The following is a 55,621-nucleotide window of genomic DNA, read 5'->3' on the forward strand; positions in this document are numbered from 1 at the left end:
GCGCGGCATCGGCGATTTCGACAGTGAACGTCATCCACGCGGTGCCCTTGATCGACTGCGTCTGCACGCCGATCACATTCATCTTCTCGCGCGCGAACACATCGGAGATGTCGCGCAGCAGGCCCTGACGATCCGCTGCCTCGACAGCCACGTCCACCGCATACACAGGCGCATCGGCGCCCTTCTTCGCGGCACCCCACTCCACGTCGATGACGCGCTCGCCATCTTTCGCAGCCATCATGCGGAAGTTGCTGCAGTCGCTGCGATGCACGCTCACGCCATGGCCCCGCGTGACGAAGCCACGAATGGCGTCAGGCGGTGCCGGCTTGCAGCACTTGGCGAGCTGCGTCATCAACGAAGACACGCCCACCACGAGCACGCCGCCCTTGCCCGATTTCTCGCTGCCGCGCGCCTTCTTGATGAGCACGCCGTCGTCGGGCCCGGGTGCGGGCTCCGGCGGCCGCAGCAAGGCTTCGATGTTGCGCAGGGAGAACTCGTCCTTGCCCACCACTTCGAACAGGTGGTCCGCCGATTTGAAGCCCAGCTGCGAAGCCAGGTCCTCGAGCCGCACCGCCGTCTTGCCTTCGCGCTGCAGCAGCTTCTCGACCGCCTCGCGTCCGCGCGCCACGGTCTCGTGCGTGATCTGCGCGTTGAACCATGCGCGCACCTTCGCGCGCGCACGATGGCTGGCCAGATAGCCAAGCTCCGCATTGAGCCAGTCGCGCGAAGGCCCGCCCTCCTTGGCCGCGATGATCTCCACCGTCTGTCCGTTCGACAGCGGCGTGTTCAGCGGCACCATCGCGCCATCGACACGCGCCCCGCGGCAGCGATGCCCCAGCGTGGTGTGCACCGTGTAGGCGAAGTCCACGGGCGTCGCGCCCTGCGGCAGCTCGACGATGGCGGCATCGGGCGTCAGTACATAGATGCGGTCGTCGAACAGGCCCTGCCCCTGCAGGCCGCCAGAGAGATCACGCTCCCACGCCAGCAGTTGCCGCAGCACGGCGATCTTCGCGTCGTACTCGCCGCTGGCCCACACGCCCGCGTAGCCCTTGTGGCCCGCTTCCTTGTAGGCCCAGTGAGCGGCCACGCCATGCTCGGCGTGGTCATGCATTTCTTCAGTGCGGATCTGGATCTCGATGGGCTTGCCCGCCTTGCCGTCCACCAGCTCGCGCACCACCGTGTGCAGCGACTGATAGCCATTGGGCTTGGGCCGCGCGATGTAGTCGTCGAACTCCTCGTCGATAGGCTGGAAGTGCGAATGCACCCACGCCAGCGCGGCATAGCAGTCCTTGACGTCGGGCACCACCACGCGCAGCGCGAGGATGTCGAAGACCTGGGCGAAGTCGAGCGACTTGCCGCGCATCTTCTTCACGATGCTGTAGATGTTCTTCGGCCGCCCCTGCACCGCGGCCTTGACGCCTTCGGCCTGCAGCTCACGCTCGAGCTGCGAGCGCAACTGCTCGACATGCCCTTCGCGCTCGATGCGCTTCTCGTCGAGCAGGCGCGCGATCAGCTTGTAGGTCTCGGGCTCGAGGAAGCGGAACGAGAGATCCTCGATCTCCCACTTCACCTGCCAGATGCCCAGCCGGTTGGCCAGCGGCGCGAACACCTGCAGCGACTCGCGCGCCACACCCTCGGGCGCCGGCCGCTTGCTCGCTGCCGCATGCCTCAGCGTCTGCAGGCGCGAAGCCAGCCGCAACATCACCACGCGCAGGTCGCGCGAGAACGCGAGCAGCATCTTGCGCACGTTCTCGGTCTGCGCGCCGGCACCTTCTCCGTGATGCCCCTGCGACGCCGAGCGCGCCTGTTCCTGCACTCGAACCAGCTTGGTCGTCTCGACCGCCAGCGCCGCGAAGTTGTCGCCGAACACCTTGGCGATCACTTCCTGCGGGCGATTCAGGTGCTGGCACGAATAGACCAGGTAGCTCGCGGCCTGCATGGCCTCGGAGCCGCCCATCTTCGCGACGATGCCAGCCACCGCGTCGGCATGCGCGAGCGTGTTCTCGCCGGTGTCGAGCTTCTCGTCGGCGATCAGGGGCTCGGCGAAGGCGCGAGCGCGCGCCAGCATGTTCTCCATCACCGGCGTGCGCTCGGCAGTGGCCGCGGACAGCGGATAGTCGACCATGACCGCGTCGGACGCGGATGCCGTCTGGAGACTCGAAGAATCGCGCTTCACGCTTCGCTCGCTCAATCGCTCGATGGGTCGAAAAGGAAGTTGGTGACGGCGGCGATCTGTGCGGGGTCGACGAAGGTCGGCGCATGGCCCACGCCCTCGAACTCGACCAGGGTTGCGTGCGGGCCGCGCTGCGTCATGGCCAAGGCCGTTTCGCGCGACAGCAGATCCGACTCGGCGCCGCGCGTGAGCAGCGTGCGCGCCGTGATGGCGTCGTACAGGCTCCACATGATCGCACCGCCCTGCGCCGCGGCCTCGGGCGTGATGGCGCGAAGCGCGACGCCGATGGCCGGGTCGTAGTGAAGCAGCCAGCGGCCGTCTTCGCCACCGCTCGCCTCGACCTTCGCCGAGCCGTCAGCCGTGCGCTGCGAGGCAGGCACCACCATATGCCGCGACAACTCCAGCCACTGGGCCGGCGTGTGGGGACCGAAGGTGGTCGACAGCGCCCACATGGCATCGGCCGCCGCCTGCTCGCTCTCGAAGCTGCCGTTCTTGCCGACATAGGCGCCGATGCGCTGCAACGCGACCGGCTCGATCGTCGGGCCAACGTCGTTCGCCACGAAGCGACGGATGGAACGGGCCAGCGGCAGCTCCTTGTGCCCGGCGAGCACGAAGCCGATCAGCCCGCCCATGCTGGTACCGAGGTAGTCGAGCGTGTCGACGGGCTGCTCGCGATGCAGCTGCGCAATCAGCGCAACCATGTCGGCCGCGTACACCGGCACCTGATATAGGGAAGGATCGCGCAACCAGTCGCTGCGCCCTCGGCCCGCCACGTCGGGGCAGACCACGCGCACGTCGCCGCCGGCGCGCGCCACGATGGCCTGCGCCAGCAGGTCGAAATCGCGGCCCTGCCGGGTGAGACCGTGCACGCAGACAACGACGTGTGCGCTGCGCGCGTCGCCCCATTGCCAATAGGCCATGCGGTGGCCGCCCTGGGCGTCATCGCACGCCACGTAATGAAGCGTCGGCTCGATCATGGAAACAATCTTGTTCTGGTGCTGATAATTGTCTCGTCGCATCCTAATTCATCCGGAGATTGATCTTCATGCTCAAAGGCAAAACCGCGCTTGTCACGGGGTCCACCAGTGGCATCGGCCTCGCTGTCGCCAAGTCCCTCGCCCAACAGGGTGCAAACATCGTGCTCAACGGCTTCGGCGATGCCTCGGCCCCCAGGGCCGAGGTCGAAGCACTCGGCGTTCGCGCCGAATACCACGGCGCCGACATGAGCAAGCCGGAACAGATCGATGACATGATGAAGTTCGCCGCGTCGAAGTTCGGCCGCGTCGACATCCTCGTGAACAACGCCGGCATCCAGCACGTGGCCAAGGTGGAAGATTTCCCCACCGAACGTTGGGACGCCATCATCGCGATCAACCTCAGCAGCGCCTTCCACACCACGCGCCTGGCGATCCCCGCGATGCGCGAAGCGAACTGGGGCCGGGTCATCAACATCGCATCGGCGCACGGCCTCGTGGCTTCGGCGCAGAAGTCGGCCTACGTGGCGGCCAAGCACGGCGTCGTGGGCCTGACCAAGGCCGTGGCACTCGAAACCGCGACCACCGGCGTCACCGTCAATGCCATCTGCCCGGGCTGGGTGCTGACCGCGCTGGTACAGAAGCAGATCGACGACCGCGCGGCGCGCGAAGGCATCACGGCCGCGCAGGCGCAGAACGACCTGCTGGGCGAAAAGCAGCCTTCGCTGCAGTTCACCACCGTCGAGCAGCTGGGCGGCCTGGCCGTCTTCCTGTGCTCGCCGGCTGCCGACCAGGTCCGGGGCGTTGCCTGGGCCATGGACGGCGGCTGGACTGCCCAGTAATGGGTAGCCCCGCGGTACGCGTTTCCCTTATTTGAGCTGCACCGAGCCCGACACGCTCACCGTCACGCTGGTCTTGCCGGCCTCGACCGGCACGGCCGAATCGGCCGACGAGAACGACTTGGCCTGCACCGCCATCATGCGCGGGCGGATCGGGCCGTTGTCGCTCGCGTTCACCGACACCTCGCGCAGCGTGTAGCCGCTGAAGCCGAAGCCCTTGGCGAGCTCGTCGGCCTTCTGCTTGAAGTTCTGGATGGCGATGGTCTGCGCCTCGGTCTCGGTCTTGGCGCGCTGTTCGCGGCTCAGGCCGAAGCCGACGTTGCCCACGCTGAGCGTGGTGATGCGCCCTGCCGTCTGGGTGATGCGCGGGAAGTCGCGACCTTCGAGCACCAGCTCGGTCGAGCCCTGCCAGCCGCCGATCTTGCCGTCCTTGGTGTAGCGCGGCGACAGGCTGAAGTTGCCGGTGCGCACGTCGAGTTGGCCCGCCTGGGCATTCTTCTTCGCTTCGGCCAGCGCGGCGTCGAGCGCGGCCTTCAGCTGCGTCTGCACGGTGACAGCGTCGGTCGCGTCGCGGGTGGTCACGAGCGTCATGCTCAGCATGTCCTGCTGGACTTCGACCGCACCCGATGCGGTGAGCTGCAGCACGTTCTGGGGAGCCGGCGTGACGGCGTTCTGGGCCAGGGCAGTGCCGGCCGTGGCCAGGGCGGCACAGGCCGCGAGCAGTTTGATTTTCTTCTTCATGGCAAGGTTCTCCCGAATTGATATGAAAGACAGACAGGCCTGCCCCGAGAAGGCAGGCCGGCGCATCGCGCGCTGTCTCAGCGGCGTTCGCTGCGCGGCGCGACAGGCAGCTGGCGGGCCGCGGCCGGTGGCACCGGCACGATCCGCTCGGCCGGCTGCGATTCTGCCGAATTGAGCAAAGCACCCGCGGCGGGCGGGGTCCATTGGCCGCGAACCTGCTGACGCAGCTCGAACAGTTCGGCGGGAGTGAGGCGTCGTCCGGCAATGGCCTCTCCGCGGCGGACTTCCTCGCGTTGCGCGGCCCTGTGGGCGGCAACGGCGTCCCTGACCTCATTGCGCCGGACCTCGCCCACCCTGAACAGATCGCCAGACACCGCCAGCGACGGACCGCAGGCGAATACGAGGAAGAACGGCAACGCGAATGTAGGACGTCTCATTGATTGGAAGTCGGCAGGAAGCGCGACTTTGCCATCACCTCGCTAACGTCGGATGACCAGACCGCGAACGTCCGCAAGTTTTGTAACTTAGTGTCAAACCATAAGTAAATCCGGCTCAACGAACCCTCAACGCCTTCAGAATCGGCCCTGTTACAAATTCAACGTTGTAGAAATGACTCAAGTTCCCGCTCGCACCGACAAGATCGTGATCGTCGACGACGACGCCCGCATCCGCGACCTGCTGCGCCGCTACCTGACGCAGGAAGGCTTCGAAGTGATCGTGGCCGAGGACGGCAAGGCGCTCAACCGCATCCTGTTGCGCGACACGGTCGACCTGATCGTGCTCGACCTGATGATGCCCGGCGAGGACGGCCTCTCCGTCTGCCGCCGCCTGCGTGCCGCCAACGACCGCACGCCGATCATCATGCTCACCGCCAAGGGCGAGGACGTTGACCGCATCGTCGGCCTCGAGGTCGGCGCCGACGACTACCTCGGCAAGCCCTTCAACCCGCGCGAACTGCTGGCCCGCGTCCACGCAGTGCTGCGCCGCCGCCCGCCGCTCGAGGCGCCGGGTGCTCCCTCCACCGAGAACGAGACCGTCACCTTCGGCCCGTTCGCCTTCGACCTCGGCTCCCGCACCCTGAAGAAGGACGGCGAAGAACTCTCGCTGACCACCGGCGAGTTCGCCATGCTGAAGGCGCTGGTGCGCCATCCGCGCCAGCCGCTGTCGCGCGAAAAGCTCGCCCAGCTGGCGCGCGGCCGCGAGTTCGAGCCCTTCGACCGCAGCCTGGACGTGCAGATCTCGCGCCTGCGCAAGCTCGTCGAATCCGATGCCGCTGCGCCCCGCTACATCCAGACCGTCTGGGGCGTGGGCTACGTGTTCGTGCCGGACGGCACGGCCTGATACCACGTTGACAGGTGGCCGTCGGCCAAACCACCGGACCAGGCGCTGCCCAGGAGGACGGCGCGCAGGTCACGATGCCGAGCCCGCTCGAAGCGAGCGCGCAACGTGACCGCCGCCCCGGCCTCAAGCTGGGCTTCAGCCTTTTCTGGCGCACCTTCTTTCTGCTCGCACTGCTGCTGATCGGCTGTACGGTCGCCTGGCTGCAGACTTTCCGCTCGCTCGAATACGAGCCGCGCGCCATCCAGACGGCGCACCAGATCGCCTCGCTCGTGAACCTCACGCGCGCGGCGCTGGTGTATTCCGACGCCATCACCCGGGTGTCGCTGATCAAGACGCTGGCCGACCAGGAGGGCGTGCGCATCCTGCCGCGCGAGCCCAACGACCGCTTCCAGCCCTACACCAGCGGCGCTCTCGACCTGCGCGTGACCGAGGAGCTGATCGACCAGCTCGGCGAAGGCACCACGGTTGCAAGCCGCGTGAACGACGAGGCCGGCCTGTGGATCGGCTTCACCATCGAGAGCGACACCTACTGGCTGCTGCTCGACCCCACGCGCTTCAGCCGCGTGGGCGGACGCACCTGGCTGGTGTGGCTCAGCACCGCCATGGCGCTGTCGCTGGCCGGCGCGGCACTGATCACGCGGCTCATCAACCTGCCTCTCAAGCAGCTGTCGCGCGCGACCATGCAGGTGCGCGAGGGCGAGTACGAGGCGCACCGGCTCGACGAGCGCGCCCGCACCAACGAGATCCGCGCGGTCAACATCGGCTTCAACCGCATGGCCGACCAGCTCGCCAAGATCGAGCAGGACCGCGCCATCATGCTGGCCGGCATCTCGCACGACCTGCGAACGCCGCTGGCCCGGCTGCGGCTGGAAACCGAGATGAGCGTGGCCGACGAGGACGCGCGCGACCACATGGCCGCCGACATCGCCCAGCTCGACGCGATCATCGACAAGTTCCTCGACTACGCCCGGCCCGACCACGTCGACCCCAAGCCGGTGCTGCTGCGCGACGTGGTCGATGCCTGCACCTACGCCGTGCAGGACTACGAGGAGATGAACATCAAGGTCGAGGTGCCGCCCGACCTGCGCGTGATGGGCGACGAGGTCGAGCTCACGCGCGTCATCTCCAACCTGGTTGAGAACGCGCGGCGCTACGGCAAGACGCCCTCCACCGGCGTTGCAGACGTGACGATCCAGGCGCAGGCCAACAACGACGCGGTGCTCATCAAGGTGCGCGACCATGGCGCCGGCGTCGAGCCCGCCCTGCTCGCGCAGCTGACCAAGCCCTTCTTCCGCGGCGACGCGGCCCGCACCTCGGCCGCCGGCGCGGGGCTGGGCCTGTCGATCGTGGCGAAGAACATCGAGCGCATGGGCGGCACCTTCGCGCTGACGAGCACGCCGGGCCGCGGCCTGGCGGCGCATATCCGCATGCCGCGCGCGATGCCGCCCGGCATCAAGCCCGGCGAACCGCAGGGCAGCGGCGCCAAGAAGCCGGCCTGAGCGCCGGCAGCGTCTTTCTTATCTGTGGAGCAGAACGGCCGCGCGGGCCTCCATCGCGCGGCCCTCGCCCACCGGGCCCAGCTTCTCGGCCGTCTTGGCCTTCACGTTCACCTGCTCCAGCGTCACGCCCAGCGTGTCGGCGATGCGCTGGCACATCAGCGGAATGTGCGGCGCGAGCTTGGGCGCCTGCGCGATCACGGTGCTGTCGACGTTGCCGATCTCCCAGCCGGCCGCGCGCACCCTGCGCGCCGCCTCGGCCAGCAGCACCGCCGAATCGGCGCCGCGAAACTGCGGATCGGTGTCCGGAAAGTGCCGGCCGATGTCGCCGAGCCCCGCGCCGCCCAGCAGCGCGTCGGTGATCGCGTGCAGAAGCACGTCGGCATCCGAATGCCCCAGCAGGCCGGTGGTGTGCGGCACCTCGACGCCGCCCAGGATCAGCTTGCGCCCCGCCACCAGCTGGTGGACGTCCCAGCCCTCGCCGATGCGGATGTTGAATGCGCCTGTCATGCCAGCCCCTTCCTGCGGCCCAGCAGCACCGCTTCGGCCAGCGCGAAGTCTTCGGGAAAGGTCACCTTGAAATTCTGCGCGCTACCCGGCACCAGCAACGGCGACAGGCCGACGGCCTCGATCGCGCTGGCCTCGTCGGTCACGGCGTCTCCGGTGCGCTCCAGCGCGTCGAGCAGCATGCCGATGCGGAACATCTGCGGCGTCTGGGCCAGCCACTTGTCGGCGCGCGACAGGGTCTGGGCCACGCGGCTCTCGGCGGTGGACGACTTCAACGTGTCCGCCAGCCGCTGCGCCAACAGGCCGCCGACGGCGTCGTGCTCGCAGGCGGCGATCAGCGCCTCGATCTGGCTGGAGGTGACGAGGCAGCGCGCCGCGTCGTGCACCAGCACCCAGTCGTGCGCGCCGGCGCCCTTCTGCCGCAGCGCCACCAAGCCGTTGCGCACCGTGGCCGCACGGGTCACGCCGCCCACGCGCAGCAGGTATTCGTTCTCCGAGGGAAAGCGCGGCAGCACCGCATCCACGTCCCGATCGTCCGGCGACACCACCAGCGCCAGCCCGGCGAAGCGCCCCGCCATTGCGCGGAAAGCCTCCAGCGTATGGGCCACCATCGGCAGTCCGGCCAGGCGCCGGTACTGCTTGGGCTGCGTGGACTGCGCATGCCCCGCGCGGTGGCCGGAGCCGGCGCACGGGATCAGCACGAAAAGTCGGGAAGAGGACATGGGCCCTGCGTCGGCTGCGGCCGACAAGCGGATAAAGGGCCGCCATTCTAGAATTGCCCGCTACGCACACCCCTCGCCAGCCGGCGCGGGGTGTTGTGCATTTCCATCAAGCGTTCCATGGACCTCCCCCACCTCACGGCGGGCAAGCGATTCACGCTGCCGCGTCCCCCGTTGTCGGCCGATGCACTGCTGCTGGCGCAGCTGGCCATGCGCGAGAAAGCCGCCGGGCGCGCCACCGCGATGTTCACGGCCGACGCCAACGACGCCCAGCGCCTGATCGACGAGATCGCCTTCTTCGCGCCCGACCTGCGCTGCGCCCTGTTCCCCGACTGGGAGACGCTGCCCTACGACAGCTTCTCGCCCCACCAGGACCTGATCAGCGAGCGCCTGGCCACACTCTGGCGCATCAGCCAGAAGGAGGCCGACGTGGTGCTGGTGCCCGCCACCACCGCGCTCTACCGGCTGGCGCCGCCGTCCTTCCTGGCCGGCTACACCTTCCAGTTCAAGGCAAAGCAGAAGCTGGAGGAATCGAAGCTCAAGGCCCAGCTCACTCTCGCCGGCTACACCCACGTGACGCAGGTGGTGAGCCCCGGCGAATACGCGGTGCGCGGCGGGCTGATCGACCTGTTCCCCATGGGCTCGCCGGTGCCCTTCCGCGTCGACCTGTTCGACGACGAGATCGACACCATCCGTACCTTCGACCCCGACACCCAGCGCAGCCTCTATCCGGTGCCCGAGGTACGGCTGCTGCCCGGCCGCGAATTCCCCATGGACGACGAGGCGCGCGGACGCTTCCGCAGCCGCTGGCGCGAGCTGCTCGAGGGCGACCCGACCAAGAGCCGCATCTACAAGGACATGGGCAACGGCGTGGCTACCGCCGGCATCGAGTACTACCTGCCGCTGTTCTTCGACGAGACGGCCACGGTGTTCGACTACCTGGGCGCCGACGCCACCGTGGTGCTGCACGGCGACCTCGAGCCGGCCTTCCAGCATTTCTGGCAGGACACCAACGAGCGCTACCGGCTGGTGCGCGGCGACCCCGAGCGCCCCGCCCTGCCGCCCGAGGCGCTGTTCCTGAACGCCGAGCAGTTCTACCAGCGCGCCAAGCCCCATGCGCAGCTTGCCATCCGCGGCGGCGGTGACGTCCCCACCGAGGCGCCCTACGCCGAGTTCGACAGGCTGCCGCCCTTCGCCGTGGTGCGCGGCGCCGAAGACCCACTGGTCGGCCTGAAGGCGCACATCGCCAGGACGCCGCACCGCGTGCTGCTGATCGCCGAGAGCGACGGCCGCCGCGAGAGCCTGCTCGACTTCCTGCGCGCCAGCGGTGTGAACCCGCCCGCCTTCGACTCGCTGGCCGAGTTCGAGACTTCCGGCGACGAGAAGATCGGCATCGCCACCGCCGCGCTGGCCTCGGGCTTCGCGTGGCGCGAGCAGGCCATCGACTTCGTCACCGAGACCGAGCTGTTCGCCGCCGCGCCCACCACGCGCCGGCGCAACAAGAAGCAGGAGCAGGTCAGCGACGTCGAGGCGCTCATCAAGGACCTCTCCGAGCTCAACGTGGGCGACCCGGTGGTCCACTCGGCGCACGGCATCGGCCGCTACCGCGGCCTGATCCACATGGACCTGGGCCAGGGCAACGGCCCCGACGGCAAGCCGCTGCTGCAGGAAATGCTGCACCTGGAGTACGCCGACAAGGCCACGCTCTACGTGCCCGTGAGCCAGCTGCACCAGGTCAGCCGCTACACCGGCGTCAGCGCCGACGAGGCCCCGCTGCACAAGCTTGGCTCCGGCCAGTGGGAAAAGGCCAAGCGCAAGGCAGCCGAACAGGTGCGCGACTCGGCCGCCGAGCTGCTCAACATCTACGCCCGCCGCGCCGCACGCGAAGGCCATGCCTTCCGCTACTCGCCGGCCGACTACGAGGTGTTCGCCAACGACTTCGGCTTCCAGGAAACTGCCGACCAGAAGGCCGCGATCCACGCCGTGGTGCAGGACATGATCTCGCCCCAGCCCATGGACCGCCTCGTGTGCGGCGACGTGGGCTTCGGCAAGACCGAGGTGGCGCTGCGCGCGGCCTTCATCGCCGTCACCGGCGGCAAGCAGGTGGCGTTTCTTGCGCCCACCACGCTGCTGGCCGAGCAGCACTACCAGACGCTGGTAGACCGCTTCGCCAAGTGGCCGGTGAAGGTGGCCGAGATGAGCCGCTTCCGTTCGGCCAAGGAAGTGACGGCCGCCGCCAAGGGGCTGGCCGACGGGCAGGTCGACATCGTCGTCGGCACGCACAAGCTGCTCTCGCAGTCGGTCAAGTTCAAGAACCTGGGCTTGCTCATCATCGACGAGGAGCACCGCTTCGGCGTGCGCCACAAGGAGGCGATGAAGGCCATGCGCGCCGAGGTCGACGTGCTCACTCTCACCGCCACGCCGATCCCGCGCACGCTGGGCATGGCGCTCGAAGGCCTGCGCGACCTGAGCGTGATCGCCACCGCGCCGCAGCGGCGCCTGGCCATCAAGACCTTCGTGCGCAACGAAGGCACCGGCGTGATCCGCGAAGCCGTGCTGCGCGAGCTCAAGCGCGGCGGGCAGGTCTACTTCCTGCACAACGAGGTCGAGACCATCGAGAACCGCCGCCAGAAGCTGGAAGAGATCCTTCCGGAAGCCCGCATCGCCGTGGCCCACGGCCAGATGCCCGAGCGCGAGCTGGAGCGCGTCATGCGCGACTTCGTGGCGCAGCGCTACAACCTGTTGCTGTGCTCGACCATCATCGAGACCGGCATCGACGTGCCGACCGCCAACACCATCGTGATGAGCCGCGCCGACAAGTTCGGCCTGGCGCAGCTGCACCAGCTGCGCGGCCGCGTCGGCCGTTCGCACCACCAGGCGTATGCCTACCTCATGGTGCCCGACACCGAGGGCCTGACCAAGCAGGCGGCGCAGCGGCTGGACGCCATCCAGCAGATGGAAGAACTCGGTTCCGGCTTCTACCTCGCCATGCACGACCTGGAGATCCGCGGCACCGGCGAGGTGCTGGGCGAGAACCAGAGCGGCAACATGATGGAGATCGGCTTCCAGCTCTACAACGAGATGCTCAGCGAAGCGGTTCGCGCGCTCAAGGCCGGGCAGGAGCCCGACCTGCTGTCGCCGCTGTCGGTCACCACCGAGATCAACCTGCACGCCCCTGCCCTGCTGCCTGACGACTATTGCGGCGACGTGCACCTGCGGCTGTCGTTCTACAAGAAGCTGGCGACGGCCAAGACGCCCGACCAGATCGACACGCTGCTGGAGGAAATCGTCGACCGCTTCGGCAAGCTGCCGCCGCAGGCGCAGACGCTGATCGACACCCACCGCCTGCGCGTGCTCGCGCGGCCCTACGGCGTGGTGAAGGTCGACGCGGCGCCGGGCATCATCAACATCACGTTCAAGAAGGATCCGCCGGTCGACGGCATGGCCATCATCCAGCTGATCCAGAAGAACAGGCACATCAAGCTCGCCGGCAACGAGAAGCTGCGCATCGAGCGCGAACTGAAAGAACCCAAGGACCGGGCCCAGATGGTGCGCGACGTGCTGCGCAGCCTGGGCCAGCCCACCGTCAAGGAAACCGCCACCGCATGAGCGCTACTGAAATCTCCCCCGGCCTCGTCATCCAGCGCGTGAAGCCGCCGCTGAAGCTCGCCGACTTCAGGCTGATCGCCTTCGACATGGACTCGACGCTGATCAACATCGAATGCATCGACGAGATCGCCGATGCCGTCGGCAAGAAGGCGGAGGTGGCCGCGATCACCGAAGCCACCATGCGCGGCGAGATCAAGGACTTCAAGGAAAGCCTGCGCCGCCGCGTGGCACTGCTGAAAGGCGTGCCGGTCGAGGCGCTGCAGCAGGTGTACGACCAGCGCCTGAAGCTCAACCCCGGCGCGAGCGAACTGGTGGCCGCGTGCAAGGCGGCCGGCCTCAAGGTGCTGCTGGTGTCGGGCGGCTTCACCTTCTTCGCCAACCGCGTGAAGGACCGCCTGGGCATCGACTTCGCGCGCTCCAACCTGCTCGACGAGGCCGACGGCAAGCTCACCGGCGAGGTCGTCACGCAGAGCTGGGGCGACATCTGCGACGGCGCCGAGAAGCGCCGCACGCTGCTCGAGGTGGCCTCGCTGATGGGCATCTCGCCGCAGGAGACCATCGCCGTGGGCGACGGCGCCAACGACCTACCGATGATGGGTGAGGCCGGCCTCTCGGTGGCCTATCACGCCAAGCCGAAGGTGCGCGAACAGGCCATGGTGGCCATCAACGAAGGCGGCCTCGACCGCGTGCTGGAAATACTGAAATGACCGACACCGCCCCGCTCTATCGCGCCGACGCACTCAGGGACTACGCCAGCGCCCTGCTGCAGAAGGCCGGGCTCGCCCCGTCGAAGGCCGACAGCGTGGCCCGCACGCTGGTCGAAGGCGACCTGCTGGGCCACGACACGCACGGCCTCGCGCTGCTGGCGGGGTACGTCAAGGAACTGGAATCCGGCGGCATGACGCGCGACGGCGCCCCCGAGGTGCTGTCCGACCGCCCCGCCGCCGTGCTGTGGGACGGCAAGCGCCTGCCCGGCCCCTGGCTCATGGACCAGGGCATGGACCTGCTCGTGCCGCGCGCCCGCGAACTGGGCACGGCCTCGCTGGTCATCCGCCGCAGCCACCACATCGCCTGCCTCGCCGTCTACATGCTGCGCGCGCTGCAGGAAGACATGCTCATGCTGCTGGCCTGCTCCGACCCCAACGCCGCCAGCGTCGCGCCCTTCGGCGGCACGCAGGCGGTGTTCACGCCGAATCCGCTGGCCATGGGCTTTCCGCTGTCGCAGGGCGGCGTGATGGTCGACATCTCGGCCTCCATCACCACCAACGGCATGAGCAACCGCAAGCGCGCGGCAGGCGAGACCTTCGCGGAGGAATGGCTGATCGACGCCGCCGGCAAGCCCACGAACGACCCGCAGGTGCTGTTCGACCAGCCGCCCGGCACGCTGCTGCCGGTGGGTGGGCTGAGCCACGGCCACAAGGGCTACGGCATGGCACTGCTGGTGGAAACGCTCACGGCCGGCCTCGCGGGCCACGGCCGGGCCGACGCGCCCGAGGGCTGGGGCGCGACGGTGCACATCACGCTGCACGACCTGAACGCCTTCGGCGGCAAGGAAGCCTTCCTGCGCCAGATGGACCATGTGGCGGCAAAGTGCCGCGGCAACGTGCCCATCGACCCGGCGAAGCCTGTGCGGCTGCCGGGCGAAGGCGGATTGAAGCGTCGGGAAATTCAGTCGAACGACGGGGTGCGGCTGCACCCGTCGATCGCGCGCTCGCTGCAGGATGCGGAGCAGCGCCACGGCCTGCGGCTGGCGCAGGCGCTGGTCTGAGCGGGGGTCAGTCTTCGGCGTCGGGCGACGCCGCTGCCTCGCCGGCGGGGCGCGGCTTGCGCTTGCCGGGCCTGGCCAGGATCTCGATGTAGAACTGCTTGCCGGCCTCTTTCGCCACGCCGTCGATGAGGCCGGTGATGGCGGAAAGGTGAATGACTTCGGCCGATTCCTGCGATGCGCCGAACCTGCAGTCGAAGTCCCAGAAGTCGGCGCCTTCGGGCAATGCGCGCCGCCGTTCGCGCTTGATGTACTTGCGGATCTCGTGCTTGATGGCTTCGAGTAGACGGTCGGGGTGCTTGCCCTCGACCTGAAGCTGGAAGGTTTTTCTCATGGGTGATCGTAACCAATGTGGAATGGGCACCGAACTTGCTGGCTACCATGGCCGACGGGCCCATTCCGCGGCAGCCATGCCGAGTCATCCATGCAGACTTTTTTTCATCCGGAACAACTCTTGCACCATCCGCGCAGCTACCTGTCGCGCGGACAGATGCGCACCCCGCAGGAAGTCCCGGAGCGCGCGCTGCGGCTCGTGGAAGCCGCGCGATCGCTCGGCTTCGACCTGCGGACGCCCGCCGATGCCGGCATGGCGCCCATTGCGGCCGTGCACGGCGCCGACTACCTGCGCTTCCTCGAGGAAGCCCATGCCGAATGGAAGCAGATGCCGTCCGACTGGGGCGACGAGGTGATGTCCAACATCTTCGTGCGCGAGCCCAATCGCCTGCGCGGCATCCTCGCCAAGGCGGCGCGCTACCTGGCCGACGGCAGCTGCCCGGTGGGCGCAGAGACGTGGCGCTCGGCGTACTGGTCGGCCCAGAGCGCGGTGGCCGGCGCAGCGGCCATCAACGACGGAGCACGCGCGGCCTATGCGCTGTGCCGTCCTCCCGGCCACCATGCGCGCGTCGAGGCCGCCGGCGGCTTCTGCTACCTCAACAACGCCGCCATCGCGGCCCAGGCGCTGCGCGGTCGCTTCGCCCGCGTGGCGGTGCTCGACACCGACATGCACCACGGCCAGGGCGTGCAGGAAATCTTCTACGGCCGCAGCGACGTGCTGTACGTGTCGATCCACGGCGACCCGACCAACTTCTATCCGGCGGTGGCCGGCTACGACGACGAGCGCGGTGCCGACGATGGCGAGGGTTTCAACCTCAACTTCCCGATGCCGCACGGCTCGCCGGAATCGGCCTTCTTCGACCGGCTCGACGACGCGACGCAGGCGCTTCAGCGCTTCGCGCCCGACGCGCTGGTGCTGGCGCTGGGTTTCGACATCTACAAGGACGATCCGCAATCGCAGGTCGCCGTGACGACCGAAGGCTTCGGCCGGCTGGGCAAGGCCATCGGCGCGCTTGGCCTGCCGACCTTGATCGTCCAGGAAGGCGGCTATCACCTCGAGAGCCTGGAAGCCAACGCGCGCGCCTTCTTCGGGGGATTCGCGGCCGCCGCGTGACCGCCCTCGCGGCTACGGGTGCCGCGCTGTGTACAGTCGGTGCATCGAACGAAAGCAGGTGAAAGACATGGCGCGCGCAAACGACTGGGCAAGCAAGGTGATGGCATTGATCAACGGCGGGAATCCCACCGCCGCCATCGCGCAGATCAAGGTCGCGCCCTCGGTCAAGGACCTGAAGGCGCTGCAGACCATCATGACGCTCTCGAAAATGAAAGGCCGCTATCCGAACGTGGATGCGGCCATTTCAGACAACCTGGACCTGCTTGCAGCGCCCAGGCTGCACCGGTCCCCCTGATCGACAGCGTCTTTTACAGCGCCTGGCCGAGGCGCTTCACGCCCTCTTCGATCTTCGCCACATCGGCCGTGGCGAAGCTAAGGCGCAGCGTGGCCACGTCAGGCTTTTCCGCAAAGAAAGGCGCGCCGGGCACGAAGGCCACGAGCTTCTCGATGGCGCGCTTGGCCAGTTCGTTCGCGTCGGCCAGCTTGCCGTTGGCGCCCGTGAGACGGGCCCAGAAGAACAGGCCGCCGTTGGGCTGCGTGAAGCTCACGGCATCACCCAGTTCGCGCTTGAGCGCCGCGCCCATGGCCTGCGCGCGCTGGCCGTAGACCTCGCGAACATGCGCCAGCGTGCCGGGCATGCGGCCGCTCTTGAGGTACTGGGCGGCCGTGGCCTGCGCGAAGGTGCTGGTGTGCGCGTCGCTGAACTGCTTGCACATGGTGGCCTTGGCCAGCAGTTCGGGCGGGGCGATCATCCAGCCGATGCGCAGGCCGGGGCTCAGAACCTTGCTAAGGCTGCCGCAGTGCGCCAGCAGTTCGCGGCTGCCGGGCACGTCCTTGCTCAGCGCCATGATCGAAGGCGGCGGCGCTTCGCCGAAGTAGAGGTCGCCGTACGGGTCGTCCTCGACGATCAGCGTCTGGTACTTCACGGCCAGCTCGAGCACCTTCTTGCGGCGCTCCAGGCTCAGCGTGGCGCCGCTGGGGTTGCCGAAGGTGGGAATCAGGTACACGAGCTTGGGCTTGTGCTCGGCGATGAGCTTCTCGAGCTCGTCGGTCTTCACGCCGTTGGCGTCGATGGGAGCGCTGATGAGCTGGGCGCCGTAGAGGCGGAAGCACTGGATGGTGGCCAGGAAGGTCGGGCCCTCGACGATCACCTTGTCGCCGGGCGAGATCATGGTCTTGCCCAGCAGGTCCAGCGCCTGCTGGCTGCCGGTGGTGACGATCAGGCCGTTGGACTCGACGTCGACGCCTTTTGTCTTCATGAAGGCGCTGAGCTGGGTGCGCAGCGGCTCGTAGCCTTCGGTCGCTCCGTACTGCAGGGCGCCGCCGGCTTCCTCCGTGAGTGCCTTCTGGCTCGCCTCCTTGAGGCCCTCGACGTCGAACATGGCGCTGTCGGGAAAGCCGCCCGCGAAGCTGATGATGCCGGGCTTGCCCAGCAGCTTGAAGAGTTCGCGGATGGCGGAGGTCTCGACGTTGTCGAGGCGGGAGGCGAATTGCATGGTCAGTCTCACTTTCTGGATGGCATTGTCGCCAAAGCGCAGTCAATAAAGCTGCGTAAGGCTATCCGCTTTCGACGATATATTGCGCCTGCCGCCTTTGCCCGCTGCCGTTACGACGCCCCATGAAAAAAGACAACATCCCCCTCTTCTTCGCCACCCTGCAGGCGGCCAACCCCACGCCCGAGACCGAGCTGGAGTACAGCACTCCCTTCGAGCTGCTGGCCGCTGTGCTGCTGTCGGCGCAGGCCACCGACGTTGGCGTGAACAAGGCCACCCGCAAGCTCTTTCCGGTGGCGAACACCCCGCAGGCCATCCTCGACCTGGGCGTCGAGGGGCTGGAGGAATACATCAAGACCATCGGCCTGTACCGCAGCAAGGCCAAGCACCTCGTCGAGGCCTGCCGCATGCTGGTGGAGCAGCACGGCGGCGAAGTGCCACGCACCCGCGCCGAGCTGGAGGCGCTGCCGGGCGTAGGCCGCAAGACGGCGAACGTGGTGCTCAACGTGGCCTTCGGCGAAGCGACCATCGCGGTCGACACGCACATCTTCCGCGTGGGCAACCGTACCGGCCTAGCGCCGGGCAAGACCCCGCTGGAAGTGGAACTGAAGCTCGAGAAACGCGTCCCTCTGGAGTACCGTCTTCATGCGCATCACTGGCTGATCCTGCACGGCCGCTACATCTGCGTGGCTCGCAAGCCGCGCTGCTGGGAATGCGCGGTGGCGACCTTCTGCTCCTACAAGCCCAAGACGCCCGCCCCGAAGACGGCCTGAGAGACAAAGACAGAACACGACAACGGATGACCAGAAGCAAGACCACATCGACGAACACCCGCAAGCTGCTGGGCGCGGCCCTGCTGGCTGCGCTGCTCCCTGCCTCAGCCTGGTCGCAGCAGGGCGGCACGCAGTTTCCCAACAACGTCGGGCAGTACACGGGCCGCTGGTCCGCCAACTGCGCCGACAACTCGGCGCCCACGCTGCAGGTGCGCCAGGACACGCTGATCGCCGAGAGCGGCAAGCGCCGCGTGGTCGCCCGCGAGCCGCAGACGATCTACAGCCTCTTCGGCAACAGCCCGCCGCCCGCGGGCTTCGACGTGGCGCTCGTCGGCGAGTCGGGCAAGGCCGGCGCGCTGACCTTCCTCGTCTACCGCGGATCGCGCGGCCAGCACATCACGATCGATGCCGACAAGCCGGTTGCCGGCCAGCTCGGCCCCGAGATGATGAAGCTGCGCTACTGGCGCTGCAACGGCGCCGAGCGGGCGCTGCCTCCTCCCGCAGAACCGGCCGCCAAGGTGCCGCCCCCGCCCACCGGAAGCCCCGCCGCGCTGGCGCAGGGCCCCGCCATGCAGAAGGCCTGGCGCGCCGCGCTGGGCACGCGCGAGAACGAGCGCTGGCTGGTGCGCCGCGAAGGCCCGGCGCCGGAGCCGCAATGGGTGACGATCGACGGCACACGCTACCTGCTGCACGCCTTCTGCAAGCCGCACGACTGCTACGACAACAACGCGATCGCGCTCTACGACCAGGGCTCGGGCCGCATCTACGGCCTGGTGCAGCGCAACGGCGGCAACCGCCTGGTGGGCGCGCCTCCCTCGGCGCTCGCGCCCCAGCTCGACAAACTCTGGCGCGAGCAGTGGCGCAAGTCGAACTGAGCTGAGCCGGGCACGCCGCCGGCTCAGGGCCGATACGAGGCCGGTTCAGGCCAGCTTGAACATGCGCACCGCGTGCACCAGCCCCGCGGCCTGGTCGTTCATCGACTGGGCCGCGGCCGAGGCCTGCTCCACCAGCGCCGCGTTCTGCTGGGTGGCGCGGTCCATCTGCTTGATGGCGTCGTTGACCTGGCCGATGCCGCTCGCCTGCTCCTGGCTGGCCGCGGTGATCTCCGCCATGATGTCCGTCACCCGCCGCACGCTGCCCACGACCTCTTCCATGGTCTTGCCGGCCTCGTTGACCAGCGTGCTGCCCGCCTCCACCTCGTCCACCGAGTCGCCGATCAGCGTCTTGATTTCCTTGGCCGCCGCGGCCGAGCGCTGGGCCAGGCTGCGCACCTCCGAGGCGACCACCGCGAACCCGCGCCCCTGCTCGCCGGCGCGGGCCGCCTCCACCGCCGCGTTGAGCGCGAGGATGTTGGTCTGGAACGAGATGCCGTCGATCACGCCGATGATCTCCACCACCTTCCTCGACGAGGCGTTGATGGACGCCATCTTCTCCACCACCTGATCGACCACCGCGCCGCCGCGCGAAGCCACCTGCGAGGCCGAGTCGGCAAGCTGGTTGGCCAGCCGCGCGTTGTCGGCGTTCTGCCTGACGGTGCTGGTGAGCTCCTGCATGGCCGCCGCCGTCTGCTCCAGCGAGCTGGCCTGCGCCCCTGTGCGCGACGACAGGTCGCGGTTGCCCGAGGCGATCTGCCCCGATGCCGAGGCGATGGAATCGGTGCCGTCGCGCACCTGCCCGACCACCTTGGCGAGTTCGTCGTTCATCGAGCGCAGCGCGCGCATCAGCATGCCCGACTCCGACGCGTCGGCCACCTCGATGCGCGCCGTCAGGTCGCCGGAGGCCACCTGCTGCGCCACGTTCACGGCCTGCCCCAGCGGCCGCGTGATCGAGCGCGTCATGAGGAACGCCAGCAGCAGCCCGCCGGCCAGCGAGGCGCAGCTGATCCCCAGGATCATCCACTTGGCGCGCCAGTACGCGGACTGGGTCGACGCCGTGCCTTCGTCCGCGCTCTTCCTCAGCTGCGCCTGGAAGGCCGAGACATGCGCCAGTACCTGGTTGAGCAGCGGCATGCACTCCTGCGTCAGCACCTTGACGGCCGCGTCGGTCTGGCGCGACGTGGCGAGGGCGACGACGTTCCCGGCAATGGGCAGGTACTGGGCCTCGAGCGCGCGGAGCTTCTCGAGCATCCGGCGTTCCTCGGGGCTCGCGGCGGCCTGGTCGGCCATCAACGTCGCCAGGCCCTGCAGGCCCTTGTCGATCTCGCGCTGGGAGCTTCCCACCAGTTCGATGTCGCCTTTCTGCAAGGCCGGCTCCGTCACCAGCGCCAGGTTGCGCGCCGCGATGGCCCGCTTGCCGATGGCGGCCTGCACGTTGTTGAGTTCGTCGAGCTTGCGTGCGCCGATCTCGGTCGCGAAGGTGACCCGGTCCGAGAGATTCGCCATCTCGTGCAGCCCGATGCCCGTGATGAGAAGCTGCAACAGCAGCAACAGCGCGAAACCCAGTCCGAGGCGGGCTCCGATCTTGAGATTCGAAAGACCGAACATGTGGCGTTCTCCAAATTGGTTGCGGGGGCTCCCCGTCGTCATCGGCCGGGCCGCGGCGCGCCACCCCACCCTCGAAGGGTGGGGATGGGCAAACCCTTGAATATGGGATTCGATCCGCGCGCGAGATGACCCAGAATCCGCACGGATGCAACCCGCCTCAATCCTCGGCACACCAGCACTGCGCACCCGGAGCCGCCGCCTCCTGGTTCGCCAGGGCCTGCTCGACCGGCTCGACGCCTCCGGAGGCCGCCGCTGCGTGGTGCTGCAGGCACCGGCCGGCTTCGGCAAGAGCTCGCTGCTGCTCACCTGGCAGCGCGAACTCGTCTCGGCCGACGCCGGCATCGCATGGCTCAGGCTCGCGGATCTTCCCGAGGGCGACCTGCACTTCATGACCTCCCTGATGACGGCCCTGGCCGGCATCGACTCCGCCATCCCGAAGGAGGCCGTGGCGCACGCCCGCCCCGACGCCCTGGCGATGGAGCGGCTGGTCATCGCGCTCGTTCGCGGCATCGCGGCGCACGGGCGCAGGGTCGTGCTGATCGTGGACGACGTGCAGTGCGCGCAGAGCGGCCACGTGCTGCACGCCCTGCGCCTGCTCGTCGAGTACGCGCCCTCCAACCTGCTGTGCGTCTTCGCCAGCCAGGACGAGCTGCCGATGACGCTGGGCCACACACCGGCCTCGAAGACGGTGCTCGAGCTGCGCAACGACGACCTGCGCTTCAGCCTGCCGGAGTCGATCGACTACCTCGGCATGCGCCTGCCCCAGCTCGACGAGCGCGCCGCCGCCGCGATCCACCGGCTGACCGAGGGATGGCCCGCCCTGCTGCGGCTGGCGAGCGCCGACGTACGCCGGCGGCGCGGCGTGCAGTCGCCCCTGGTCCACGGCGTGCCCGACCCCGAGCCGTTTGCCGCGTACTTCCACGCGCACGTCTTCCCGCGCCTCTCGGCGACGCAGCTGCGCCTGCTCACCTGCTGCGCGGCCTGCACCCGCTTCAGCGCGCCGCTGTGCGCCGACCTGGTGGGCGACGGGTACACGCCGGCCCAGTGCGCCGAGTTGCTGGAACCGCTGGCGCGCGAGGGCCTGCTGTCCGCCGCACCGGAAGCGCCCGTGGCTGAGGACGCTTCCGTGCCCATGCACGAACGCTGGTGGCACATGCACCCGCTGCTGCGCAGCGTGCTGCTCGTGCGCTTCTCGGCCTGGCCCGAAGCCGCGCGCGTGAAGCTCCATGCCACGGCCTGCCACTCGTTCATGACCCGCGGCATGCGCCACCAGGCCGTGCGACACGCGCTGGCAGCCGGCAACCGCGAGACCGCCGCCCGCCTGGCCGAGCACGGCGCGCAGGCGCTCTTCGTCCAGGGCAGGATGAGCGAGACGATCGCGCTGCTGCGCCAGATCGACGCCGAGACGGTCGGCAACAACGCCAATCTCGGTCTCTGGATTGCCTGGGTCGAGCTGGCCGACTACCGGCTCGACGACTGCGCCCGCAGCATCGAAAGGCTGCGCGCAAGACCCGGCGCCCTCGAGCCGGCCATGCGCTACCGGCTGACGCTGCTGGACTGCCTGCTCGCCATCCGCAACGACGACAACGACGCGCTCTCGCGGCTGCTGCCCGAGCTGCTGGCCCCGCCGCCGGCGGCCGACGAGTTCGCGCTGGCCGGCCGGCGCAACGTGCTGACCTGGCTTCACCTGCATCGCGGCGAGTTCGAGCAGGCGCGGCGCATCCAGCGCGACGAGCCGGCGCCTCGCATCGACGGCGAGCCCGTCGCCGGCACCCTGTTCGGGTCGCTGGTGGGCCAGTGCCTGGTCGGCCTGTCGTATGCCGTCGAGGGCCACATGCACCGCGCGGAGCGCATCTACCGCCAGGTGCTCGACGAGGCCCAGGAGCGCGGCGCGCGCTGCGCCGAGGCGGCGCGGCTCACCGCCCAGCTGCTGGTCGAGGTGCTGTACGAACAGCACGGCCCGCTGGTGGCGGCGCGCTTCATCCAGGAACAGCTCGGCACGCATGACGGCCTGATTCCCGACACCACCCTGCGCATGATCCTCGTGGCGAACCGCGCGCAGCAGGCGGCCGGCCGATGGCGCGAGGCGCTGGAGCACCTGGCGCAGACCGGCTGCTTCCTGCGCCGCTTCGGCATGGACCGCACGCTGGCCTGCGTGCTGCTGGAGCAGCTCGAAATCCAGCTCGCCAACGACGGGGCCGAAGGGGCCGACGCGGCGCGGGCCTCGCTGCAGGAGCTGGAGGCGCTGCACGACCGGCATCCGGGCGTCGAGCCCGGCACCCTCCGGCGCATTGCCGACATCGTGGAGCGGGCGCGCATCCGCATGGCGGTGCACGACGGCGAGCTGCTGCCCGCGCTGGCACGGCTCGAGGCCCTGTCGCAGTGCTACGAGGAACGCGGGCAGCTCAGCCTTTCCGTCACGCTCCAGCTGCAGGCGGCCGAGGTCGAGCGCAGGCTGGGGCGCACCGAGGAGTCGAACACGCGCGTGTGCAAGTCCCTGCGCCTGGGCCACCGGCTGGGGCTGCTGCAGACCCTGCTGGGCGCGCACCCCAACGCCCTGCAGCTGATCCGCACGGCCGGCGCGACTCCCCGGCTCGACCCGGTGCTGGGCTTCTTCATCGAGCGCATCGAGGCATTGGCGCAATCGCAGAGCGGCACCCGCGTCGAAGCGCCACCGGTGCCCCGCTTCCGGGACGACGGGCGCCTGACCCGCCTGCTCACGCTGCGCGAAGCCGAGATCGCCGAACTGCTGCTGCAGTCGCTGCCGAACAAGAAGATCGCGCTCACGCTCGGCCTGTCGCTCGACACGGTCAAGTGGCACCTCAAGAACATCTACATGAAGCTGGACGCCCACGGGCGCGGCGCCGTGGCCGAGCGCATCCGGCACGAGCTGGAACGCGACGACGGCGGCGGGGACGGCAGGCGCGGAAGATAGCCGCCGCCGGGCCTGTCAGGTGCCGGTTATTTGTCGAAAATCAGCCATCCGCCGAACGGCATCTCGCCGGCGGGCCAGTCGCCGGCACTCGACGGACAGCGGATGCCGCGCTGCAGCAGCGTCACCGCGCGCAGCACGCCGGCATGCGTGACCCAGAGCGTGTCGCGCCCCTGCGCCAGCCATTCGTCGTGCGCCTGCGCGATGCGTGACATGAAGGCACGCACGCTCTCGCCGTGCACACCGGCCCGCAGGTCCGCGAAATCGGCGGTCCAGGCATCGAAGTCCTTGCGGGGAATGCCCGCCCAGGGCCTGCCCTCCCAAGCGCCGAAATCCATCTCGGCCAGCCGCGCGTCGCGCTGAACCGTCAGGTCCGGGCGAAGCGCGACGATGGCCTCGGCCAGCGCTGTGCAGCGCCTCAGCGGCGAACTGCACAGAACGATGCCCACCGGCAGCAGCGGCGCGATCCGCTCGGCGGCGGCCAGCGTGGCGTCCGCATGGGCTTCGAGGTCCGTCGCCCCGTAGCAGAGGCCCGGTTCGGCCACCACCGGGGCATGGCGCTGGAGCCAGAGCGTGCTCATGCGTGCCAGGCCAGCGCGAGGTAGATCGCGAGCTCGCAGACCTGCTGGGTCGCGCCCAAGCCGTCGCCGGTGAAGCCCTGCAGCCTGCGCAGGAAGAGGCGCGCCATCCAGCCCGCGGCGAGAGCGGCCGCGAGCACGGCGGCCCCGACGTTCACGGCGCCGTGCACATGCAGCAGCAGCGCCACCGCCGGAACGGTCCACACCACGGCGATCGCCAGCGCCCCCCCGCTGATCGCATCCGCGAGCGGCTTGGCCTTGCTCGCGCCGCTGTCGCCCACATAGGGCAGCCAGCGGATCAGGAACAGCGGCATCAGCCGCGACAGCACATGCGCGCCCACGATGGCGACGGCCACGGTTTCCAGGCCGCGCCCGGCCAGCACCGCCAGCAGCGCGCACTTCAGGCCGAGCGCCAGCACGAGCGCGACGGTGCCGAAGGCTCCGATGCGCGAGTCCTTCATGATCTCCAGCGCCCGCTCCCGGCTGGCCGAGCCGCCCAGGCCGTCGGCCACGTCGGCCAGCCCGTCTTCATGGAAGGCGCCGGTCAGCATCACGGTGGCGACGGTGCTCAGCACGGCGGCCGCCAGCGCGCCGCCGACGCCGGGCAGCCCCATGGCCACGCCCGCGAACACCAGCGCCGCCACGCAGCCCGCCAGCCACCCGATGCCAGGCAGGTGCGCCGCGCTCGCGCGCAGCATCTGCGGGCTGAAGCCCACCCATTCGGCCAGCGGCCCTGTCACCGGCACCCGCGTGAAGAACTGCAGGGCGAGCAGGAAGTGGCGAACGCCGTTCTTCATTCGCTTCAGCTGTCCTTGCGCGACACGCCGGCCGATTCGAAGCTGGCCATCTCGCGCAGGATGCGGCAGGCGGATTCGAGCAGCGGCCAGGCCAGCGCGCCGCCCGAGCCCTCGCCCAGCCGCAGGTCGAGCTGAAGCAGCGGATCGAGCCCCAGCCGCTCCAGCATCAGCGCATGCCCCGGCTCGGCCGAGCGGTGCGCCGCCGCGCAACGCTGCACCACATGGGGCTGCAGCGCCTGCGCCACCAGCACCGCCGCGCTGGCGATGTAGCCGTCGACCACGATCACCCGCCGCTCGGCCGCCGCCTGCAGCACTGCGCCCGTCAGCGTGGCCAATTCGAATCCGCCGAAGGCTGCCAGCGCATCGAGCGGCGCGGTGGCGCCGGCGTGCAGCGCCAGCACCTGCCGCAGCACCTCGCGCTTGCGCGCCAGCCCTGCCCCGTCGAGGCCGGTGCCGATGCCGATGCAGGCGTCGATGTCCAGCCCGCCCAGCCGCGACAGCAGCAGCGCGGCGGACGAGCTGTTGCCGATGCCCATCTCGCCGAGCAGCAGCGCGTTGCCCGGCAGCGCCTTCACGACCTCGCGCCCGTTGGCGATCGCCTGGGCGCACTGCGCGGCGGTCATGGCCGGCCCTTCGGAAGCGTCGGCCGTGCCGGCGGCGATCCGGCGCGACACCAGCCCCGGGCGGGGCTGGAAGTCCTGCCGCACGCCGCAGTCGACCACGGTGAGCGCCAGTCCGTGCTGGCGCGCGAGCACGCTCACGGCCGCGCCGCCGGCGAGGAAGTTCTCGACCATCTGCCAGGTCACCTCGCTCGGATAGGCCGAGACGCCGCGCGCCGCCAGGCCGTGGTCGCCGGCGCAGACCAGCATCTGCGGAGCCTCGAGCACCGGGCTTTCGGTGCCCAGGACGCTGCCGATGCGCAGGGCCAGCGCCTCCAGCCGGCCCAGCGCGCCGAGCGGCTTGGTCTTGTTGTCGAGCGCGCCCTGCAGGCGGGCGGCGAGCGCGGCGTCGGAAATGTCGGGGATCGTGGGAACGAGTTCGGTCATGCAATCAGTCCGGCGAGTACGCCGGCGTCGAAGTGTGAATCGATGAAATCGGCCAGGCCGTCGAAGGTGGCCTCGAGCGTGGGCGCCGAGGCGCCGAAGAGCGCATGCAGCGTGCCAGGGTCCTCGAACAGGCCGTGAAGATAGATGCCGAGCACGTTGCCCTGCGCGTTCTGCCAGGCCAGCCCGTCGGGCATGACCGGCCGGCCGTCCTGCGCCATCTGCGGATGCGCGGCGGTCTGGCCGTGATGGATCTCGTAGCCGGCGACCGGCACGCCGGACAACGCGGCCCAGGCGCCGGCCAGGTCGCCGAAGCGTGCGGCGCGATGCCGCACCGTCTTCTCGCGCTCGAACACCGTCACCAGCGGCAGCAGGCCCAAACCCGGCGCATTGCCGTCGATGCCGTGCGGATCGACCAGCGCCTCGCCCAGCATCTGCAGGCCGCCGCAGATGCCAAGCACCGCGCCGCCGCGCCCGGCATGCGCGGCCACGGCCTGATCCAGCCCCTGCGCACGCAGCCAGGCCAGGTCGCCGCTGGTGTGCTTGGAGCCGGGCAGCACGATCCAGTCGGCCCCGGCCACGTCGGCCGGCGTGCGCGCCCAGACCAGCCGCACGCCCGGCACGTTCTTCAGCGCCTGGAATTCGTCGAGATTGCTGATGCGCGGGTATGCGACCACCGCCACCGTCCGCGTGACCACGCCGCTCGCGCGGCTGCGGTCGTCGAACACGCCGTCTTCCTCGGGCAGGCCGTGCTGCCACCACATGGGCAGCGTGGCGACGGTGGGCACGCCAGTCAGCTCCTGCAGCTGCTGCGGGGCCGGCGCGAGCAGCGAGGCGTCGCCACGGAACTTGTTGAGCACGAAGCCTCGCAGCAGCGCCCGGTCGGCCTCGGGCAGCAGCGCCCAGGTGCCGTAGAGGTGGGCGAAGGCGCCGCCGCGGTCGATGTCGGTCGCCAGCAGGCAGCGCGCCTGCGCGTGCCGGGCGATGCGCATGTTGACGATGTCGCTGGCCATCAGGTTGATCTCGGCCGGCGAGCCGGCGCCCTCGATCACGACCACGTCGTTCTCGGCACGCAGTTCGTCGAGCGCGCCCGAGATCTCGGGCCACACGCGCTCGCTGCGGCCGCGCCAGGGCAAGGCCGAGAGGGCTTCGCTCACCTGCCCCATCAGCACCACCTGGCTGTGGGTGTCGCGCTCGGGCTTGAGCAGCAGCGGGTTCATGCGCACGTCGGGCAGCGCATTCGCGGCCAGGGCCTGGAAATACTGGGCGCTGCCGATCTCGCCGCCATCGACCACACGGGCGTTGTTGCTCATGTTCTGCGCCTTGAAGGGCGCCACCTTCAGGCCCCGGCGCGCATACCAGCGGCACAGCGCGGTGGCCAGCCAGCTCTTGCCCGCGCCGCTGGTGGTGCCCAGGACCATGACGCAGCACGCCGGCCCGCTATTCGCCTTTGAACTCATCGGCGGATTGTCGTTGAGCGCCACGGGCGCCCGGAAAGCGCCGGCCGGACCCGGCGGATTGCGACATCTTTCACGCTGCGGCGCTGCAAATGCGCCCGGTGAATCCGATTGAGGTTTTCCTGCGTACACCCGGGACTGCACTCGGCAGCACACTTACATCGCATCGCACCCAGGGAACCCATGCCAGCCTTGAACGATTTGGCATTGACCGTCGAGGAGCACGAGCCCGGCCAGTTCTTCTGGACCCTGCTCGAGGCCCACCACGGCGACGCAAGCACCGAGACCCTCGACTACCGGGTCTACCGGACCGCGGCCAGCCCGCAGGCCAGCTACTCCAACGCCATGGCCATGGGCGTGCTGGAGCTGCAAAAAATAAGCGCCGCCGCGAACCTCGCCGGCAATGCCGGCTGAGCCCACGACGGCGCAAGACCGCCTTGCGGCGTTCAGGCTGTCAATCTTTTCCGTGGTCCGGGGCCTGCTTCAGCGAGCTGCCACCGTGGTCTGAGCGGCACCGGCCGCTACCGGCGCCGGCACGTCCCAGCCCCCGCCGATGGCGCGGATCAGGCCCACCGCAGCCTGGTATTGCGCCGACTTCACCTGCAGCGCCTGGCGACGGTTGCGCAGTTCGCTGCGGCGTGCGTCGAGCAGGTCGAGCTGGCTGATGTAGCCGTTGCGGTAGCGCGTGTCCGACAGGCTGGTCGCGCGCGCCGCCGAGGTGACGGCCTGCGCCTGCACCACCGACTGCTCCTGCAGCGTGCGGATGGCGGCCAGCTGATCTTCCACCTCCTGGAAGGCCACCAGCACCTGCGTGCGATAGCTCGCGAGCGCGCCGTCGAGCTGGGCGTTGGCGCCCTGCACGCCGGCTTCGCGGCGGCCGCCGTCGAAGATCGGCAGCGACAGCAGCGCACCCACGCCCCACGAGCGGGCCGACCACTTGAAAAGGTCGCCGATCTCGGGCGAGGCATAGCCAGCGGCGCCGGTCAGCGAGATGTTCGGGAACCACGCGGCCTGGGCCACGCCCACGCGGGCCTGCGCCGCCAGCACGGCGCTCTGCGCGGCCGACACGTCGGGGCGGCGCGTGAGCACCGTGCCCGGCACGCCCGCCGGAATCGACGGCAGCGCCGTCGTCCAGTCGTCGGTGCGCAGGACGAAGCTGGAGGCCGAATCGCCCACCAGCACCGCAAGCGCATGCTCGACCTGGGCACGCTGGCGGTCGAGCGCGAGCGCATCCGATTCGGTGGACGACACCTCGGTCTGTACGCGCGCCACGTCGAGCTCGGCGATGTCGCCGGCCTGCTCGCGGCGCTGCGACAGGCGCAGCGTGTCGCGGTAGGCCTCGACCTGCTCGCGCACCAGCACGCGCTCGGCGTCGAGTGCGCGCAGCTGCAGATAGGTCTGCGCCGTCTCGGCCTGCACCGCGAGCCGGGTGCTCTGCAGCAGCGCCTCGCGGCCGGCGGCGTCGAGGTTCGCCGCGTTGCTTGCGCCCGAGAGGCGGCCGAACAGGTCGACCTCGTACGAGAAGGTGGCGCCGATGTTGGTCATCGTGGCCGGGCGGGTGCTGGCCGTGGCCTTGTCCAGGCCGGCGCCGCGGTTGGCACCGGCGCCGAGGCCGATCTGCGGCAGGCGGTCGGCGCTGGCGCTGCGCGCCAGCGCGCGGGCCTCGGCCAGCCGCGCCGCCGCGGCCTGGATGTTGCCGTTGTTGACGTCGGCCTTCTCGACCAGCGCGTTCAGCACCGGATCGTTGAACGCCAGCCACCAGGCGCCGCGCGATTGCGCCTCGGCGGGCACGGCACGCGTGAAGCCGGCGGGCGGCGTGGGCCCCTGCTCCTTGAACTGGGCCGTGGTCGTGATCTCGGGCAGGCCCGAGGGCACGGTGGCACAGCCGGCCAGCACCAGGGCGGCCATCAGCGGCAGCAAGGCGGTACGGAGGGGCTTCACCAAGGGTTGTACTGAGAATTTCATGATCAGCTTTCTTTCTTCTTCCCGATCAGTCATGCGAACCGTGCGAAGGACGCGGCGACGCAGGCACCGGGTGCAGCCCACCACCGCCCGAGCCGCCGTGCGATGCAGGCGCCACGGGATGCTCGGCCGACACGAAGTCGTCGCCGTGCGGCACTTCGCCATGCAGCTTGAGCGGCCGGTTGCCCGCGAGGCGGCGCAGCAGCACGTAGAACACCGGCGTCAGGAACAGGCCGAAGGCCGTCACGCCAATCATCCCGGCGAACACCGCCACGCCCATGGCCTTGCGCATTTCGGAGCCTGCGCCGGTGGACAGCACGAGGGGCAGCACGCCCATCACGAAGGCCAGCGAGGTCATCAGAATCGGGCGCAGGCGCAGGCGGCTGGCTTCGATGGCGGCCTGAATTGGCGAGCGTCCGGCGAATTCGAGCTCCCGTGCGAACTCCACGATAAGAATCGCGTTCTTCGCACTCAACCCCACAAGCACTATCAGCCCGATCTGCGTGAAGACGTTGTTGTCGCCTCCGGAGATCCACACGCCGGTCATCGCGGCCAGGATGCCCATGGGCACGATCAGGATGATCGCGATCGGCAGCGTCAGGCTCTCGTACTGCGCGGCCAGCACCAGGAACACCAGAAGAATGGCCAGCGGGAACACCAGGAAGGCGGAGTTGCCGGCCAGGATCTCCTGGTAGGTCAGCTCGGTCCACTCGAAGCTCACGCCCTTGGGCAGCGTCTCGGCGGCGATCTTCACGATCGCGTCCTGCGCCTGTCCCGACGAGTAGCCCGGTGCCGGGCCGCCGTTGATGTCGGCGGCGAGGTAGCCGTTGTAGCGCATGGCGCGTTCCGGACCGAAAGTCGAATTCACCTTCATCAGCGCGGCCAGCGGCACCATCTCGCCCGAGGTCGAGCGCACCTTCAGCAGGCCCACGTCCTCGGCACGGGCGCGGTAAGGCGCATCGGCCTGGACGCGCACGGAGTACGTGCGGCCGAACTTGTTGAAGTCGTTCGCATAGAGGCTGCCGAGGTAGATCTGCATGGTGTCGAAGATGTCCGTCACCGGCACGCCGAGCTGGCGGGCCTTGGTGCGGTCGATGTCGGCATACAGCTGCGGCACGTTGACCTGCCAGCTCGTGAACATGCCTGCCAGTTCGGGCGCCTGCTGTGCCTTGGCCATGAAGGCCTTCACCGCCGCGTCCATCTGGTCGTAGCCCACCGAGCCGCGGTCTTCCAGCTGCAGCTTGAAGCCGCCCGTGGTGCCCAGGCCCGCCACCGGCGGCGGCGGGAACATCACGATGAAGGCGTCCTGGATGCCGGCGAAGGCACCGTTGAGCTGTCCGGCCACCGCGCCGCCGCTCTGGTCGGGGCGCTTGCGCTGGTCGAAGGGCTTGAGCGTGGCGAACACGATGCCCGAGTTCGAGCTGTTGGTGAAGCCGTTGATCGACAGGCCCGGGAAGGCGATGGCGTCTTCCACGTTCGGGTTCTTCTTCATGATCTCGCCCATGCGCTGGATCACTTCGTCGGTACGGTCGAGCGTGGCGCCGTCGGGCAGCTGGGCGAAGCCGATCAGGTACTGCTTGTCCTGCGCCGGCACGAAGCCGCTGGGCACCGCCTTGAAGAGGCCGAAGGTCACGCCGATCAGCGCGAGGTAGATGGCCAGCATCAGGGTCTTGCGCGAGATCACGCGCTTGACGCCGCCGCTGTAGGCCTCGGAGCCGCGATGGAAGAAGCGGTTGAAGCCGCGGAACAGCCAGCCGAAGACGCGGTCCATGCCGCGCGTCAGCGCGTCCTTGGGAGCATCGTGGCCGCGCAGCAGCAAGGCGGCGAGCGCGGGCGACAGCGTCAGCGAGTTGATGGCCGAGATCACCGTCGAGATCGCGATGGTCACCGCGAACTGGCGGTAGAACTGGCCCGTGAGGCCGCTGATGAAGGCCAGCGGCACGAACACGGCCACCAGCACCAGCGCGATGGCGATGATCGGACCCGACACTTCACGCATTGCGCGGTACGTCGCTTCACGCGGCGTGAGCCCCGCCTCGATGTTGCGCTCGACGTTCTCCACCACCACGATGGCGTCGTCCACCACGATACCGATCGCCAGCACCAGCCCGAACAGGCTCAGCGCGTTGATCGAGAAACCGAGGATGTGCAGCACCGCGAAGGTACCGATCACCGACACCGGCACGGCCAGCAGCGGGATGATGGAAGCGCGCCAGGTCTGCAGGAACAGGATCACGACCAGCACCACCAGCATGATGGCTTCGAGCAGCGTGTGGATCACCGATTCGATGGACGCGCGCACGAACTGCGTCGGGTCGTAGGCGATGCGGTATTCCAGGCCCTCGGGCATGTTCTTGTTGAGCTCAGCCATCGTCTTGCGAACGTTGGCCGAGATGTCGAGCGCGTTGGAGCCCGGCGCCTGGAACACGCCCATGCCGACGGCCGGGTCGTTGTTCAGCAGCGAACGCAGCGAGTAGTCGGCGGCGCCCATCTCGAGGCGGCCGATGTCGCGAAGACGCGTGACGGCGCCGTCAGTGCCGCTCTTGACGATGATGTCGCCGAACTCTTCCTCGCTCTGCAGGCGCCCTTGCGCATTGATGGAGAGCTGCATGTCCACGCCCGACAGGCCCGGCGAAGCGCCGACCACGCCGGCCGCGGCCTGCACGTTCTGGCCACGGATGGCGGCCACCACGTCGGAGGCCGACAGGCCGCGCTGCGCGACCTTCTGCGGGTCGAGCCACACACGCATGGAGTAGTCGCCGCCGCCGAAGATCTGGACCTGGCCCACGCCTTCGATGCGCGCCAGCGGGTCCTTCACGTTCAGCACCGCGTAGTTGCGCAGGTAGTTGATGTCGTAGCGGTTGTTCGGCGAGACGAGGTGGACCACCATCGTCAGGTCGGGGGCGCTCTTGACGGTCGTGATGCCGAGCCGGCGCACTTCCTCGGGCAGGCGCGGCTCGGCTTGCGAGACGCGGTTCTGCACGAGCTGCTGCGCCTTGTCGGGATCGGTGCCCAGACGGAAGGTGACGGTGAGCGTCAGCACGCCGTCGGTGGTCGCCTGGCTGCCCATGTAGAGCATGCCTTCGACGCCGTTGATCTGCTCTTCGAGCGGAGTGGCGACGGTTTCGGCGATCACCTTCGGGTTGGCGCCGGGGTACTGGGCCCGCACCACCACCGAGGGAGGCGCGACCTCTGGGTACTCCGAGATCGGCAGCCCGCGCAGCGCGATCAGGCCGGCTATCAGCATCAATAGCGACAGCACGCCGGCAAAGATCGGCCGGTCGATGAAGAATTTTGAGAGATTCATGTTGGTTCTCCGGCGGGCGCGGATGCGCCCTCCTCCGAAATCAGGACTTGGCCGCTTCCGCGACGCGTTCCGGTTGTTGTTGCTTGGGGTCCGCCTTGGCGTCCATCGTCACTTGCTGCGGCGCGACCAGCGCACCCGGGCGGACGTGCTGCAGGCCGTTGACGATCACGCGGTCGCCCGCCTTCAGGCCCTTGCTCACGACACGCAGGCCGTTGATCGAGGCGCCCAGCGTCACTTCGCGGTAGGCAGCCTTGCTGTCCTCGCCCACGACCATCACGAACTTCTTGTTCTGGTCGGTGCCGATGGCGCGCTCGCTCACCAGCAGTGCGGTGTCGTTGCGGGCCTGGCCCATGCGGATGCGGGCGAACTGGCCGGGGATGAGGGCGCCGTCCTTGTTGTCGAACGAGGCACGCACGCGCACCGTGCCGCTGCGGGCGTCGACCTGGTTGTCGATCAGCTGCAGCTTGCCGGTGAAGGGCGTGCCGTCGATGCCGGCGGTGCCCATCTGCACGGGGATGCTCTCGATCTGGCCGCGGGCGCTGGAGCCGCTGGGCAGCTCCTTCAGCGCGCGGGTGATGACCTGCTCGTCGGCGTCGAAGCTCGCGTAGATCGGGCTCACCGACACCAGCGTGGTCAGCACCGGAGCGCCCGGGCCGGCCGCCACCAGGTTGCCCACCGTCACCTCGATGCGGCCGATGCGGCCCGAGACCGGGGCGCGCACTTGCGTGTAGCCCAGGTTCAGGCGCGCCGACTGCAGCGAGGCTTGGGCCGCACGCAGGTTGGCTTCGGCTTCACGGCCGGCGTTCACGCGCTCGTCGTACTCGCGCTGGGCGATGGCCTTGTCGTCCCACAGGCGCTTGGCGCGCTCCTGCTCGCTGCGGCTGAAGGACTGGCGGGCCTGCGCGGAAGCCACCTGCGCCTCGGCGCGCTCGACCTCGGCCGCGTACGGCGCGGGGTCGATGGTGACCAGCAGGTCGCCCTGCTTCACCAGCGCGCCTTCGCGGAAGTGCACCGACTGCACGGCGCCCGCGACGCGGGAGCGCACATCGACGCGCTGGACGGCTTCGAGGCGGCCCGAGAACTCGTCCCAGGCGTTGATCTCGCTCGAGGCCACCGTGGCGACCGACACCGGCGTGGCCTGCGGCGCCGCCGGTGCGTTGTTGGCCTCGGCCTTGAAGCTGTACATGCCTACCACCGCGGCAGCCACTGCCAGCAATGCGGTGAGGCCGGTCACAGCGGGCCAGAGGCCCTTGCGGGCGGCGGAAGACAGCTTTTTCTCGTTGTTCGACATGATGGTTAGTCCTTCTCGATGACTTTGGGATGCAACAGGCCACCCCGGCGCTTTTGGCACCAGGAGGCGGATTTCAGGAAAAAAGGGGCCCCGGCACGCGGCCGCGCTGGCAGCGTGTCGATCAGGCAGCCGGTGACCGGCGGGAAACTAGCTGGGGTGGTTCGCCGTCGCGGGCGGCGGCGTGGTCGCGCTGAAGAACTCGCGGAAGTGCTGCTGCACCGAGGCTTCGCAGGCCACGCAGCCCGTGTTCTCGGTGTCGTACAGCGCCTTGGGCCAGTTCGAGGCGCTGGGCAGCACGCTGCTCGTGACCTCGATGCCGGCCGCGCGCAGACGGCCCGCGAAGGTCAGCGCCTCGTCGCGCATGGCGTCGTCCGCGCCCACCAGCACCAGTGCGGGGGCCAGCGACGACAGCCGCAGCGAACCGCTCGGCACCGCATAGGGGTGCATGGCGTTCGAGGGGCAGCTCAGGTACTTCTCCCAGCCGCTGGCCCAGCGGCACTCGGCCGCGTCGTTGGTGGCATTGCGCAGCGAGGCGGTGCCGGCGCACGGGTCGAGCATGGGCGACAGCAGGATCTGGCCTGCCAGCGGCGGATGAGCGCGGTCGCGGGCGATCAACGCCACCGCGGCCGCCAGGTTACCGCCGGCTTCCTCGCCGGCCAGGTACACCTGCGCGCCCTTGCCGCCGAGCTTGGTGCGCTGCTTGTAGAGCCATTCGAGGGCGGCATAGCCCACCTCGATGGGTTCCGGGAACGGCGACTGCGGTGCCAGCGGGTAAGCCAGCGACACCACCACCGCACCCGCCCCGGCCAGCAGCCGAGCCACGTTGCGGCCGTTGTCAAGGCCGCCGCAGACGAAGGTGCCGCCGTGGAAATGCAGCACCAGCGGAGCCACGTCCCCCTTGGCGCGCTGGCCGTACACACGGGCACCGACCGGTTCGCGGCCTGGCAGCTCGATCGACAGATCGGCTTCCACGCCTTGCGCCGCAGCACGGGCGGCGGCTTCGGCGGAACGGGACGATGGAACGGGTGACATGGGCGACCTCGGGGATTTGGGCGATGGTTGAAATATAAGTCGCCCGATGCGGCGTTAAACAGGAAACATGCCCCCACTCTGTTTCCAAACCGACAACAATCAGGGCGCTCCGCAAAGGTTGGACGGCTTGTGTGAGAATCCGCGTCCCCCGGTGTGGGCCGGGTACCAAGAACAGGCATTCAATGGATCAGATCCAGGCCATGCGGATCTTCGTCCGCGTCGTGGAAGCCGGCACTTTCACCCGGGCGGCGGACTCGCTTGCCCTGCCCAAGGGCACAGTCACCAAGCAGATCCAGGCGCTCGAGTCGCGCCTGCGCGTGAAGCTGCTCAACCGCACCACGCGCCGCGTCACGGTCACGCCCGACGGCGCCGCCTACTTCGAGCGGGCCGCGCGCCTGCTCAACGACTTCGACGACATGGAAGCCAGCATGACGAACGCGCAGGCCAACCCCACGGGACGGCTGCGCATCGACGTCGGCACCTCGGTGGCGAGGCTGATCATCCTGCCCGCGCTGGCCAGCTTCTGCGACCGCTACCCCGACATCCAGGTCGACCTGGGCGTGAGCGACCGCACCATCGACCTCATCAGCGACAACGTCGACTGCGTGATCCGCGCGGGTGAGCTCAACGACCAGTCGCTGGTCGCGCGGCGCATCGGCACGCTCGACTTCGTCACCGTGGCGTCACCGGCCTATGTCAAGCGCTACGGCATGCCGCAGCACCCGAACGACATCGAGAAACGCCACCACGTGGTGAGCTACTTCTCGGGCACCACCCGGCGCGTGTACCCGCACGAGTTCAGGAAGGGCGACGAGCATATCGAGCTGAACGGCCCCTACCGCGTGGCGGTGAACGAGAGCAACGCCCACATCACGGCGGTGCTGGGCGGTTTCGGCATCTCGCAGTGCATCACCTTCATGGCCGAGCCGCTGATCGAGAGCGGCGAGCTGATCCAGCTGCTGCCCGACTGGCAGCGCGACCCGCTGCCGATCCACGTGGTTTATCCGCCCAACCGGCACCTGAGCGCCAAGGTACGCGCCTTCGTGGACTGGGCTGCCGAGCTCTTCGCGAAGAACCCGAGGCTCCAGCGGCGCTGATCGCGCGGCACTGCAACAAACAATTCACGCCGGCGCCCTAAATTCTGGCCGCCTGATGCCGTTAATCAGTTCGGCGCGATACCTGAAAGCCGCTGCGTTTTCCGGTTGAACGCGCGTACCGCGGCCTCGATGAAGGCCGTTCAGAGGCCCGGGAGGAGCCCTGGCGCGCCCGCTAGAACATACGAACCGGCAAGCTCATGGATACAGACCAGTCGAACGGCCAGGCCGAAGCGCCCGATCAGCCGTACGCGCCAGCAGGCGAACGCACAAGCGAGGAATTCGGCCGCCGCACGCCGGTGGAGATCGGCGTTCACCTGCGCAACCTCGCCAGTCGCCGCGACAACCTCACCGTCCAGTACGCGGGCGGCCATCTGGTGACGCAGCTCCTCGACGTGGACATGCGGGCCCGCGCGTTCACCTTCGACTGGGGGGCGTCGCCCGAGCAGAACCGGGCCCTGCTTGCGGCGGCGCGCTGCCACTTCGAGGCCCAGCAGGACGGCGTGCGCGTCGAGTTTTCCATCGCCTCGCCGCGCGAGACCCGGTACGAAGGCCTGCCCGCCTTCGAGGCCGACTTTCCCGAGGTGCTCGTCTACATGCAGCGCCGCGAGTACTTCCGCGTCGATGCGCCGATCGTCGAGTCGTACACCTGCTCGGGCAGCCTGCCCAAGGGCGATGCCTTCTCGTTCGAAGTGCAGGACCTGTCGCTCGGCGGCGTCGGCCTTCGCACCCGGGACGCACGCGCCGCCGGCCTGCAGCCGGGCACGTACCTCAGGGACTGCGAACTGTCGCTCGGCACGCTCGGCCGGCTCACGCTCGACATGGAACTCGTGTCGATCCGCCCCACCCCACAGCCCAACGGCACGCTGCGTTATCAGCTGGGCTTCCGCTTCCTGGCGCTGCCGCCCGGCGCCGAAACCGCCCTGCAGCGCCTGGTCACGCGGCTCGAAATGAAGAGCCGCTCGCTGGTCGGCTGACGCCAGTACAGCCGGTCAGAACACCGGCTCGCAGCGCACCTCGGTCTTCACCGAATTGGCGATGAAGCACTCCTCGTGCGCCCGGTGATGCATCTGCTCGATCTGCTCGCGCGTAGGCTGGTTCTGGCCCGAGAAAGTCACCTCCGGGCGCAGCGTGACGACGGTCATCGCCATCTTGCCCTCGGCGTTCTTCTCCATCGTGCCGGTGGCCGCGTCGAAATACCGGTCGACGACGAACTTGCGCTTCACCGCCATCGTGAGGAACCACAGCATGTGACAGTTGGAGAGCGAGGCGACGAACATTTCCTCGGGGTCGACCGCCGAGGCATCCGACATCGGCAGCGGCACGACATGCGGCGACGACGAGCCCGCCACTTCCGCGCCTCCGTCGAAACGCAGCGAATGTCGCCTGCTGTAGGTGTTCGCGAGAAAGTCCTGCTCGCCACGCAGCCAGAGGATTTCCGCTGTGTACTGGGCCATGGGATTCCTTTTTCCGATGTTCAAAGATCGATGCGATATCGCAACTTGGTCAGGCTGCCCTGGCTCGGCAGCGTGATGAAGGTCTCGATCAGCACGCCGCCGTTGGCCTCGATCACCTTCTGCGACGCGAGGTTGCCCGGGCTGGTCGTGATCTCGACGCGGCCCAGCCCCTCGCCCGCGGCCAGCTTCAGCATCGAGCCCAGCGCGCGCGTCGCGTAGCCCTTGCGCTGCTTCCAGGGCACGACGTTGTAGCCGATGTGACCCAGGCAGTAGAGCGGCAGCGCGTCGGTGCCCGGCTGCCAGCGCAGGTCGATGCTGCCGCAGAACTCGCCGTCCCACATCCAGCACTTGTAGCCCGGCAGTCGCCGCACCTTGGAGCCGTCGGGCATGAGGATGCGCCCTCCCCTGGCCTTGCGATCCACGAGGCTGGCCAGGAAGCGGTCGGGGTCGGCCTTGATGGCTGCGCGCTCCTCCGCGCCCGACTCGGGCCGCGTCTCGTCGCGCGCCCAGCCCCGGTTCAGCGCCGAGACGTAGCTGGGCAGGTAGGCCTTCGCGGGCCAGACCAGCTCCATCGGGCGCGATGCCGGCGCGGGTTTCGCCATCCTGCCTAGGCCCCCATCAGCTTGACGATGAGCGGCACCAGCAGCGCCGTCGCGATACCGTTCAGCCCCATGGCCAGCGCCGAGAACGCGCCGGCCGTCTCGTTCACCTGGATGGCACGCGCCGTGCCGATGCCATGCGCCGCCATGCCGACCGCGAAGCCGCGCACCGCCGGCTCCCTGATGCGCAGCAGGTTCAGCAGGCCGGTGGCCATGATCGCGCCCGAGATGCCGGCAACGGCCGCTGCCACCGCCGCCAGCGAGGGCAGCCCGCCGATCTTCTCGGCCACGCCCATCGCGATGGGCATGGTGGCCGACTTGGGCGCGAGCGACATCATCAGGTCGTGCGATCCGCCCAGCACCCAGGCGATGCCGACCGCCGACACAATGGCGGCGACCGAGCCCACGAGCAGCGCCACGCCGATGGGCAGCCACAGCCGCCGCAGCCGGTCGATCTGCCCGTACAGCGGCACGGCCAGCGCCACGGTGGCGGGGCCGATCAGGAAGTGGACGAACTTCGCGCCCTCGAAATACGTGTCGTAGGGCGTGCGCGTGAGCAGCAGCACAGTGACGATGACGATCACCGACACCAGCACCGGATTGACCACCGGATTGCGCCCGCTGCGCGTGTGCAGCCACAGCGCGCCCAGGTACGCCAGCAGCGTGAGCGACAGCCACAGCAGCGGCGACTGGGCCAGGAACACCCAGATCTCGAAGAGCTTCGCGGGCGCGGTCATTTATTGGGCGTCCTTGCCGGTGATGCGGATCATCCAGCGGAAGGTGAGCGCGGTGACCGTCATGGTGAAGGCGGCGCCCACAATGCCGGCCGCGAGAAACGGCAGCCACTCGCGCCCTACCCGCTCGAAATGCAGCATCACGCCGGTCACGGCCGGGATGAACAGCAGCATCAGGTTGCGCAGCAGATGGCCCGAGGTGTCGGTCAGCACCTGCGGAACGCTGCCGCGCACGATCAGGCCGATGAACAGGAACACCATGCCGATCAGCGGGCCGGGAATGGGCAGGCCCAGCCACTGCACGAGCAGTTCGCCGGCGAGCTGGCAGAGAAAGAGCGTGGTGATGGCGTAGAGCATTTTTCCTGTCGATCTGAGAGGTCTGAGAGGTCTGGGCGGTCGGGTCGGTCGGGGATGTGGGTGTATGTGTTCAGGCCGCGCTTGTCCAGGCTTCTTTCAGCGCCTGCTGGCTGGCGGGCGGCAGCACGCCCATGCGCACATGGCCCGGCAGGCCGAACGAAGCGCAGTCGCGCAGCTTGATGCCCGAAGCGCGCAGCGCGGCGGCCAGGCCGGGATACGGCCGGTCGGTGCGCGCGCAGAAGAAGTTGGCATCGCCCGGGAGGCATTGCCAGCCGAGCGATTCGCACATCGCGCGTTGCAAGGCCTTCCAGTCCCTCAGCGTCTGGAGGCTTTGCGCGAGCCAGCGCTGCGCGTCGTCGCCGGTCCAGGTCTCGAGCAGCGCCACGCCGTGCGTGCCCAGCGGCCATGAGGGGGCCAACCTTTCGATGCGCGCCATGAACGGAGCATCTGCCTCCTCGGGTGCGATCGCGTAGGCGGCACGGATACCGGTCAGGCCCATCGCCTTGTTCGGCGTCCACAACTGCCAGACGCGGTTGCGCTGCACGGCATCGAGCGACGGCCGGCCCTCGAGGCGCAGCGGTTCGTAGGCGAGATCGAGCACGCAGGCGCCGCCGGTGCCCGCGGCCTGCAGCGGCAGGTCGGCCTGCGGCTGCCCCAGCGGGCTCGACGGCTCGCAGCACCAGCGCAGCGCGGCATCGGCATGCGGCTGCGGCGCGCGCAGCACAAGTAGGCCCCAGGCCTGCGCGGCGCGCTCGTAGTCGCCGTAGCTGTGCGCCGGCAGCCAGACCCGGCTGCCGCCGCCCTGCGCCACGGCTGCGCTGATGCGGTGAATGAACTCGCTCGCGCTGGCCGCGATCACGATGCGGTCGGCCACCACGCCGTGAAAGGCCGCGAGACGGCCTCGCAGCGCCGTGTAGTGCGGGTCCGGGTAATGCGCCGCGTCGGCAGCGCGCAGTGCCGACACGACGGCCGGGCACGAGCCCGCCGCGTTGCCATTGGTCGAAAAGTCGTGCGGCGCCGCGCCGGCGGCATCGGGCCCGCCGTGAACCGCCGGGCTCATGCGAGCCTCCAGCCGGTAACCGCCACGATGGCCACGATGCCCAGCGAGGCGAACACGCCCAGCGCCAATGCAGCCCGACCGCCCAGTTGCGCAGTGCGCTGCATGTCGTCGGCCGAAGGCGCGCGGCCTTCCGCATTCAGCGCATACACGCCCGGCTTCGCCAGTCGAACGCCGAGCAGCAGGGCCACCGTCGCCATCGGCCAGCCGCTGTTGGGCGACGGCGTGCGGCGGGCTTCTTCAGACAGCCCCGAAGGCCAGCGCCATGCCGCGAGCGCAAGCAGCGCCACGGTGATGCGCGCCGGAATCCACGAGAGCACGTCGTCCACACGCGCGGCCCATTTGCCGAACCAGGTCCAGTCGCGGCCGCCGCGCTCGCCGCGATAGCCCCACATCGCATCCGCGGTGTTGGCGAAACGGTAGAGCGCCGCGCCCGGCAGGCCCAGCAGCACGAACCAGAAGACGGGCGCCACGAGCGAGTCGTTGAGGTTTTCCGCGAGCGACTCGATGGCGCTTTCGCGCACTTCGCGCTCGCTGAGCCGGCTCACGTCGCGGCTCACGAGGCGCGCCAGCTGCTGGCGGCCTGCATCGAGCGAAACACCCAGCGCGGCTTCGACCGCGAGCACCTCGTCGCGCAGCATGCGCCAGGCGAAGAGAGGCTTGAGCAGCAGGCCGATCAGCAACGCCATCACCCACGCGGGCAGGTAGAGCATCGCCAGCATCTGCAGAGCCATGGCAACACCCCAGACGCACGCCGCCCCCACGCACCACAGCAGCGCGCCGGCGAAGAACATCGGCAGGTCGACCGCCTTCGCCTGATGCGCGCGCGGAGCAATGCGCGCTCCAATCCCGAGATAGCGCCCCATCCACACGACCGGATGCAGCGGCGCGGGCGGCTCGCCCAGCCAGCGGTCGACGGCCAGCGCGATCCACAGCGCGGCGGCAAAGGCGATGGCGTATTCGGAACTCGGCAAGGGCATGGGAGCCGCCATTCTCGCGAATCAGGCGGGCACCCTGCCCCGGCGCCATTGCATCAGCGCGCCGAACGCGACGAGCAGTGCAGCACCCAGCGCCACCCAGAGCCGGAAGACGACGCTTTCGGCTTGGGGCGACGGCGCCTCGGCGGGTGTCGGCTCGAGCTTCAGGCCGCTCACGGGCTGGGGGCCGTCCTGCGCCGGGCTCTCGTTCGGAACAGGCTCGGGCGCCGGCGTCGCCACGACCACCGGCGCGATTGGCGGACGCGGCCTGGGCACGGGCGAGGCAGGTGAAGAAAGCTCCGCCTGCGCAAAGCGCTGCACGCCCGCATTGCGCTCGCGCAGTCCCGTCGCCCGAACCGCCTCCGCGTACGCCCGCGCCAACTCGCGCCGCGTGGCGGCATCCGGGCTCCAGTAGTTCAGCCGCACCGCGTCGAGCATGCGCTCCAGCGTCTGCGCGAAGGCCGCGCGGTTGTCGCCTTCCAGCCATTCGCGCGTGCCCAGCCTGTACCGGTCGCGCACGTACACGTCGTGCAGCGACTGCCACTGGTCCTGCCGCACGGCGGCCGGCGCCGTGACCTGCCAGCCCCAGAGGAACTGCGCGGTCTTCAGCACCTGCAGCGTGCCGCTGTAGCCCTCGGCCTTCTGCGCCTCGATCCACTGCGGATGCAGGTAGCGCGTCTGCATCTCGCGCGCGATGGCGCCTGCGGCGGTGTCGGTGCGCACCGCGCTGCCGTCGCGCAGGTTCTGCACGTACAGCGCCGGATCCTTGCCGGTGAGATGCCGCACTGCCTGCGCGATGCCGCCGAGGTACTGGAACGGGTCGTCGTTGGTCAGCACGCCGTACAGGTTGGAGCTGCGTGCCATCAGCGCAGCATCGACCTGCACGAGATTGCCCGCATAGGCACCGGGCCGCACGGCGCCATCGAGGCCCTTGCCGTAGGCATGGCCCATGCGGTCCATGTAGAGCTGCGCCATCTGCGCGTCGCCGCCTCCGCGCTGCTGGTTCTTCCACACCTCGCTCGCAAGCGCGGCTTCTTCCAGCCCGGCGCCGTAGCTGCCCTGCTCGTTCGAGAACACACGGGCCGTCGACCAGCGCTGCGCCTCGCTCGCCGTCGCGCCTTCCGCGCGCAGCCTGCGCGCCATCGCCTCGCTGTTTCCGGCCACGGCATTGCCGGGTTCGCGCAGGGCCGCCACCTGCTGCACCGCCTCGTCGAGCCAGCGCATCACGGCCGGGAACTGGTCGCGGTAGGAGCCGGTGACGCTGACGAGCACGTCGATGCGCGGCCGCTTCAGCTGCAATGCGGGAATGATCTCGATGCCCGCCATGCGCCCGCCCTCGTCCCAGCGCGGCTTCACGCCCATGGCATAGAAGGCCTGGCTCTCCAGCACGCCCTGGTGGCGTGAAGCCTCGCCGGCCCAGAGGGTGAAGGCGATCTTCTTGGGCGCCTTGCCGGCATGGGTCTTCGCATGCTCCGCGATCCAGGCATCCATGGCGGCCACGCCCGTCTCCCAGGCTGCGCGGGTGGGCACCCGGCTCGGGTCGAAGCCGTAGAGGTTGCGACCGGTCGGCAGGCTGTCGGGGTTGCGCACCGGGTCGCCGCCGTAGCTGGACTTCAGGTAGCGGCCGTCGAGCGCGGTCAGCAGGCCCTCGATTTCCTCGTTGTGCGCAAGCACATCGTCGAGCTTGCGGGCGCGCTGGGCCAGCTCCAGCAGCTTCTGCCGGTCGGCGGGCGTCGCGCCCATGGCGCCCGCGGCCTGCGCGTCGGTGAGCGCCTGTTCCACCCAGCGCGCGGGGCGCGAGCCGGCGACGTTCCTCGCGTCGATCAGGAAGGCCTCGTCGATGTCCTCGCCGAGTGCTTCGACCAACGGCTTGCCGAGGATCTGCAGGATGGTCATGCGCCGCCGCTGCGCATCCGGAGCTTGCCCGAAGGTGGCGAGGCCCAGCGGCTGGGCGGTCTGCGCGAGCTCGTCGAGATAGGGATGCAGCACCGCGATGAAGCCGGCGAAATCGGCGCGGATGCGCGCGGGCGTCCAGCCCAGGTCGCGGTCGTAGCGGTGCTCCGCGAACTCGGCCGCGAGCCGCCTTTCCAGCGCGGTCTTCACGGGGCCGGGCGACAGCGTCTCCCACTCGTGCATGCGCTCGTGCATCTCCTGCACGCCGGGGCGGAAGCCGGCGGGCGCGAACAGCGGCGTCGAATGGCTCACCATGGTCGCGCGGCCGCGCCGCTTGGCGGTGGTGGCCTCGCCGAGGTTGTCCATGATGAACGGGTACACGTTGGGCAGGTCGCCCAGCGCGAGCAGCGGATCGTCCTGCACCGACAGCCCGCGCTCCTTGCCCGCCGACCATTCGACCGTGCCGTGCGTGCCGACGTGCACCACGGCGCCGGCACCGAAGCGCGTACGCAGCCAGAGATAGGTGGCGAGGTAGCCGTGGCTCAGCGGAACGGCCGAGCGGTGATAGACCTGCTCGGCCTTGCCGGCCACCTGCGTGCCGGGCTCGAAGCGCGGCGGCTGGCGCAGCACGACCACGTTGCCGAAGCGCACGCGCGGAATCACGAAGGCCGGCTCGCCCGCCACGGGGCGCAGCATGGTCGACTTCTCGGGCGGGCCCCAGTAGCTTTCGATGCGGCGCTGCGTCTCCTGCGGCAGCGCGCGGAACCACGCGAGGTAGGCCGGCAGCGGCAGCGTGTCGGCCAAGCCCCTGTCGAGCAGCGGCTGCAGCTCGTCGCCCTGGCCCGTGGGGTTCGGGTAGTAGGCCTTCATCGTCGCCTGCACCTGCGCGATCAGCGCATCGGTGCCCGGCAGCTCGGTGCCGTAGCCGGCCGACTTCATTGCCGCCAGCATGTTGTTCACACTGCGCGGCACGTTGAGGAAGGAGGCGCCGAAGTTGGCTTCGCCCGGCGGGTAGTTGTAGACCAGCATCGCCACGCGCCGGTCGGCCGGCGGGGTGCGCTGAAGCCGCAGCAGCGCCGCAGCCTTGGCGGCCACGGCGTCGATCTGCGCGGGCAGCGGCTGCAGCGTGCCGGTGGCCGCATCGCGGGCGCTCACGAGCATCGGGTCGGTCATGCCGGCCAGCTCGCTCGGGCTGTAGTAGGAGGCGATGTCGGTCTGCGCGAGGCCGTCCCTGCTCCGCGCCCATTGATCGGCGTCCATCGCCAGCGAGGGCAGCGTCTGCAGCACCGGCACGCCGATGCGCTCCAGCTCGGCCTTGCGCTCGTTCGGGCTGAAGACCAGCGAGGCATTGACGATGACATCGGCCACGCGGCGTTCGCCGTCGTGCGTCATGCGAAAGAACAGGTCCTTCTGCTGGCGCGGGCCGTAGAAAGCGTAGGCGCGCAGGCCGCGCCGTTCGAGCGAGGCGATCAGCGCGTCGAGCCAGCCGGTGTCTTCGCCGGCCACGGTGGCGCTGTTGATCGCGATGGCGACGGTGCCGCTGCGCGCCAGTCCTTCGATGGCCGGGACGCCGGTCTCGATGCGCGGCCATGCCGGGTGATAGAGGCCGGCCAGCGGCATCGGCACGGGATCGGGCAACCCGTCGGCCTTGCCTGGCTGCGCCATCGCCTTCATCGCGGCGCCCAGATTGGCCGCGCCCGGAAAGCGCCAGTATTCGCGCAGCCGCTGCGCCCACGCGGCATCGACGCCACGCTCCGCCGCGAGCGGCGCGGCGGTGGAAGCCTGCCCCTTGGCGACCAGCGCGAACTCGCCGACCAGCACATACGGCACGGTGCCGCGCGAGATCACGTCGCCGAAGCGCGCGGCCGCCGCCTGCGCGACGCTGATGTGCGGCGCATCGACGACCAGCAGGCTCGCGCCTTCCAACGCACCCGCCAATGCCTCGGGCGAATCTTTCGGTGCCGACACCACCTGCAAGGGCAGGCCCGCTTCGCGCGCGGCCGCCTGCAGCCGCACCACCCTTGCCGGCGATACGAGCGAAGTGCTCAGCACCACGACCCGCCCGCCCGCGGGCTGCGCCTGCGCCGGCGCGACGAACCCCAGCGCCGCCAGCAGCCAGAAAAGGAAGACCCGCGTCACTTCCCGCCCGGGCCCGGACCGGCCGGCACCGCATCCGCCGGCACGTAGACCATCGTCCCGTCCTTCAGCTGCCAGGCGGTGCCGGCCTTCTCGCCGTCGCCCTGCCCGGTCGCGCCGCTGGCCTTGAAGCGCGTGATCTTGCGGCCGTCGCGGGTCACGATCTCCATGTTCGGCTGGCCCTCGTTGCGGATGATCGTCACCTTGTCCTGCGCGAAAGGATTCATCGGGTTGTTGATGACCGCGATCATCAGCATGCCGATCACCACCATGAACACGTCGATCAGGTTGATGGTGGAAAGCACCGGGTCGTCGTCGTCGCTGTCCAGGCTGCTCAATATCGAGAACTGGCGCCGGCTGCTCATGAGAGGCGGTCCCGCGCGTCGAGCACCGTCACGAGCTCGCGCATCAGCCAGCGGCGGCGCACGGTGTAGACCACGAAGGTGATCGAGGCCGAGGCCAGCGCCACGATCACGCTCGCGAAGGCCGGTGCCAGGCTCTGCGCCACGCCCTGCGATTCGCCCGAAGCCACGGCAACCAGCGCCGGGCCCATCGGGATCATCGTGGCGATCAGCCCCAGCATCGGCGCCACGCGGCTGCACAGGCGCACGCCCTCGAGCTGCTTGAGCACGACCAGCTCCATCTGCTCCTGGCTGGCCTGCGCATGCGGCTGCAGCACCAGCGCGCGCGACGGGTCGCGACGACGCTGCAGATACTCGACCCCGAACGCGCCCAGGCAGTACACGGCATAGACGAAGGACAGCAGCACGCCCAGCGTCACCGGCCAGAGAAACAGGCGCGCTAGCTCGAAGAGAACGGAGTCGAAGGCCAGCATCAGGTGGGCTCCACGGTGGACGGATGGTCGAAGAGGTCCGAAGGCCGGCCCCAGCCTTCGTCGAACACCAGCGACGCGAGCGGCTCGCGTTTCGCCCAGCGTTCGCGCTGCAGCATCGGCTCTTCGTAGAAGTCGGCCACGGGGCCCAGGCACAGCAAGGCGATGGGTTCCGCGCCTTCGGGCAGGCCCAGCAACGCGGCCACCTCGGCCGGGTCGAACAGCGACACCCAACCCATGCCCAGCCCCTCGGCGCGCGCCGCGAGCCAGATGTTCTGGATGGCACAGGAGGCCGATGCCAGGTCCATCTGCGGCAGCGTGCGGCGGCCGAACACATGCTTCTCGCGGCCGTCGGCCAGCGTCACCGCCAGCAGCTCGGCGGCGTCGAGCAGGCCCTGCACTTTCAGGCGCATGAACTCGTCCTCGCGTTCGCCGAGGGCGCGGGCGGTCAGCACGCGCTCCTGTTCGACGATGCGATGCAACTGGTGCCGAAGCGCCTCGCCACGGATGCGGATGAATCGCCACGGCTGCATGAAGCCCACGCTGGGCGCATGGTGCGCCGCGTCGAGCAGCCGGCGCAGCACCTCGGGCGCGACGCTGCCGCCCGCGAAGTGGCGCATGTCGCGCCGCTCGTGGATGGCGCGATACACCGCCCTCGCCTCGCCAGCCTCGAACGCGTGTGCCATGTTTTTCTTCTTCAGTCCTCGATGCCGCGCTGCGCGGGAATGCCGGCCTTGAAGGCGTGCTTGACCAGCGTCATCTCGGTCACGGTGTCGGCCAGCTCGATGATCTCGGGCGGGCAGCGCCGGCCGGTGAGCGCCACGTGCACGTGCTTCGGCCGCGCGCGCAGGGTTTCGAGCACGCCTTCGAGCGGTAGCCAGCCGTAGATCAGCGGATAGGTGATCTCGTCGAGCACCACGAGGAAGAACTCGCCCGAGAGGATCGCCGCCTTCGCCTTCTCCCAGCCGTCGCGCGCGAGCTGGCCGGAGCGCTCCAGGTCCTGGCTCTTCCAGCTGAAGCCGTCGCCCAGGCCTTCGATCGGGATGCCGATCTGCTCGAACATGCGGTGCTCGCCGAAGCGGGCGCTCGGCACCTTCATGAACTGGTAGATCTTCACGGCCTTGCCGCGGCCATGCGCGCGCAGCGCGAGGCCGAAGGCGGCCGTGCTCTTGCCCTTGCCGTCGCCGGTGTTGACGATGACGATGCCGCGGCGCTCGCCTTCGGGCTTCTCGTAGGGCTTCTCGCTGGGTGGGGTTTCGATCTGCATGGTGTGTTGTTCCTGTGCTTTTTTCTGCGTGGCTACTTCGGCAGCGCGATCCATTGGTCCGCCACGCGATGCACGCGGATGCGGTGGTCGAACACCTGCTCCAGCGCGGCATGGGTGGCCGGGTCGTCGCAGCCGCCATGGCGGACGACGCGGCCCCGGTCCATCACCACCAGTTCGTCGGCCGCCAGTGCCATCGGCAGCTCGTGCAGCACGCTGACCACGGTGCGGCCTTCGGCGACGAGCGCGCGGACGATCTGCATCCAGTCGGCCTGGTGCGGCGGGTCGAGGTTGGCGAGCGGCTCGTCCATCAGCAGCACCTCGGCCTCCACCGCGAGCGCGCGCGCCAGCAGCACGCGCTGGCGTTCGCCGCCCGAGAGCTGGCCCAGCGGGCGGTCTCGCCAGTCCCAGGCCTGGGTGCTGCGCAGGGCCCGCTCCACCGCCTCGCGGTCGGCTTCCCCGGGCGCGGCCAGCCAGCGCTGGTGCGGCAGGCGGCCGAGCATGGCGACGTCGTAGACCATCAGGTCGTCGGCGCTGCCCTCGCCCGTGCCGCTCTGGCCGAGCCAGGAAAGGCGCCGGGCACGCACGCGCGCCGGCACCTTGTCCTGCGCTTCGCCGAAGAGCCGCACTTCGCCGCGATGCGCGAGCAGCCCCGCTAGCGCCTTGAGCAGCGTCGACTTGCCCGCGCCGTTCGGTCCGACGATGCTGGTCCAGCGGGCCGATGGCAGCGCCAAGTCGATGTCGTGCAGCACCTCGGTGACACCGAGCGTGGCGCTCAGGCGGCGCGCCTCGAGCGCGGCGGGCGTGTCGTCGCGGCTCATGCCACGCCTCCGCGCGCGCTGCGCCGGTGCATCAGCCACAGCAGGTAGCTGCCGCCCAGAACGGCCGTGAGCACGCCCACCGGCAGTTCCTGCGGCGCGATCAGCCAGCGCGCGAGCAGGTCGGCCGCCATCAGCAGCAGCCCGCCCATCAGCGCCGACAGCAAGATCAGCCTCGCGTGCGTGGTCTTCACGACCGAACGCACCAGGTGCGGCGCCGCCAGGCCGACGAAGGCGATGAGCCCGGTCTGCGCCACGGCCGCGCCGGTGGCCAGCGCAAGCACGACGACCAGCGCCGCACGCATCGCGCCCAGTGGCAGGCCCAGGCTGCGCGCGGTGGCCTCGCCGAGCGCGAGCCCGTCGAGCACCGGCGCCAGCGCCCAGCCCGCCAGCAGGCAGACGGCGCCGACCATCGCCATCACCGCGCAGGCGCTCCAGCCGACGAGGCCGGTGCTGCCGAGGACGAAGCCCTGGATGGCCTGGAGGATGTCCGCCGAGGCGATGGTGATGAGGTCTTTCGCGGCGCCGAGCACCACGCCGACGATCACGCCGGCCAGCAGCAGCCGCAGCGTCTGCTGCACGCCGCGCGCCAGCATCAGCGTGAGCATCACCGCGAGCACCGCGCCCAGGAAGGCCGCGCCGGTGAGCCCGAGTCGCATCACCCACTGCGCGCTGGCGGCCGAGCCGCCGAACATCAGCAGCGCCAGCGCCACGCCCAGCGAGGCGCCCGAGGCGCTGCCCAGCAGGTACGGATCGGCCAGCGGATTGCGGAAGAGCCCCTGCGCCACCGCGCCCGCCAGCCCGAGCAGCGCGCCCGCGAGCCAGGCGCCGAGCGTGCGCGGCAGGCGGATATCCCACACGATCTGCAGCGCCACCGGGTCGTGCCGCGCAGCGAACAAGCTCTCGAAGCCGGTGCTGCCGATGCCGAGCCCCAGCAGCATGAGCGCGGCGCCCAGCACCAGCAGCCCGGCGCCCAGCAGCAGCACGCGACGCAGATGGGCCGTGTGCCTGACGGTCGCCACGCTCATCGCCCGCCGCCCTTGTCACCGAACTTTTCGCCGAACTTGTCGGCAAGGCATCGGGCCATCAGCCGCGCCGCCTCGTCCATGCGCGGGCCGGGCCGCACGAGCACGTCGGACTGCTCTTCGCTGAAGCGGCAGATGCGTCCTTCGCGCACCGCGCGGATGCCGCCCCAGCCCGGTCGCTGCTCCAGCCCCTGCGCGCTGCGCACGCTCACCATGATGAGATCGGGGTTCGCGCGCACCACGTACTCGGGGTTGAGCTTGGGGAATGGGCCCAGCGAAGCCGGCACGATGTTCTTCATGCCCAGCCGCGCGAGCGTCTCGCCTATGAAGGACGACTCGCCGGCCGCGTACGGCGCACTGTTGACCTCGAAGTACACGCGCATGCCCTTCGCTCCCGCGGGCACCGACTGCGCGGCGGCCGACACGCTGGCGTCGATCACGCGCCAGACCTTGGGCGCCTCGTGCGTGCCAAGTACCTGGTCGAGCTTGTCGAGCACGCGGCGCACGTCGGCATGGCTCTTGGGCTCGAGCACCAGCACCTTCAGGCCCAGCGCCTCCAGCCGCTGCGTGACGCGCGATGACTTGGCCAGCAGCACCGCGTCGGGCTTGAGCGCTACGATGGCCTCCACGTTCGGGTCGATGCCGCCGCCGAGCTGCGGCAGCACCTTCACCTGCGCGGGCGAATTGGAATAGCGATCCACGCCCACCAGCCGGTCGCAGGCGCCGAGCGCGCAGACCGATTCCGTGAGCGACGGCAGCAGCGTGACGATGCGCTGCGGCGGCTGCGGCAGCTCGACGGAAACGCCCCGCTCGTCGACCACGTCGAGCGCATGCGCGGCCAGCGCGAAGAGCGCCAGGCCGAGGGCCGCCAACGCAGCACGGATCTTCCCCATGTTCATGTTCATGCCGCGGGCGCCTTCAGGCTCAGCGGCAGGCCGGCCGCCATCAGCGTGACGCGGCCGCAGGCGGCGGCCACGTCCTGGTTGAGCCGGCCGAGCGCGTCGACGAAGGCGCGCGTCTCGCTGCCCAGCGGGATCACGCCCAGCCCGATCTCGTTGCCCACCAGCACCACCGGCCCGGGCGCATCGCGCAAGGCGACCAGCAGCATGGCGATGTGCGTCGCCGGCGTGCGCGTGACGGGCCGCGCGTCTTCCGAGGGCATGGGCATCAGCAGGTTGGTGAGCCACATCGTGAGGCAGTCGACGACCACCAGCGTCTCGGGCGTGCTCTGCGTGACGATGGCGCGCGCAAGCTCTACCGGCTCCTCGATGGTGCGCATGCCGGGCACGCGCTCGGCGCGGTCGGCCTGGTGGCGCACGATGCGCTCCAGCATCTCGTCGTCGTAGGCCTGCGCGGTGGCGATCAGCACGGCGCGGTGCGTACGCGCATCGGCCGCGAGCCAGTCGATGGCGCGCTGCTCGGCGCGGCGCGACTTGCCGCTCTTCTGGCCGCCGAGGATGAACTCGTGCGCCGGGGTCCTAGGCTTGGTCGGTTGATGCGGCATGGCTCTCCAACTCGATGGGCATGGCGCCGAAAAGGCGCGCGGTGGCTTGCGGACTGGAGGCGAACCACGCGTGGAAATAGCTCGCGCGCACCGGCCCGTGCACGTACAGCGCTTCGCCGGCGCGCCCGCCCACGGGCTGCGTCGCCCCGGGCCGGGCGGTGTGCGCGGCGGGCACGAGCGGCGTCTCGCAGCTGGAATAGTGGAATGTGTGGCCGCGCAGGACATGGCTGCCGAGCGCGAGCTGCTGCGGTCCGAGGCCGGCCAGCCGCTTCTGCATGGTCACGCGGCCGGGCAGCAGGCCCCAGAGGCGATGGACCTGCCCGCCGTCCTGCAGCGCGAGTTCGTCGAACAGCGCCATCATGCCGCCGCACTCGGCCCAGACCGGCTTGCCCGAAGCGACGTGCGCGGCGAGCGATTCGCGCATGGGCGCGCAGGCGGCCAGGGCCCCGGCGTGCAGTTCGGGATAGCCGCCGGGCAGCCAGGCCGCATCGCAGGCAGGCAGTGCATCGCCCGCGAGCGGCGAGAAGAAGCTCAGCCGCGCACCCAGTGCCGTGAGCACGTCGAGGTTCGCCGGGTAGATGAAGGAGAAGGCAGCGTCGCGCGCAATGGCGATGGTGCGGCCGGCGAGCAGCGGCGGTACGGCCTGCGCCTCGTCGGATGCGGGAGCCTCGAAGCGCACCTGCGGCATGCGGGCAACCGGCATCTGTCCGAGCGGCGTGGCGGCCAGCACGTCGGCCGCCGCATCTAGCCTCGCCATCGCGTCGCCGAGTTCGGTGGCGGCCACCAGCCCCAGGTGCCGCTCGGGCAGCGTGAACCCCGCTTCGCGCGGCAAGGCGCCGAGCCATTGCGAGGGATCGCGCAATGCGTCCTTCAGCATGCCCGCGTGCCGCTCACTGGCCACGCGGTTCGCCAGCACGCCCGCCCACGGCAGGCCGGGGCGGAAGTTCTGCAGCCCGTAGGCCAGCGCGCCGAAGGTGCCCGCCATGGCCTGCGCATCGATCACCGCCAGCACCGGCAGGCCGAAGCGCTGCGCCAGGTCGGCGGCACTGGGAGTGCCGTCGAAGAGGCCCATCACGCCCTCGACGATCAGCAGGTCGCATCCGGCCGCCGCCTCGTGCAGGCGCGCGCGGCAGTCGGCCTCGCCGGTCATCCAGAGATCGAGCGAGTGCACGGGCGCGCCAGTGGCCAGCGCAAGCCAGTGCGGGTCGAGGAAATCGGGGCCGCACTTGAAGGCGCGCACGCGCCGGCCCTGGCGCGCATGCAGCCGCGCCAGCGCGGCCGCGACGGTGGTCTTGCCCTGCCCCGAGGCCGGGGCGGCCACGAGCACGGCGGCGCATGAAACCGCCGCGGCACCGCTGGCGGTGCCGTTCGGACGGGAAGATGAGCTTATTGAGGCGTCCACTTGAGACCGACGTACGCGGTGCGGCCTGCGGTGGCGTACAGCCGCGCGAACTGGTAGTCCTTGTTGCCCGCATTGTCGACGCGCGCGACCAGGTTGAGGTCGCGCGTGATCTGCGTGGTGGCCGACAGGTTCAGCACCGTGTAGCCGCCGAGCTTGACGCTGTTGGCGGCATCGTCGTAGCGGCGGCTGGAGGTCTGCACCTCGGCTCCCAGCGTCCAGCCAGCGACGCGCCAGTCGGCGCCGATGGTGGCGTGGCGCTGCGCGCGGCGGGCCAGCAGGTTGTGGGTGGCAAGGTCGCGCGGGTCCTGGAAGTCGAGCGAGCTGCGCAGCGTGACGTCGCCGATGCGGTGGCTGCCCGACAGCGTGACGCCCTGGTAGCGCGCGCGGGCCGTGCTCGCGTAGCAGCCGAAGGACGAGGCGCAGCCCTTGGCCGAGCCGTCGAACACGATCAGGTTCTGCACGCGGTTGGCGTACGCCACCACGCCCAGCTGGGTGGCGCCTTCGGTGTACTGCAGGCCCAGCTCTAGGTTGCGGCTCGATTCGGGCTTGAGCGTGGCCAGGCCGTATTCGCTGAAGCGCTGGTACAGCGTGGGCACGCGGAAGGCGGTGCCGGCCGACGCCGTGAAGCGCAGCGACGGCGTGATGGCGTAGCCGTAGGCCGCGCTGCCGGTGGTCTTGCCGCCGAACTCGCTGTCCCTGTCGTGGCGCACGTGCAGTTGCAGCGAGTGCGGGCCCTGCACGAAGCCGTAGCCGAGCGAAATGGCGTTCTGCGAGCGGTCGCGCGACAGCAGCTTCGAGGTGGTGGTGGCCGCGTTCTCGAGCGCGTCCTCGCGGCGCTCCAGCGTGGCGGTGACAAGGTGCGGGCCGAAGCGGAATTCGTTCTGGAACAGGTAACCGCGCAGCTTGGTCTCGGTCCGGTAGAACGAGGGCTGCGTCTTGTAGACCGACTGCGAGTCGGTCACCTGCACGCGGGTGCTGTAGACGTCGTTCCACTTGGCCGACCAGGTCAGGCCGGCGGTGCGCAGCGTGTTGCTCGACACGTCGTCGCGGAACAGGATCGGCGGCTTGGTCTTGTAGGCCACGGTGGCGTCGTAGCCCGCCTTGGTGTCGCTGGCGAGCATCGTGGCCTCGATGCGCTGGTCGGGCGTGATCTGGAAGCCCAGCTTCACGTTGCCCGAGGTGCTGTTGTAGCCGTCGCGGTCGGGGCTGGTGAAGCCGTCCTTGGTCACGTTGCGCTTGTCCACGGGCTGCACGTTGTAGCCCTTGCTCTCTTCGTGCGCCACGCCGAACGAGTAGTCGAAGAGGCCCGACTTGCCGCTCACGCCGCCTTCGATCTTGCGCAGGCCGTAGCTGCCGATGCCGATGCCCGCGTAGGGCGACACGCCCTCCTCGCCGCGCCTGGTGAAAAGCTGGATCACGCCGCCCACGGCGTCGGAGCCGTAGACCGCGGCGGCCGGGCCGCGCAGCACTTCGATGCGGTCGATCTGCGAGAGCGGAATGCCTTCCCAGCCGGCGCCGCCGGTGGATTGCGAGTCGATGCGCACGCCGTCGAGGTACACGGCGGTGAAGCGCGTCTCGGCGCCACGGATGAACAGGCTGGTGGTGTTGCCCACGCCGCCGGAGCGCGAGATCTCGATGCCGGGCAGGCGCGAGAGCACGTCGGCCACGCCGGTCGCGCCGCTGCGCTCGATCGCCTTGCGGTCGACGATGGAGACGTCACCCACGAGGTCCGACAGCGGCTGCGGCGTGCGGTTGGCCGTGACCACCGTCTCGGCGAGAGCTGGCGCCTCCTGCGCATGGACCGCCGTGCCGCCGAAGGCGGAAACCAGTGCGAGCGGCAGGCAGGCCTGGCGAAAACGGCGCGCAGGAACGCGGCCGCGGGAAAAGCAAACGTGGGAAATCATGAATCAAGCGAACGAACGTCAATACCCCTGGCCGGCCTCCCCGCCGGCGCCTGGGCGCAATGGCCGCGCATGCGTTCATCGTCGACGCGTGCGGCAGCCGCCTTGTTGGCCGGTATCCGGGCTGGCAGAACGGCTCCTCACCGCCTTCCCAGACACCTGTTTCAGGGCGTCCAGTGGCTTCGATGGAAAGGGGCTGGCACCTTGCGGCGCCGTCTGCTTGACCGTTGCGGGGGCAGCGCAGGCGGCTTCGGCCTTGTTCCGGTACGAACCCGGGGCTTCCACTCCTGCTTCCCGTTGAACTGCGCCGTGCGAACCACGGCGCGAGCACCAACGGGCGGAATTCTATGCCCTGCCCAGCGGTGCTTAAGTCGAAAGTCGTGGTACCGCTAACATCGACGGCCATGATGCGGCCCGCCTCGGTCTTCCTGAATCTTCGCTCGGCGCTGCAGCGTCTCTTCGGTGTCTCGGGCTGGCAGTCGATGCTGCTGTGGTCCATCGTGGCCGGACTGCTCGGCACGCTGGCGACCGAACTCTTTCGCGCGGCACTGCTCGCCTTCGAGCATCTGGTGCTCGGGCCGGGCGAAGGACTCGTGGCGATGGCCAAGCACCTGCCGTGGTGGGCGCGCATCGCCTGCCCCACGTTGGGCGGGCTGGTGGCGGGACTGCTGCTGGTGCTCGCGAAGCGCGTGGCCGAACGCAGCGCCACCTCGGACTACATGGAAGCCATCGTGCTGGGCGACGGGCGCATTCCGGTGGCGCAGACGCTGGCGCGCAGCGCGTCCTCGCTGGTGAGCATCGGCACCGGCGGCTCGATCGGGCGCGAGGGCTCGATGGTGCAGCTGGCGGCGCTGGCCTCTTCGCTGTTCGGGCAGGTGTTTCGCTTTCCGGCCGAGCGGCTGCGGCTGCTGGTGGCCTGCGGCGCGGCGGCCGGCCTCACGGCTGCCTACAACGCGCCCATTGCCGGCGCCTTCTTCGTCGCGGAGATCGTGCTGGGCTCCATCGCGATGGAAAGCGTGGGGCCGATCATCATCGCCTCGGTAGTCGCCAACGTCGCGATGCGGGCGCTGCCGGGCTACCAGCCGCCCTACAGGATGCCGCCGTTCCCGGAAATCCACGGCACCGAGGTCGTGCTGTTCTGCGTGCTCGGCGTGCTGCTGGGCTTCGCGGCGGTCGGCTTCCTGCGCGCGCTGCAGGGCAGCCGGGCGTTGTTCTCGCGGCTGCCGATCGCTCTGCCGTTGCGGCTGGCGCTGGGCGGGCTCGTGATGGGCGCGGTGTCGGTGCCGATGCCGGAGGTCTGGGGCAATGGCTACAGCGTGGTCAATTCGGTGCTGCACACGCCATGGGCATGGACGCTGATCGCGATGGTGTTGCTCGCCAAGGCGGTCGCCACCATGGCCACGGCGGGCTCGGGCGCGGTGGGCGGCGTGTTCACGCCCGCGCTCTTCTTCGGCTGCATGATCGGCGCGCTGTTCGGCCAGGGCGTGCAGGCGCTGTGGCCGGCGGCGAGCTCGGCGCCCTTCGCCTACGCCATCGTCGGCATGGGAGCCTTCCTGGCGGGCGCGACGCAGGCGCCGCTCATGGCCATCCTGATGATCTTCGAGATGACGCTGAGCTACCAGGTCATGCTGCCGCTGATGGCCGCGAGCGTCATCGCGTACTTCGTCGCGCGCTCGGCCAATGCGGGTTCGATGTACGAGATCACGCTGCATCGCAACGCGCAGCGCGACGACCAGATGCGCCTGCGCGGGCTGCACATGCGCGACCTGGTGCAGCCGGCCGAAACGGTGGTCGGACCGCAGGCGGACCGCG

The 55,621-nt window shown here is 69.6% G+C and carries 49 protein-coding genes and 1 riboswitch (2 of these 50 only partly in view); of the genes, 15 read left to right on the forward strand and 34 right to left on the reverse strand.

The features are described from left to right. Positions 1-2,125, reverse strand: partial view of a RelA/SpoT family protein gene (locus tag BMY35_RS19175; RefSeq protein ID WP_256228957.1) — the 5' portion only. It extends 65 nt beyond the left edge of the window; the window shows 2,125 of its 2,190 coding nt (coding positions 1-2,125); the start codon lies at positions 2,123-2,125; the stop codon falls past the left edge of the window. Positions 2,126-2,187: 62 nt separating this feature from the next. Continuing rightward, on the reverse strand, positions 2,188-3,192 hold the full coding sequence (locus tag BMY35_RS19180; protein ID WP_093202378.1) for an alpha/beta fold hydrolase: 1,005 nt from the start codon (positions 3,190-3,192) through the stop codon (positions 2,188-2,190). Between the two features lie 26 nt (positions 3,193-3,218). Between BMY35_RS19180 and BMY35_RS19185 the strand changes: the two genes are divergently transcribed. Next, positions 3,219-3,989, forward strand: a complete 771-nt coding sequence (locus BMY35_RS19185) for a 3-hydroxybutyrate dehydrogenase (protein ID WP_093202924.1) — start codon at positions 3,219-3,221, stop codon at positions 3,987-3,989. Between the two features lie 27 nt (positions 3,990-4,016). Here the strand turns inward: BMY35_RS19185 and BMY35_RS19190 are convergent, their stop codons facing one another. Both BMY35_RS19190 and BMY35_RS19195 read right to left on the reverse strand, forming a co-directional pair. Then, on the reverse strand, positions 4,017-4,727 hold the full coding sequence (locus tag BMY35_RS19190; RefSeq protein WP_093202381.1) for an SIMPL domain-containing protein: 711 nt from the start codon (positions 4,725-4,727) through the stop codon (positions 4,017-4,019). Between the two features lie 77 nt (positions 4,728-4,804). Further along, positions 4,805-5,164: a hypothetical protein gene (locus tag BMY35_RS19195; RefSeq protein ID WP_093202384.1), complete on the reverse strand. Its 360-nt coding sequence runs from the start codon at positions 5,162-5,164 to the stop codon at positions 4,805-4,807. Positions 5,165-5,336: 172 nt separating this feature from the next. Here BMY35_RS19195 and ompR point away from each other — a divergent pair, with 172 nt between their 5' ends. After that, positions 5,337-6,068 carry an osmolarity response regulator transcription factor OmpR gene (ompR, locus tag BMY35_RS19200; RefSeq protein ID WP_007837017.1) on the forward strand — a complete coding sequence of 244 codons (732 nt, stop codon included), beginning with the start codon at positions 5,337-5,339 and terminating at the stop codon, positions 6,066-6,068. A 74-nt stretch (positions 6,069-6,142) separates the two neighbouring features. Beyond that, positions 6,143-7,567: a sensor histidine kinase gene (locus BMY35_RS19205; RefSeq protein WP_093202386.1), complete on the forward strand. Its 1,425-nt coding sequence runs from the start codon at positions 6,143-6,145 to the stop codon at positions 7,565-7,567. An 18-nt stretch (positions 7,568-7,585) separates the two neighbouring features. Here BMY35_RS19205 and ispF read toward each other — a convergent pair whose 3' ends face one another. Next, positions 7,586-8,074 (reverse strand): 2-C-methyl-D-erythritol 2,4-cyclodiphosphate synthase, encoded by a 489-nt coding sequence (ispF, locus tag BMY35_RS19210; RefSeq protein ID WP_093202389.1) that lies wholly within the window; start codon positions 8,072-8,074, stop codon positions 7,586-7,588. Next, positions 8,071-8,793: a 2-C-methyl-D-erythritol 4-phosphate cytidylyltransferase gene (gene ispD / locus BMY35_RS19215; protein WP_093202391.1), complete on the reverse strand. Its 723-nt coding sequence runs from the start codon at positions 8,791-8,793 to the stop codon at positions 8,071-8,073. The genes ispF and ispD overlap by 4 nt, the downstream gene beginning before the upstream one ends. 117 nt (positions 8,794-8,910) lie before the next feature. On the opposite strand from ispD, the gene mfd reads away from it, so the two are divergent. Genes mfd through BMY35_RS19230 form a run of 3 tightly spaced genes read left to right on the forward strand, consistent with a single transcriptional unit; the run spans position 8,911 to position 14,167 of the window. Further along, entirely contained in the window at positions 8,911-12,399 is a 3,489-nt protein-coding gene (gene mfd, locus BMY35_RS19220) for a transcription-repair coupling factor (protein WP_093202394.1), read from the forward strand. After that, positions 12,396-13,106 carry a phosphoserine phosphatase SerB gene (gene serB / locus BMY35_RS19225; RefSeq protein ID WP_093202396.1) on the forward strand — a complete coding sequence of 237 codons (711 nt, stop codon included), beginning with the start codon at positions 12,396-12,398 and terminating at the stop codon, positions 13,104-13,106. Before mfd ends, serB begins: the two co-directional genes overlap by 4 nt. Further along, complete coding sequence (locus tag BMY35_RS19230; protein WP_093202399.1) at positions 13,103-14,167, forward strand: Ldh family oxidoreductase; 1,065 nt, start codon at positions 13,103-13,105, stop codon at positions 14,165-14,167. Before serB ends, BMY35_RS19230 begins: the two co-directional genes overlap by 4 nt. A gap of 7 nt (positions 14,168-14,174) precedes the next feature. On the opposite strand, the gene BMY35_RS19235 is transcribed toward BMY35_RS19230, so the two are convergent. Then, a complete protein-coding gene (locus BMY35_RS19235) occupies positions 14,175-14,498 on the reverse strand; it encodes a DUF6172 family protein (protein WP_093202400.1) in 324 nt (107 codons plus the stop codon). A 90-nt stretch (positions 14,499-14,588) separates the two neighbouring features. On the opposite strand from BMY35_RS19235, the gene BMY35_RS19240 reads away from it, so the two are divergent. Both BMY35_RS19240 and BMY35_RS19245 read left to right on the forward strand, forming a co-directional pair. Then, on the forward strand, positions 14,589-15,611 hold the full coding sequence (locus BMY35_RS19240; RefSeq protein ID WP_093202403.1) for a histone deacetylase family protein: 1,023 nt from the start codon (positions 14,589-14,591) through the stop codon (positions 15,609-15,611). A gap of 67 nt (positions 15,612-15,678) precedes the next feature. Then, positions 15,679-15,906: a hypothetical protein gene (locus BMY35_RS19245; RefSeq protein WP_093202405.1), complete on the forward strand. Its 228-nt coding sequence runs from the start codon at positions 15,679-15,681 to the stop codon at positions 15,904-15,906. Between the two features lie 13 nt (positions 15,907-15,919). On the opposite strand, the gene BMY35_RS19250 is transcribed toward BMY35_RS19245, so the two are convergent. Next, positions 15,920-17,107, reverse strand: coding sequence for an aminotransferase-like domain-containing protein (locus tag BMY35_RS19250; protein ID WP_093202408.1), 1,188 nt, complete (start codon positions 17,105-17,107; stop codon positions 15,920-15,922). A gap of 122 nt (positions 17,108-17,229) precedes the next feature. On the opposite strand from BMY35_RS19250, the gene nth reads away from it, so the two are divergent. Both nth and BMY35_RS19260 read left to right on the forward strand, forming a co-directional pair. Beyond that, the gene (gene nth / locus BMY35_RS19255) at positions 17,230-17,877 is read left to right on the forward strand and encodes an endonuclease III (protein WP_093202410.1); all 648 of its coding nucleotides are present in this window, start codon (positions 17,230-17,232) and stop codon (positions 17,875-17,877) included. A gap of 26 nt (positions 17,878-17,903) precedes the next feature. Continuing rightward, entirely contained in the window at positions 17,904-18,752 is an 849-nt protein-coding gene (locus tag BMY35_RS19260) for an Ivy family c-type lysozyme inhibitor (RefSeq protein WP_093202413.1), read from the forward strand. Positions 18,753-18,797: 45 nt separating this feature from the next. Here BMY35_RS19260 and BMY35_RS39065 read toward each other — a convergent pair whose 3' ends face one another. Beyond that, positions 18,798-20,360 carry a methyl-accepting chemotaxis protein gene (locus BMY35_RS39065; protein ID WP_093202415.1) on the reverse strand — a complete coding sequence of 521 codons (1,563 nt, stop codon included), beginning with the start codon at positions 20,358-20,360 and terminating at the stop codon, positions 18,798-18,800. Between the two features lie 145 nt (positions 20,361-20,505). On the opposite strand from BMY35_RS39065, the gene BMY35_RS19270 reads away from it, so the two are divergent. Then, positions 20,506-23,295 (forward strand): LuxR C-terminal-related transcriptional regulator, encoded by a 2,790-nt coding sequence (locus BMY35_RS19270; protein WP_093202418.1) that lies wholly within the window; start codon positions 20,506-20,508, stop codon positions 23,293-23,295. A gap of 26 nt (positions 23,296-23,321) precedes the next feature. Here the strand turns inward: BMY35_RS19270 and BMY35_RS19275 are convergent, their stop codons facing one another. The 4 genes from BMY35_RS19275 to BMY35_RS19290 are packed head-to-tail and all read right to left on the reverse strand — an operon-like array spanning position 23,322 to position 27,170. After that, the gene (locus BMY35_RS19275; protein ID WP_093202420.1) at positions 23,322-23,873 is read right to left on the reverse strand and encodes a histidine phosphatase family protein; all 552 of its coding nucleotides are present in this window, start codon (positions 23,871-23,873) and stop codon (positions 23,322-23,324) included. Then, on the reverse strand, positions 23,870-24,667 hold the full coding sequence (locus BMY35_RS19280) for an adenosylcobinamide-GDP ribazoletransferase (protein ID WP_093202423.1): 798 nt from the start codon (positions 24,665-24,667) through the stop codon (positions 23,870-23,872). Before BMY35_RS19280 ends, BMY35_RS19275 begins: the two co-directional genes overlap by 4 nt. A gap of 5 nt (positions 24,668-24,672) precedes the next feature. Continuing rightward, the gene (gene cobT, locus BMY35_RS19285) at positions 24,673-25,713 is read right to left on the reverse strand and encodes a nicotinate-nucleotide--dimethylbenzimidazole phosphoribosyltransferase (RefSeq protein WP_093202425.1); all 1,041 of its coding nucleotides are present in this window, start codon (positions 25,711-25,713) and stop codon (positions 24,673-24,675) included. Then, the gene (locus BMY35_RS19290; protein WP_093202926.1) at positions 25,710-27,170 is read right to left on the reverse strand and encodes a cobyric acid synthase; all 1,461 of its coding nucleotides are present in this window, start codon (positions 27,168-27,170) and stop codon (positions 25,710-25,712) included. Before BMY35_RS19290 ends, cobT begins: the two co-directional genes overlap by 4 nt. A 180-nt stretch (positions 27,171-27,350) precedes the next feature. Here BMY35_RS19290 and BMY35_RS19295 point away from each other — a divergent pair, with 180 nt between their 5' ends. Beyond that, positions 27,351-27,581: a hypothetical protein gene (locus tag BMY35_RS19295; RefSeq protein WP_093202428.1), complete on the forward strand. Its 231-nt coding sequence runs from the start codon at positions 27,351-27,353 to the stop codon at positions 27,579-27,581. Positions 27,582-27,650: 69 nt separating this feature from the next. Here the strand turns inward: BMY35_RS19295 and BMY35_RS19300 are convergent, their stop codons facing one another. The 4 genes from BMY35_RS19300 to BMY35_RS19315 form a co-directional block, all read right to left on the reverse strand. After that, on the reverse strand, positions 27,651-29,132 hold the full coding sequence (locus tag BMY35_RS19300; protein ID WP_093202430.1) for an efflux transporter outer membrane subunit: 1,482 nt from the start codon (positions 29,130-29,132) through the stop codon (positions 27,651-27,653). 25 nt (positions 29,133-29,157) lie between these two features. Beyond that, positions 29,158-32,436, reverse strand: a complete 3,279-nt coding sequence (locus BMY35_RS19305; protein WP_093202433.1) for an efflux RND transporter permease subunit — start codon at positions 32,434-32,436, stop codon at positions 29,158-29,160. A 40-nt stretch (positions 32,437-32,476) separates the two neighbouring features. Further along, entirely contained in the window at positions 32,477-33,727 is a 1,251-nt protein-coding gene (locus BMY35_RS19310) for an efflux RND transporter periplasmic adaptor subunit (RefSeq protein WP_093202435.1), read from the reverse strand. Between the two features lie 147 nt (positions 33,728-33,874). After that, positions 33,875-34,759 carry an alpha/beta hydrolase gene (locus BMY35_RS19315; RefSeq protein WP_093202438.1) on the reverse strand — a complete coding sequence of 295 codons (885 nt, stop codon included), beginning with the start codon at positions 34,757-34,759 and terminating at the stop codon, positions 33,875-33,877. 182 nt (positions 34,760-34,941) lie between these two features. On the opposite strand from BMY35_RS19315, the gene BMY35_RS19320 reads away from it, so the two are divergent. Together BMY35_RS19320 and BMY35_RS19325 are read left to right on the forward strand one after the other, a co-directional pair. Beyond that, entirely contained in the window at positions 34,942-35,856 is a 915-nt protein-coding gene (locus BMY35_RS19320; RefSeq protein WP_093202440.1) for a LysR family transcriptional regulator, read from the forward strand. A gap of 197 nt (positions 35,857-36,053) precedes the next feature. Further along, complete coding sequence (locus tag BMY35_RS19325) at positions 36,054-36,830, forward strand: flagellar brake protein (protein ID WP_093202443.1); 777 nt, start codon at positions 36,054-36,056, stop codon at positions 36,828-36,830. Between the two features lie 15 nt (positions 36,831-36,845). Here BMY35_RS19325 and BMY35_RS19330 read toward each other — a convergent pair whose 3' ends face one another. From BMY35_RS19330 to BMY35_RS19410, 17 genes are all read right to left on the reverse strand, one after another. Further along, positions 36,846-37,310, reverse strand: a complete 465-nt coding sequence (locus tag BMY35_RS19330; RefSeq protein ID WP_093202446.1) for an OsmC family protein — start codon at positions 37,308-37,310, stop codon at positions 36,846-36,848. Positions 37,311-37,330: 20 nt separating this feature from the next. After that, positions 37,331-37,912 (reverse strand): GNAT family N-acetyltransferase, encoded by a 582-nt coding sequence (locus BMY35_RS19335; RefSeq protein ID WP_240651997.1) that lies wholly within the window; start codon positions 37,910-37,912, stop codon positions 37,331-37,333. Positions 37,913-37,917: 5 nt separating this feature from the next. Further along, on the reverse strand, positions 37,918-38,646 hold the full coding sequence (locus BMY35_RS19340) for an LrgB family protein (protein ID WP_093202451.1): 729 nt from the start codon (positions 38,644-38,646) through the stop codon (positions 37,918-37,920). Continuing rightward, the gene (locus BMY35_RS19345) at positions 38,647-39,000 is read right to left on the reverse strand and encodes a CidA/LrgA family protein (RefSeq protein WP_093202453.1); all 354 of its coding nucleotides are present in this window, start codon (positions 38,998-39,000) and stop codon (positions 38,647-38,649) included. Positions 39,001-39,070: 70 nt separating this feature from the next. Continuing rightward, positions 39,071-40,060: an aminotransferase class I/II-fold pyridoxal phosphate-dependent enzyme gene (locus BMY35_RS19350; RefSeq protein WP_093202456.1), complete on the reverse strand. Its 990-nt coding sequence runs from the start codon at positions 40,058-40,060 to the stop codon at positions 39,071-39,073. Then, complete coding sequence (cbiB, locus tag BMY35_RS19355; RefSeq protein ID WP_177213668.1) at positions 40,057-41,037, reverse strand: adenosylcobinamide-phosphate synthase CbiB; 981 nt, start codon at positions 41,035-41,037, stop codon at positions 40,057-40,059. Before cbiB ends, BMY35_RS19350 begins: the two co-directional genes overlap by 4 nt. A 21-nt stretch (positions 41,038-41,058) precedes the next feature. Continuing rightward, positions 41,059-45,066, reverse strand: a complete 4,008-nt coding sequence (gene cobN, locus BMY35_RS19360) for a cobaltochelatase subunit CobN (RefSeq protein ID WP_093202461.1) — start codon at positions 45,064-45,066, stop codon at positions 41,059-41,061. Then, entirely contained in the window at positions 45,063-45,428 is a 366-nt protein-coding gene (locus tag BMY35_RS19365) for a DUF2149 domain-containing protein (protein ID WP_093202464.1), read from the reverse strand. Before BMY35_RS19365 ends, cobN begins: the two co-directional genes overlap by 4 nt. Further along, a complete protein-coding gene (locus tag BMY35_RS19370) occupies positions 45,425-45,898 on the reverse strand; it encodes a MotA/TolQ/ExbB proton channel family protein (RefSeq protein ID WP_093202467.1) in 474 nt (157 codons plus the stop codon). Before BMY35_RS19370 ends, BMY35_RS19365 begins: the two co-directional genes overlap by 4 nt. Beyond that, on the reverse strand, positions 45,898-46,581 hold the full coding sequence (gene bluB, locus BMY35_RS19375) for a 5,6-dimethylbenzimidazole synthase (RefSeq protein ID WP_093202469.1): 684 nt from the start codon (positions 46,579-46,581) through the stop codon (positions 45,898-45,900). Before bluB ends, BMY35_RS19370 begins: the two co-directional genes overlap by 1 nt. 11 nt (positions 46,582-46,592) lie before the next feature. After that, complete coding sequence (gene cobO / locus BMY35_RS19380) at positions 46,593-47,216, reverse strand: cob(I)yrinic acid a,c-diamide adenosyltransferase (protein ID WP_256228859.1); 624 nt, start codon at positions 47,214-47,216, stop codon at positions 46,593-46,595. Then, a complete protein-coding gene (locus tag BMY35_RS19385) occupies positions 47,195-47,980 on the reverse strand; it encodes an ABC transporter ATP-binding protein (RefSeq protein WP_093202474.1) in 786 nt (261 codons plus the stop codon). Before BMY35_RS19385 ends, cobO begins: the two co-directional genes overlap by 22 nt. Further along, positions 47,977-49,005, reverse strand: a complete 1,029-nt coding sequence (locus BMY35_RS19390; protein WP_093202477.1) for a FecCD family ABC transporter permease — start codon at positions 49,003-49,005, stop codon at positions 47,977-47,979. Before BMY35_RS19390 ends, BMY35_RS19385 begins: the two co-directional genes overlap by 4 nt. Beyond that, positions 49,002-49,901, reverse strand: coding sequence for an ABC transporter substrate-binding protein (locus BMY35_RS19395; protein ID WP_093202928.1), 900 nt, complete (start codon positions 49,899-49,901; stop codon positions 49,002-49,004). Before BMY35_RS19395 ends, BMY35_RS19390 begins: the two co-directional genes overlap by 4 nt. A gap of 2 nt (positions 49,902-49,903) precedes the next feature. Further along, positions 49,904-50,506 (reverse strand): bifunctional adenosylcobinamide kinase/adenosylcobinamide-phosphate guanylyltransferase, encoded by a 603-nt coding sequence (locus BMY35_RS19400; protein ID WP_093202479.1) that lies wholly within the window; start codon positions 50,504-50,506, stop codon positions 49,904-49,906. Further along, positions 50,481-51,908, reverse strand: a complete 1,428-nt coding sequence (locus BMY35_RS19405) for a cobyrinic acid a,c-diamide synthase CobB (protein WP_256228862.1) — start codon at positions 51,906-51,908, stop codon at positions 50,481-50,483. Before BMY35_RS19405 ends, BMY35_RS19400 begins: the two co-directional genes overlap by 26 nt. Continuing rightward, positions 51,893-53,812: a TonB-dependent receptor domain-containing protein gene (locus BMY35_RS19410; protein ID WP_093202481.1), complete on the reverse strand. Its 1,920-nt coding sequence runs from the start codon at positions 53,810-53,812 to the stop codon at positions 51,893-51,895. Before BMY35_RS19410 ends, BMY35_RS19405 begins: the two co-directional genes overlap by 16 nt. Positions 53,813-53,901: 89 nt before the next feature. Next, positions 53,902-54,159: riboswitch (cobalamin riboswitch) on the reverse strand. Positions 54,160-54,213: 54 nt separating this feature from the next. Here BMY35_RS19410 and BMY35_RS19415 point away from each other — a divergent pair. Further along, positions 54,214-55,621, forward strand: partial view of a ClcB-like voltage-gated chloride channel protein gene (locus tag BMY35_RS19415; RefSeq protein WP_093202484.1) — the 5' portion only. 314 nt of this gene lie beyond the right edge of the window; the window shows 1,408 of its 1,722 coding nt (coding positions 1-1,408); it begins with the start codon at positions 54,214-54,216; its stop codon lies beyond the right edge, outside the window.

It is taken from the genome of Variovorax sp. YR750, from assembly GCF_900109805.1.
Taxonomy (GTDB): Bacteria; Pseudomonadota; Gammaproteobacteria; order Burkholderiales; family Burkholderiaceae_C; genus Variovorax; species Variovorax gossypii.

Bases quoted from the DNA above. Each gene is read 5' to 3' on its own strand.
- BMY35_RS19180 (WP_093202378.1), bottom strand. From the start codon at position 3,192: ATGCGACGAGACAATTATCAGCACCAGAACAAGATTGTTTCCATGATC.
- BMY35_RS19185 (WP_093202924.1), top strand. From the start codon at position 3,219: ATGCTCAAAGGCAAAACCGCGCTTGTCACGGGGTCCACCAGTGGCATC.
- BMY35_RS19190 (WP_093202381.1), bottom strand. From the start codon at position 4,727: ATGAAGAAGAAAATCAAACTGCTCGCGGCCTGTGCCGCCCTGGCCACG.
- BMY35_RS19195 (WP_093202384.1), bottom strand. From the start codon at position 5,164: ATGAGACGTCCTACATTCGCGTTGCCGTTCTTCCTCGTATTCGCCTGC.
- ompR (WP_007837017.1), top strand. From the start codon at position 5,337: ATGACTCAAGTTCCCGCTCGCACCGACAAGATCGTGATCGTCGACGAC.
- BMY35_RS19205 (WP_093202386.1), top strand. From the start codon at position 6,143: ATGCCGAGCCCGCTCGAAGCGAGCGCGCAACGTGACCGCCGCCCCGGC.
- ispF (WP_093202389.1), bottom strand. From the start codon at position 8,074: ATGACAGGCGCATTCAACATCCGCATCGGCGAGGGCTGGGACGTCCAC.
- ispD (WP_093202391.1), bottom strand. From the start codon at position 8,793: ATGTCCTCTTCCCGACTTTTCGTGCTGATCCCGTGCGCCGGCTCCGGC.
- mfd (WP_093202394.1), top strand. From the start codon at position 8,911: ATGGACCTCCCCCACCTCACGGCGGGCAAGCGATTCACGCTGCCGCGT.
- serB (WP_093202396.1), top strand. From the start codon at position 12,396: ATGAGCGCTACTGAAATCTCCCCCGGCCTCGTCATCCAGCGCGTGAAG.
- BMY35_RS19230 (WP_093202399.1), top strand. From the start codon at position 13,103: ATGACCGACACCGCCCCGCTCTATCGCGCCGACGCACTCAGGGACTAC.
- BMY35_RS19235 (WP_093202400.1), bottom strand. From the start codon at position 14,498: ATGAGAAAAACCTTCCAGCTTCAGGTCGAGGGCAAGCACCCCGACCGT.
- BMY35_RS19240 (WP_093202403.1), top strand. From the start codon at position 14,589: ATGCAGACTTTTTTTCATCCGGAACAACTCTTGCACCATCCGCGCAGC.
- BMY35_RS19245 (WP_093202405.1), top strand. From the start codon at position 15,679: ATGGCGCGCGCAAACGACTGGGCAAGCAAGGTGATGGCATTGATCAAC.
- BMY35_RS19250 (WP_093202408.1), bottom strand. From the start codon at position 17,107: ATGCAATTCGCCTCCCGCCTCGACAACGTCGAGACCTCCGCCATCCGC.
- nth (WP_093202410.1), top strand. From the start codon at position 17,230: ATGAAAAAAGACAACATCCCCCTCTTCTTCGCCACCCTGCAGGCGGCC.
- BMY35_RS19260 (WP_093202413.1), top strand. From the start codon at position 17,904: ATGACCAGAAGCAAGACCACATCGACGAACACCCGCAAGCTGCTGGGC.
- BMY35_RS39065 (WP_093202415.1), bottom strand. From the start codon at position 20,360: ATGTTCGGTCTTTCGAATCTCAAGATCGGAGCCCGCCTCGGACTGGGT.
- BMY35_RS19270 (WP_093202418.1), top strand. From the start codon at position 20,506: ATGCAACCCGCCTCAATCCTCGGCACACCAGCACTGCGCACCCGGAGC.
- BMY35_RS19275 (WP_093202420.1), bottom strand. From the start codon at position 23,873: ATGAGCACGCTCTGGCTCCAGCGCCATGCCCCGGTGGTGGCCGAACCG.
- BMY35_RS19280 (WP_093202423.1), bottom strand. From the start codon at position 24,667: ATGAAGAACGGCGTTCGCCACTTCCTGCTCGCCCTGCAGTTCTTCACG.
- cobT (WP_093202425.1), bottom strand. From the start codon at position 25,713: ATGACCGAACTCGTTCCCACGATCCCCGACATTTCCGACGCCGCGCTC.
- BMY35_RS19290 (WP_093202926.1), bottom strand. From the start codon at position 27,170: ATGAGTTCAAAGGCGAATAGCGGGCCGGCGTGCTGCGTCATGGTCCTG.
- BMY35_RS19295 (WP_093202428.1), top strand. From the start codon at position 27,351: ATGCCAGCCTTGAACGATTTGGCATTGACCGTCGAGGAGCACGAGCCC.
- BMY35_RS19300 (WP_093202430.1), bottom strand. From the start codon at position 29,132: ATGAAATTCTCAGTACAACCCTTGGTGAAGCCCCTCCGTACCGCCTTG.
- BMY35_RS19305 (WP_093202433.1), bottom strand. From the start codon at position 32,436: ATGAATCTCTCAAAATTCTTCATCGACCGGCCGATCTTTGCCGGCGTG.
- BMY35_RS19310 (WP_093202435.1), bottom strand. From the start codon at position 33,727: ATGTCGAACAACGAGAAAAAGCTGTCTTCCGCCGCCCGCAAGGGCCTC.
- BMY35_RS19315 (WP_093202438.1), bottom strand. From the start codon at position 34,759: ATGTCACCCGTTCCATCGTCCCGTTCCGCCGAAGCCGCCGCCCGTGCT.
- BMY35_RS19320 (WP_093202440.1), top strand. From the start codon at position 34,942: ATGGATCAGATCCAGGCCATGCGGATCTTCGTCCGCGTCGTGGAAGCC.
- BMY35_RS19325 (WP_093202443.1), top strand. From the start codon at position 36,054: ATGGATACAGACCAGTCGAACGGCCAGGCCGAAGCGCCCGATCAGCCG.
- BMY35_RS19330 (WP_093202446.1), bottom strand. From the start codon at position 37,310: ATGGCCCAGTACACAGCGGAAATCCTCTGGCTGCGTGGCGAGCAGGAC.
- BMY35_RS19335 (WP_240651997.1), bottom strand. From the start codon at position 37,912: ATGGCGAAACCCGCGCCGGCATCGCGCCCGATGGAGCTGGTCTGGCCC.
- BMY35_RS19340 (WP_093202451.1), bottom strand. From the start codon at position 38,646: ATGACCGCGCCCGCGAAGCTCTTCGAGATCTGGGTGTTCCTGGCCCAG.
- BMY35_RS19345 (WP_093202453.1), bottom strand. From the start codon at position 39,000: ATGCTCTACGCCATCACCACGCTCTTTCTCTGCCAGCTCGCCGGCGAA.
- BMY35_RS19350 (WP_093202456.1), bottom strand. From the start codon at position 40,060: ATGAGCCCGGCGGTTCACGGCGGGCCCGATGCCGCCGGCGCGGCGCCG.
- cbiB (WP_177213668.1), bottom strand. From the start codon at position 41,037: ATGCCCTTGCCGAGTTCCGAATACGCCATCGCCTTTGCCGCCGCGCTG.
- BMY35_RS19365 (WP_093202464.1), bottom strand. From the start codon at position 45,428: ATGAGCAGCCGGCGCCAGTTCTCGATATTGAGCAGCCTGGACAGCGAC.
- BMY35_RS19370 (WP_093202467.1), bottom strand. From the start codon at position 45,898: ATGCTGGCCTTCGACTCCGTTCTCTTCGAGCTAGCGCGCCTGTTTCTC.
- bluB (WP_093202469.1), bottom strand. From the start codon at position 46,581: ATGGCACACGCGTTCGAGGCTGGCGAGGCGAGGGCGGTGTATCGCGCC.
- cobO (WP_256228859.1), bottom strand. From the start codon at position 47,216: ATGGATCGCGCTGCCGAAGTAGCCACGCAGAAAAAAGCACAGGAACAA.
- BMY35_RS19385 (WP_093202474.1), bottom strand. From the start codon at position 47,980: ATGAGCCGCGACGACACGCCCGCCGCGCTCGAGGCGCGCCGCCTGAGC.
- BMY35_RS19390 (WP_093202477.1), bottom strand. From the start codon at position 49,005: ATGAGCGTGGCGACCGTCAGGCACACGGCCCATCTGCGTCGCGTGCTG.
- BMY35_RS19395 (WP_093202928.1), bottom strand. From the start codon at position 49,901: ATGAACATGGGGAAGATCCGTGCTGCGTTGGCGGCCCTCGGCCTGGCG.
- BMY35_RS19400 (WP_093202479.1), bottom strand. From the start codon at position 50,506: ATGCCGCATCAACCGACCAAGCCTAGGACCCCGGCGCACGAGTTCATC.
- BMY35_RS19410 (WP_093202481.1), bottom strand. From the start codon at position 53,812: ATGATTTCCCACGTTTGCTTTTCCCGCGGCCGCGTTCCTGCGCGCCGT.